32 protein-coding genes and 1 riboswitch are annotated in these 51,729 nt (G+C 69.4%); of the genes, 16 read left to right on the forward strand and 16 right to left on the reverse strand.

Annotation, left to right across the window (positions count from 1 at the left end):
• Positions 1 to 160 precede the first annotated feature (160 nt).
• Genes KEG57_RS22375 through KEG57_RS22390 form a run of 4 tightly spaced genes read left to right on the forward strand, consistent with a single transcriptional unit; the run spans position 161 to position 5,227 of the window.
• Positions 161 to 1,189, forward strand: coding sequence for a trypsin-like serine peptidase (locus KEG57_RS22375; protein ID WP_272421075.1), 1,029 nt, complete (start codon positions 161 to 163; stop codon positions 1,187 to 1,189).
• Positions 1,186 to 2,658, forward strand: coding sequence for an FHA domain-containing protein (locus tag KEG57_RS55675; protein WP_272421076.1), 1,473 nt, complete (start codon positions 1,186 to 1,188; stop codon positions 2,656 to 2,658). Before KEG57_RS22375 ends, KEG57_RS55675 begins: the two co-directional genes overlap by 4 nt.
• A gap of 5 nt (positions 2,659 to 2,663) precedes the next feature.
• Positions 2,664 to 4,187 carry an ABC transporter permease subunit gene (locus KEG57_RS22385; protein WP_272421077.1) on the forward strand — a complete coding sequence of 508 codons (1,524 nt, stop codon included), beginning with the start codon at positions 2,664 to 2,666 and terminating at the stop codon, positions 4,185 to 4,187.
• Complete coding sequence (locus tag KEG57_RS22390; RefSeq protein WP_272421078.1) at positions 4,184 to 5,227, forward strand: ABC transporter permease; 1,044 nt, start codon at positions 4,184 to 4,186, stop codon at positions 5,225 to 5,227. The genes KEG57_RS22385 and KEG57_RS22390 overlap by 4 nt, the downstream gene beginning before the upstream one ends.
• Positions 5,228 to 5,402: 175 nt before the next feature.
• Here KEG57_RS22390 and KEG57_RS22395 read toward each other — a convergent pair whose 3' ends face one another.
• From KEG57_RS22395 to KEG57_RS22420, 6 genes are all read right to left on the reverse strand, one after another.
• Complete coding sequence (locus KEG57_RS22395; protein WP_272421079.1) at positions 5,403 to 5,783, reverse strand: STAS domain-containing protein; 381 nt, start codon at positions 5,781 to 5,783, stop codon at positions 5,403 to 5,405.
• On the reverse strand, positions 5,780 to 6,274 hold the full coding sequence (locus tag KEG57_RS22400; RefSeq protein ID WP_272458787.1) for a hypothetical protein: 495 nt from the start codon (positions 6,272 to 6,274) through the stop codon (positions 5,780 to 5,782). The genes KEG57_RS22395 and KEG57_RS22400 overlap by 4 nt, the downstream gene beginning before the upstream one ends.
• Positions 6,275 to 6,303: 29 nt before the next feature.
• Positions 6,304 to 8,103 (reverse strand): PP2C family protein-serine/threonine phosphatase, encoded by a 1,800-nt coding sequence (locus tag KEG57_RS22405; protein WP_272421081.1) that lies wholly within the window; start codon positions 8,101 to 8,103, stop codon positions 6,304 to 6,306.
• Positions 8,100 to 9,242: a multiheme c-type cytochrome gene (locus KEG57_RS22410; protein ID WP_272421082.1), complete on the reverse strand. Its 1,143-nt coding sequence runs from the start codon at positions 9,240 to 9,242 to the stop codon at positions 8,100 to 8,102. The genes KEG57_RS22405 and KEG57_RS22410 overlap by 4 nt, the downstream gene beginning before the upstream one ends.
• A gap of 71 nt (positions 9,243 to 9,313) precedes the next feature.
• Entirely contained in the window at positions 9,314 to 10,012 is a 699-nt protein-coding gene (locus KEG57_RS22415; protein WP_272421083.1) for a plastocyanin/azurin family copper-binding protein, read from the reverse strand.
• A gap of 21 nt (positions 10,013 to 10,033) precedes the next feature.
• On the reverse strand, positions 10,034 to 11,503 hold the full coding sequence (locus tag KEG57_RS22420; protein WP_272421084.1) for a hypothetical protein: 1,470 nt from the start codon (positions 11,501 to 11,503) through the stop codon (positions 10,034 to 10,036).
• 151 nt (positions 11,504 to 11,654) lie between these two features.
• On the opposite strand from KEG57_RS22420, the gene KEG57_RS22425 reads away from it, so the two are divergent.
• Complete coding sequence (locus KEG57_RS22425; RefSeq protein ID WP_272421085.1) at positions 11,655 to 13,151, forward strand: ATP-binding protein; 1,497 nt, start codon at positions 11,655 to 11,657, stop codon at positions 13,149 to 13,151.
• A 151-nt stretch (positions 13,152 to 13,302) separates the two neighbouring features.
• Positions 13,303 to 13,977, forward strand: a complete 675-nt coding sequence (locus KEG57_RS22430; protein WP_272421086.1) for a response regulator — start codon at positions 13,303 to 13,305, stop codon at positions 13,975 to 13,977.
• 10 nt (positions 13,978 to 13,987) lie between these two features.
• On the opposite strand, the gene KEG57_RS22435 is transcribed toward KEG57_RS22430, so the two are convergent.
• The 4 genes from KEG57_RS22435 to KEG57_RS22450 form a co-directional block, all read right to left on the reverse strand.
• A complete protein-coding gene (locus KEG57_RS22435) occupies positions 13,988 to 14,389 on the reverse strand; it encodes a hypothetical protein (RefSeq protein WP_272421087.1) in 402 nt (133 codons plus the stop codon).
• A gap of 89 nt (positions 14,390 to 14,478) precedes the next feature.
• Complete coding sequence (locus tag KEG57_RS22440) at positions 14,479 to 15,264, reverse strand: glycerophosphodiester phosphodiesterase family protein (RefSeq protein ID WP_272421088.1); 786 nt, start codon at positions 15,262 to 15,264, stop codon at positions 14,479 to 14,481.
• Positions 15,265 to 15,269: 5 nt separating this feature from the next.
• Positions 15,270 to 17,258: a lysyl oxidase family protein gene (locus KEG57_RS22445; RefSeq protein ID WP_272421089.1), complete on the reverse strand. Its 1,989-nt coding sequence runs from the start codon at positions 17,256 to 17,258 to the stop codon at positions 15,270 to 15,272.
• A 137-nt stretch (positions 17,259 to 17,395) separates the two neighbouring features.
• Positions 17,396 to 17,881: a nuclear transport factor 2 family protein gene (locus KEG57_RS22450; protein ID WP_272421090.1), complete on the reverse strand. Its 486-nt coding sequence runs from the start codon at positions 17,879 to 17,881 to the stop codon at positions 17,396 to 17,398.
• A 113-nt stretch (positions 17,882 to 17,994) separates the two neighbouring features.
• Positions 17,995 to 18,108, forward strand: a riboswitch (TPP riboswitch).
• On the opposite strand from KEG57_RS22450, the gene thiC reads away from it, so the two are divergent.
• A complete protein-coding gene (gene thiC / locus KEG57_RS22455) occupies positions 18,097 to 19,977 on the forward strand; it encodes a phosphomethylpyrimidine synthase ThiC (protein WP_272421091.1) in 1,881 nt (626 codons plus the stop codon). Its footprint overlaps the riboswitch before it by 12 nt.
• Positions 19,978 to 19,986: 9 nt before the next feature.
• On the opposite strand, the gene KEG57_RS22460 is transcribed toward thiC, so the two are convergent.
• Positions 19,987 to 20,589: a TetR/AcrR family transcriptional regulator gene (locus KEG57_RS22460; protein ID WP_272421092.1), complete on the reverse strand. Its 603-nt coding sequence runs from the start codon at positions 20,587 to 20,589 to the stop codon at positions 19,987 to 19,989.
• A gap of 122 nt (positions 20,590 to 20,711) precedes the next feature.
• On the opposite strand from KEG57_RS22460, the gene KEG57_RS22465 reads away from it, so the two are divergent.
• The 3 genes from KEG57_RS22465 (at position 20,712) to KEG57_RS22475 (ending at position 25,702) form a co-directional block, all read left to right on the forward strand.
• Positions 20,712 to 21,914 carry a cytochrome P450 gene (locus KEG57_RS22465; RefSeq protein WP_272458788.1) on the forward strand — a complete coding sequence of 401 codons (1,203 nt, stop codon included), beginning with the start codon at positions 20,712 to 20,714 and terminating at the stop codon, positions 21,912 to 21,914.
• Positions 21,915 to 21,995: 81 nt separating this feature from the next.
• The gene (locus KEG57_RS22470; protein ID WP_272458789.1) at positions 21,996 to 23,540 is read left to right on the forward strand and encodes a flavin-containing monooxygenase; all 1,545 of its coding nucleotides are present in this window, start codon (positions 21,996 to 21,998) and stop codon (positions 23,538 to 23,540) included.
• Positions 23,492 to 25,702: a cyclic nucleotide-binding domain-containing protein gene (locus tag KEG57_RS22475; protein WP_272421095.1), complete on the forward strand. Its 2,211-nt coding sequence runs from the start codon at positions 23,492 to 23,494 to the stop codon at positions 25,700 to 25,702. Before KEG57_RS22470 ends, KEG57_RS22475 begins: the two co-directional genes overlap by 49 nt.
• A 130-nt stretch (positions 25,703 to 25,832) precedes the next feature.
• On the opposite strand, the gene KEG57_RS22480 is transcribed toward KEG57_RS22475, so the two are convergent.
• A complete protein-coding gene (locus KEG57_RS22480; protein WP_272421096.1) occupies positions 25,833 to 27,341 on the reverse strand; it encodes a protein kinase domain-containing protein in 1,509 nt (502 codons plus the stop codon).
• 31 nt (positions 27,342 to 27,372) lie between these two features.
• Positions 27,373 to 28,266 (reverse strand): serine/threonine-protein kinase, encoded by an 894-nt coding sequence (locus KEG57_RS22485; RefSeq protein WP_272421097.1) that lies wholly within the window; start codon positions 28,264 to 28,266, stop codon positions 27,373 to 27,375.
• A 299-nt stretch (positions 28,267 to 28,565) separates the two neighbouring features.
• Here KEG57_RS22485 and KEG57_RS22490 point away from each other — a divergent pair, with 299 nt between their 5' ends.
• Positions 28,566 to 30,806, forward strand: coding sequence for a S9 family peptidase (locus tag KEG57_RS22490; protein WP_272458790.1), 2,241 nt, complete (start codon positions 28,566 to 28,568; stop codon positions 30,804 to 30,806).
• Positions 30,803 to 31,333 (forward strand): dihydrofolate reductase, encoded by a 531-nt coding sequence (locus tag KEG57_RS22495; protein ID WP_272421099.1) that lies wholly within the window; start codon positions 30,803 to 30,805, stop codon positions 31,331 to 31,333. The genes KEG57_RS22490 and KEG57_RS22495 overlap by 4 nt, the downstream gene beginning before the upstream one ends.
• A gap of 9 nt (positions 31,334 to 31,342) precedes the next feature.
• On the opposite strand, the gene KEG57_RS22500 is transcribed toward KEG57_RS22495, so the two are convergent.
• The 3 genes from KEG57_RS22500 to KEG57_RS22510 form a co-directional block, all read right to left on the reverse strand.
• Positions 31,343 to 32,254 (reverse strand): PAS domain S-box protein, encoded by a 912-nt coding sequence (locus KEG57_RS22500; protein WP_272421100.1) that lies wholly within the window; start codon positions 32,252 to 32,254, stop codon positions 31,343 to 31,345.
• Positions 32,255 to 32,367: 113 nt separating this feature from the next.
• Positions 32,368 to 35,100 (reverse strand): alanine--tRNA ligase, encoded by a 2,733-nt coding sequence (gene alaS / locus KEG57_RS22505; protein ID WP_272421101.1) that lies wholly within the window; start codon positions 35,098 to 35,100, stop codon positions 32,368 to 32,370.
• 30 nt (positions 35,101 to 35,130) lie between these two features.
• On the reverse strand, positions 35,131 to 37,281 hold the full coding sequence (locus KEG57_RS22510) for a TIGR04551 family protein (RefSeq protein WP_272421102.1): 2,151 nt from the start codon (positions 37,279 to 37,281) through the stop codon (positions 35,131 to 35,133).
• Between the two features lie 457 nt (positions 37,282 to 37,738).
• Between KEG57_RS22510 and KEG57_RS22515 the strand changes: the two genes are divergently transcribed.
• From KEG57_RS22515 to KEG57_RS22530, 4 genes are all read left to right on the forward strand, one after another.
• Positions 37,739 to 39,724 carry an OmpA family protein gene (locus KEG57_RS22515; protein WP_272421103.1) on the forward strand — a complete coding sequence of 662 codons (1,986 nt, stop codon included), beginning with the start codon at positions 37,739 to 37,741 and terminating at the stop codon, positions 39,722 to 39,724.
• Between the two features lie 185 nt (positions 39,725 to 39,909).
• Entirely contained in the window at positions 39,910 to 44,547 is a 4,638-nt protein-coding gene (locus KEG57_RS22520) for a VIT domain-containing protein (RefSeq protein ID WP_272421104.1), read from the forward strand.
• Positions 44,544 to 49,013 (forward strand): VWA domain-containing protein, encoded by a 4,470-nt coding sequence (locus KEG57_RS22525; RefSeq protein WP_272421105.1) that lies wholly within the window; start codon positions 44,544 to 44,546, stop codon positions 49,011 to 49,013. The genes KEG57_RS22520 and KEG57_RS22525 overlap by 4 nt, the downstream gene beginning before the upstream one ends.
• A 238-nt stretch (positions 49,014 to 49,251) precedes the next feature.
• Positions 49,252 to 51,729, forward strand: a 2,478-nt coding sequence (locus KEG57_RS22530; RefSeq protein ID WP_272458791.1) for a beta strand repeat-containing protein, incomplete at its 3' end; no start/stop codon positions are given.

Raw genomic sequence — 51,729 nt, forward strand, 5'->3', positions numbered from 1 at the left:
GGGGGGGGGGGCGCCGGCGCCCCCCCCCCCCCCCCCCCCGCCGCCCCCCCCCCCCCCCCCCCCCCCGGGACAAAAGAGCTAGAACATCGAGCGGTTTACAACCGCTCGATGTTCTAGCGTTCGGCTGGCGAAGCCCGGCCACCAAAAATATACTCGCGGGATGCCGAGCGAGGTGCCGCGCGAGGCGATGGACGCGGACGGTCGTGTGGACGTCGCGACCGCGCAGCGCATCGTCGAGAACGCTGTCGCGCGCGCCACGAGCGGGCCCGACAAGAGCACAAGCATCATCGAGGCGAAGGTCGCCGAGGCGACGCGGCGAGGCGCGCGGCTGAACGCGCTGCTCGCATTCGGCGTGGCCGTGACGCTGGTCGCCCTCGTGGTGGCGGCCTTCGTCGTGTACCGATCGCAGCGCGCGGCGGCGATCCTGACGGCCGAGGCGGGGCTCGACGCGCGTCCAGCGACCGCGCCCGTGGGCACGTTGCCGACGAAGGTGCTCACGGGGCGAGAGATCTACGAGCAGAACAAGGGCGCGCTCTACGTGCTCGCGTACACGCAGAACCGCCGCATCAGCGGGTGCTGCAGCGCGTTCGCGATCAACAAGACCCAGCTCGTGACGAACGCCCACTGCGTCACGTCGTGCGGAGCGCGCGGCGGAAAGCCCGTCGTCGTGCAGAACGAATCGGCCGGGAAGGTCGAGCTCGAGGTCGTCGCGCAGCGCGCGCACCCGACCTACAACGCAAACTCGAAGCGCGCGGACACGCCCGACGTGGCGCTGCTCCGCGTGAAGGGGACGCTGCCCGTGGCCGTCACGCTGGCGAGCGACACGGAGCTCCGCGCGCTCGGGCCCGGCGACGACGTGTACGTGCTCGGATTTCCGGGGCGCGTGATGGATCCGGTGAGCCCGTCGGCGACGTTCCTGAGTGGGCACCTCGGCCGGCTGATGGGCTTCGACGAGCAGGCCACATCGGGTGACAAGGCCACGGTGATCCTGCACGACGCGGTCACGCGCGGCGGCAACAGCGGTAGCCCCATCTTCAACCAGTACGGCCACGTCATCGGCGTTCACGCGGCCCATGTGGACGACGAGGAAAACATCTCCATCGACGGGCAGAAGACGACGATCGTGCAAGCCTCTCCGTACCGCATCGGCATGCGGATCGATCTCGTCCGCGGGGTACCCACGCCGTGAACCTCCGGATCGTGCACACCGCAGGGCAAAGAGCCGGGACGTTCCAGATCTTCGAACGCGACGTCGTGCGGCTCGGTCGCTCGCCGGACAACGACGTCGTCTTCGACGCGAACCACGACCGCGAGGCGAGCGGGCATCACGCGGAGCTGCGTCGCGAGGGCGGCGCCTGGTACGTCGTGGATCTCGGCAGCCGCAACGGAACGTACGCCAACGGGCAGCGGATCCAGCAGCGGTACCCGCTCGCGCCGGGGACGGAGGTGAGCTTCGGCGCGAAGGGGCCGCGGATCCGGATCGAGCTCGTGCCCGCCGCTGCGCCGCCGCCGATGCCGCCGATGCCGGCCATGCCGATGCCGCAGCCGATGCCGCAGCCGATGCCGCAGCCGATGCCGGAGATGGCGCACGTCGCCGCGGCGCCGCGCGTGCAGATCGCGCAGGCCGTGCAGCCGGCGCCGCCCGCGGGCGCGCGCGTCGGGCAACGGACGATCGCGATGATGATCTCGCAGGCCGTCGCCGCGGCGAGCGGGCGCCAGAAGTTCGGGCGGACGGCGGAGCTCAACGCGATCGTCGAGGAGAAGGTCACGGCGGCGACGGCGTCGCAGCGGAGAACGGCGTACGCGCTCGGCGGGCTCCTCGTCGTCGCGCTGCTCGCGCTCGGCGGGCTCATCTTCTGGAGCACGCGCTCGCAGGACGAGATCCAGCGCCTGCGCGAGGAGCTCGCGCAGATGCCGCCCGAGGATCCGCGCCGCAAGGAGATCGAGGGGCGGCTCGGCAACCTGCACCCGTCGAACGCAAGCTTCGGCCGAAACCTCTACGACCGCTCGAAGAAGGGCATCTTCATGCTCGCTTCGAAGGGCGAGGGCTTCTGCACGGCGTTCGCCGTGAGGCCCTCGATGCTTGCGACGAGCGCGCACTGCATCCAGGAGGCGAAGGCGAAGGGCTCGGTGGTCGCGCTGGAGAACGAGGGGCGCGGGCAGGCGCGCTTCGACGTGATCGAGATGCGCACGCATCCCGGCTATCGCCCGACCGATCAGGAGAGCATCACACCCGACGTCGGTGTCGTGACCATCCGCGGCCGCTCGGCCGTCGTGCTGGAGATCGCGACGAAGCAAGAGCTTTCGGCGACGGGCGCGGGCGACGACGTGTACCTCATCGGCTTTCCCGGCCGCTTGATGGACGCGACGAACCCCGCCGCGACCTTCCTCGCCGCGCACATCGGCCGCGTCACGGGCGCATCCGGCCGGCCCGCGGCATACCAGGACGCCTGGCTCGTGCAGCACGACGCCGCGACGACACGCGGCTCGAACGGCAGCCCCATCTGGAGCGGCCAGGGCAAGGTGATCGCGGTGAACTCGGGCGGCTACCTCGAAGAGGGCGAGGAGAAGATCGCAGGTCGGAAGACGGAGGTCGTGAAGGCCTCACCGTACAAGTTCGGCATGCGGATCGATCTCGTCGAGGCGCTCCTCAAGTAGTCACGATGCTCAGGCTGGCGATCCGCAGGCTGCTGTTCATTCTTCCGACGCTGATCGCGGTCTCGGTCGTCACGTTCCTGTTTCTCTCGTACGTCCCCGATCCGACGGACGATCCGGCGCTCGCCGTGTCGCCCTCCGAGCGGGCGCGCCTGCGCCGGGAGCGGTTCCTCGACCTGCCGCGCTTCGTGAACCTCGGAACGCGTGACGTCCGCACGCAGTCCGCCGAGGCGATGCGCGCGATCGTCGACGGCGACGCCGCGAAGAAAGCGCGTGGGCAGGAAGAGCTCGCGCGGCTCGGCGGCGCGGCACTACCGCATGTGCTGCCCGCGCTCGACTCGCTCGCGCCCGGGCCACGCGCCGAGGTCGCGCTCGCGCTCGCGCCCGTGGGCGAGCGGATGGGTTTTTCGGGGGAGCGGCTCGCGGATCCGGCGCGCGCGGTCGCGTTCTGGACGCGGTTCTGGGACGACCGCGGCATCGAGTTCCGCCGCGCCTCCGTGCGCAGCGCGGTCCGCAGGCTCTCGCGTTACGGCAGCACCTCGCGCGCGGCCGAGTTGCGCGAGCTCGACACGTTCGTGCTGGAGGACGTGCTCGGCGCGCTCGAACATCCGACCGACGCGGCCTCGTTCGAGCGGGCCCGGGCCCTCGTCGACATCGCCGCGCACGTCACGGGCCGCGACGATCGCATCTCGCCCGGCGACGACCACGAAACGGCCCGCGCCTGCGTCGAGCGGTGGGGCTCGTTCTGGATGGTCTACAAGAACGACTTCGTCACGCTCGACGGTCCCTCGCGGATCGCGGCCATCGTGCTGGAAACACGCTACGGCAAGTGGGCGCTCGGCGCCATCACGCGGCGGCTCGGCGTGGGCATCGACGGCGTGCCCGTGCTCGACGGCATTTTCCGACGCGCACCCGTCACGCTGACCCTTGTTTTCGGCTCGATCCTGCTCGCATACGCGGCGGCCGTACCGATCGGTCTCGTCGGGGCGGCGTCGCGCGGGCGGCGTCGCGACGGGATCACGGCGGCCATCGTGCTCGTGCTGTACGCGATCCCCACGGCGTTCTTCGCGATCCTCGCGGCGCGCGGTTATGACGGGCACGGGCTCTTGTTGCCCACGGTCGTGCTCGCGCTCGGCCTCGTGGCCGCGCCGGCACGTCAAGCGCGCGCGGGGCTCGCGTCGGCGTTCGCGCAAGATCACGTGCGGGCTTCGCTCGCGCGGGGGGCGAGCCGCGCGCGTGCGCTCATGGTCCACGCGCTCCCGGGCGCGCTGCTCCCGGTCGTCACGCTCGCCACGCTCGAAGCCCCGATGGCCCTCGGCGGCGCGTTCGTCGTCGAGCGTGTCTTCGGCCTCGAAGGCCTCGGCGCTGCCACGATCGTCGCCGTGCAGTCGCGCGACACGAGCTGGCTCATGGCCGTCTCGATCTTCACGGCCGCGACCGCGACGCTCGGGGTCATCATGACGGACCTCGTGTACACCGCGCTCGATCCTCGGCTCGCGCAGAGCATCCTGCGCCAGAGGCCACGCACATGAGCCATCGCGGGATCGTGCTCCGGCGCGTCGCGCACAGCCGCCGCGCGGGCCTCGGCGCTGCGCTGCTTGGCTTGCTCGTGCTCGTCGGCGTCTTCGCCGAGATCCTCGCCGCGCCCGCGCCGCTCCTCGCCGTAGGACCGCGCGGCGTCGAGCTCCTTCCGGCGATCGTGCACGCCGAGCGGTACGAGCACCTCTCCCAGGACGAAATCGCGCGCTCGTACGCGGACAGCTTCGCCGTCTGGCCCCTCGTGCGATCCGGCCCCAAGGCGTCGAGTGCCGCGGGCCCCTTCGCGCCCTCGTCCCGCGTGCACCCGCTCGGCACCGACGAGAAGGGCCGCGACCTCTTCGCGCGCCTCGTCTACGGCGCGCGCACCGCGCTCGGTCTCTCGCTCGTTGCCGTCCTCCTGAGCGCGCTCCTCGGCGTCCTCCTCGGCGGCCTCTCGGGCATCCGCGGCGGCACCTCGCGTGACGCTCTCGTGCGCCTCGTCGAGACCGTCGACACCTTCCCCGCCATCCTCGTCGTCGCGCTCGTGCGTGCCATCGAGCACGAGCCCTCCGCGCTCTCGCTCGTGCTCGCGGTGGCCTTCGTGCGCTGGGCCGAGGTCGCGCGCCTCGTACATGCCGAGACCTTGCGCGGCGCCTCGGAAGATTATGCTCTCGCCGCGCGTGCCCTCGGCGCCTCGCGTGCGCGCATCTTCATGCGCCACGTGCTCCCGAACGCGCTTGGCCCCGTCACTGTGAGCTCGGTGTTCGGTGTCGCGTCCGTCGTGCTCCTCGAAACGGCGATCTCGTTCCTCGAGATGGGCGCGCCGACGTCGGCGGCGTCCTGGGGCGAGACGCTCGCGCAGGGCGCGCGAAACCCCGCGGCGCTGCGCTTGCTCGTCTTGCCGGTCTTCTTGCTCCTCGTGACCGTGGGCGGCTCGTACCTCGTCGCGGATGCGCTGCGCGACGCGATGGATCCGCGAGCCGCGCGAAAGCGACGGGACGAAACGTACGGTTCGTTCGGGCCTTCCACGGACGAGCCGCACGCATCCCGATGACGATACGTCACCACTCGTGATGGGCTTGCAACGCGTCGCGCACCCGACGTACGTTGGAAAAAGCCCGGTCTCCTTGGAAGGCTTGGGCTCGGCCCGGCGTGCTGACCAACCTCGCCGGGCCTCTTTTCATTTGGGGACCAAGGATCTCACCGGGGAGCGAGCGCGCCGGGCGGCGTCATGACTCGACGGTGATCAGATCCACGGCAAAGCACCGGAGCGCGTGCAGGCTGCGGCGCTGCCAGTGCATCTCGGGGTTCGACAGGAGCCGGATCTTGTACTCCTGACTCCTTTCGAGTTCGCCGAGCTCGCTGATCCAGGACACGAAGCTCTTGAAGCAGGACGAGTTCATGAACTCGAGCTGGCGGAAATCCACCTGCACCTCGGTGGCACTCATCCGCAGAGCCTCGGCGTGCACGCGTGGCAGGAGCGAATCCAAGCTGTCCTTCGCCGCCATGTCCGCGTTGCCCGAGAGGCAGACGACGAGCGAGCGACCTTCCGCGCGCACGCTTGCCGAGAAGTCGCGGAGCGAGACCGAGAGATCCGAGGTCGCGCTCACGCGTTCCTCCGCGCGGCAACGGTCGTTTGCGCCAGGATCGTGACCCTGTCGTCCTCGATGGTGTGGCTCATCGTCATCTCTCCTTCGGCCCGCACGCGCACGATGCCGAGCCCAGAACCAACCTTTCGCTTGGCGCTGCGCGCCATCGCGATCTGGTAGTGGTCGAAGGGATCGTCGTGTCGGCTCATCTCCTCGAAGATAGTGGCGAGCGCGGCGATGTGCTCGGCGTTCGCCCGGTTCGCGAGCCGGATGGAGACCGTGCTCGACGTGTCTCCGGGCTCGAACGTGATGGACAGAAACGTCACGCCGTCGCTCCCGTACTTGACGGCGTTCTCCAGAAGCTCGTGGGTCGCGAGCGCGATCCGCGACACGGTGTCGTGGTCCTCGATCATCCGCTCGTAAAAATCGGTCAGGAACCTCCGAACGACGGAGATGAGCTCGACGTTGGGCCGGAACGTCAGCTCGAAAGCGGTCGGGGTCTCGGTCATCATTCCTCTGCGGATCGGAGGTCCAATCTATCTCAGCCTTCGGCGCGCGTCTCGCTCGCGCGGAACCGCACGACGACGAGCGTCACGTCATCCTCTTGCCCCTTGCCGTGGGAGAAGCGGGCCACGTCGTCGAGGATAACATCGCGAATCCGCTCCACGGGCTCGCCCGCGAGCGCCTCGATCTGCGCCGTGAGTCGCGCCATTCCGTACATTTCGCCCGACGCGGTTCGCGCCTCCGTCACCCCGTCCGTGTAGAGCACCATCACGTCGCCGTCTTCGAGGACGAGCTCGTCGTCCTGCACCGTGCGCGCGACGTCGCGCATCGCGCCGACCCACGGGCCGAGCGTGGGGATCGCTTCAATCTTCCCGGTGCTCGCGCGCAGGACGAGGATGTCCTCGTGCGCGCCGGCGAACACCACGCGTCCGCTCCGGTGGTAGCGCATCACTGTGAGCGTCACGTGCTCATCGTTGCGCAGGCGGTTGCGGATGTTGTCGTAGAGCACGAGGTTCAGCACGCGCACGAGGTCCTTCGGTCGCGCTGACGGATCCTCCCGGCCGAGCGCCGCGATCGCGCTCTGCACCATCAGCATCACGAGCCCCGATTGCAGCCCGTGCCCCGCCACGTCGCCGATCGCGAGGATCCCGCCGCCCTCCACGGGGAAGACGTCGTAGTAGTCGCCGCCGACCTCGCTCGCCGGGATCATCCGCGCCGCCACTTCGAGCCCCGGCACGTCGAGGCGCCGCGGCAGGATCGACGTCTGGATCCGCGCGCTGATCTCGAGCTCTTTTTCGAGTCGCTCCTTCGCCGCCATCTGCTCGCGTGATTCCGCGAGCTCGCGCGCCATCCGGTTCATCGCGTCGCCGAGCGCGCGGAGCTCCATCGGGCCTGTCACGGTCGCCTGCGCGTCGAGCTTCCCGCGCGACACGTCACCCACGAACGCCATGAGCCCGTCGAGCGGACGCGAGAGCCTGCGCGAGAGCACGATCGCGAGCGCCGCCGCCGCCGCGAGCGCGACGAGCGCGATGAGCGCCACGCGCGCCTCGAGCTCGCGGGACGGCGCGAGCGCGCGATCGAGCGAGCGCGCGAGGTGAACGGTGCGCGCCCCGCCCGCGGCCGTATCCAGCGTCCGCGACGTCGATAGATACGGCCCACCCTCGGACGCGGACGACGCCGTGACCATCCGGAGCACCTCGCTCGGCGCCTCCGTCCCATCTTCGAGCTTCGAATGCGCCACCACCGTGGCTCCATCCGTCACCACCACGAGGCTCCCCGTCTGGAGACGCACCTCCTCGACGAGCGCATGGTCGAGTTTGAAGCCGAGCACCAGCACGCCGACCGTCTCGGTGCCGAACGCGAGCCGCCGCGCGACCACCTCGTAGAGCTTCCCCTCGTTCGTCCAGAGCCCGGACTTCTCGCCGCCGCGCAGCGCGCCCGCGATGATCGGATCCTTCGACATGTCGAAGCCCGACGCCTTCGGATCGGCCACGTCCGCGAGCAAGAGCCCCGTTCCGTCCGTCATCAGGAACAGCTCGCTCTTCACAGCTTTGTGCAGCTCGTCGGCCACGCCGTGGACCGTCTCCGGCGACACGTCTTCCGTCGCCACCACGGCTTTGACCCGCGGCTCTTCCGCCACCACGTGCGCCTTCGCTGCATGCGCGCGCAGCCGCTCGGTGCGGTGCGCCTCGAAGACCCGCGCGCTCCGTTCGAGCGCCTCGCCGAGCTCCACCCGCGCGCGCCGCTCCAGCACGATCGCCGCGCTTCCCGCCGTGGCCACCGTGATCGCCGCGATGAGCAGCACGATCCAGAGGAGCAACGTGCTGCGAAACTTCATGGCCGCACCACCACCGTCTTCGGCAGGTGCTCGCGCCCCTTGCCGCTTCGCTTTCCGCCGAACGGGATCTCGATCTTCCCCATCGAACGCTCCTCCGCGGGCACGCCGAGCGCCTCCGAAATCGCCGGCGACGCCGAGCGCCAGGCCACCTCGATCACGAGCGATCCCGGTTGCGGCGCGTCGAGCTCGAACGCGAGCGTGCGCGCCTCGCCCGGCGCGATCCGGTTGTCGCTCTTCTCTGCCCGCGCGAGGTAAAACGGCACTTCACGCCCCGCCTCGTCCACGAGCACCCGCCCGAGCATGCGCTCCTCGCGCGCCTGCATTTGCCCCTTCTCGTCGAGCGCCTGCACGCGCACGACGACCTGCCGCCCGGCCACCCCCGACGGCACCGCGTGCCCTGCGCCTTCGTTCTTCAGCACCACGGACAGCGCGATCTTACCTGCGTGGTCGGTCGCCGACGCGACGATCCCGAGCGCCTTGCGCACGAGCTCGCCCTTCTCGCCCATGAACCCGTGATGCGCCACGCGCACCTTTCGCTCCGTGCCCGTCGCCGCGTAGGTCATCTCCGCCGGCATGTGGCACTCCTGGCAGGCCGTGCCCGAGACCGCGAAGCTCGACGCGCGCCACTCGGTGAACTCGGTGATGATCGGCAAGCTCTTGCCGTCCGCGAGCGGCATCGAGAATGCGTGACAGCCTCCGCAGACGCGCGCGTCGCGGAACGCGGGCGCGCAGCCCACCTTGTGGAAGTAGTTGTCCTTCGCGTCGCAGTACGGCCCGAACTTCCGATTTCCTTCGAGATCAAACGTATACCGCGGCTCGGCCGCGTCCTCTCCGACGTCGCGGATCGCGTGGCACGCCTCGCACGTCACGCCCTCGTCGACCGCCCGCTCCGCCGGAGCCGTGAGCCCCGCAAGCGGCGCGTGACACACCTCGCACACGGGATTCTTCGACTGATCCCGCATCGCGACGTAGAGCGGCGCGTGCCGCGCGCGCGCATGCGCCGACGTCTTCCACTCCGCGTGGAGCATGCTGTGGCAGTCGCCGCATCGATCGGCGGGGAACGCGCGGGCGCGCGGCTTTTCGAGCGAGGGTTTGTCCGGGGGCGGGGATGCGGACGGGGACGCGGACGCTTCTTGCATCGCCGCCGCGCGCGGCGATCCTTCCGGCGGCGTTCTGGGATCGCAGCCGAACGTGAACGCGAGGAGCGCCGTTACTTGTAGCGGCCGTATGGCGTCCCGTCCTTTCTCAGGTGCCGCTTCGGCGACGCGCCTTCCGCGAGCGTCGGCTTGAACGACGCCGTCCCGCCCGCGGCCACCGTCACCTCGCCTCGCACCTCGGGCCCGTGCACTTGCCACGCCACGACCGGGTAGGTCCCTGCGGGCACGTTCTTGATCTGGAACGATCCATCCGCGCCCGTCACGGCGTAGAAGCCGTTGTCGAGCACCTTGATCTTCGTGACCATGTGCGGGTGGATGTTGCAGTAGACGTCCACCACGCCGGCCTCGCGGAACGTGACAGACTTGCTCTCGCCGCTCTTGTAGAGCCCGAGATCGAAGCGCGCGGCCTTCGAGACCGAAAACACGTTGTGGAAGACCTTGTCGTCGTTCGGGAACTCCACGGTCGTCCCCTTCACGATGACCATCAGCCCCGGCGTGAACGTGAGGTTCTTCTGTCGAATCTCGCGCTTGCCGGCCGGCGCCGGCGAGCCGGGCGCGTTCTCGAGGTAGACCACGATGCCCGATCGATCGGCCTTCGGCGCGTCGTCCACGAGGACCGTCACCACGCCCGAGACGTTGCCCGCGGCTGGCGCCTCGGCGCGGCTTACGCGCGGGGAGAAGGAGACGGTGAGCGGGATCGTCACCACGCCGAGGGGGATCAGGAGGCCTAGGAGGCGAGACCAGAGACGCATGCGCCATTCTCCTCGGGAGCGTCAGTATTTCAGGAGCATCGAGCTCGTGAACACGTCGTTGGGAAACTGGGGGGCGCGGCCCAGCTCGCGGTTCAGATTGTACTCGGCCTTGAGGATGAGATGGGTCCCGAGCTCCATCCGCACCCCGGCCGTCGCGCGCAGGACCTGGGACTGGTAGACGAAGCTCACGCCGCTCCGATGTACTGCATCACGCGCGTCGACCCGAGCATACGGCGTGAGCCAGTTCAGCACCCGATATCCCACGAGCGCATAACCACCGCGGTACCGGAGGCAGGGGGCGAGGCCACATTTCGTGTCCCCCGCGGCGCTCTTCCCATCGATGACGCCCTGCATGACCTCGGCCGTCACCTCCAGATCGCGCCAATCGAGGTGTAGGTCCACGCCGACGTGCGTGTGCAGCGCGTCCTCGGCGCTTTGCAGGTCCTGCGCGCCGATCGAGCCCGAGAGCCCCACCTCGAGCCCGGCCCCGAGCGGCGCGCGCGAGGCGATCCGGCCCGCCACGGTCTTCCAGTCGTTTCGATCGATCTCGCCGTGAAATGGGAACGACTCGCTCCCGTGGCTGCCGTTCGTCACGGCCACGTTCAAGATCATCGCGCCGTCCCAGAATTTCCCGCGCGCCTTCAGCCCGAGCGGAGATCCGCAGGTGTATCGACAGAGCAAAGACGGCGTCACCGTGAGCCTGTCGGGCGCCTCGCGGCTCCGGTACTCCCAGCCGAGCACCGAATCGAACTTCCCGGCATAGAGGCTGAGCTCGAAGCGCTCGATCGGGACGAGGTACTCGGCGTACGCAAGCTTGACGTCGATGAAATCGCCGAGCGCCCGATCCCCGGGCGCCGAGACGTCCCGCGTCCGCGGCGCGAAGTCGATCGACGCCGTCAGCGTGAGGTCCTCCCGCGGTGCCGCGAAGAGCTGCATGTTGAGCGCGTTCACGGCGAACGACGATTTTCCGCCGCTATCGATCGCGTCGAACGTGAGCGCCCGTGATTCGCCGGTGTCGGCCGGCTCGCCGCGCGCGTTCACCATCGTCGAGAGCGGGTCCCCATAAAAGACCCACGACGCGGGGATGTCGCCCTCGTACTCCGGGAAATACCGGTACCCGCGGTCACTCCGTATCCCCGAACCGTTGCCCGTGGCCCGGAAAAACCCGAAGTCGAGGTAGCCGCCGAGCTTGCTCACGATCGGCAGAAGCCTCGTGATCTGCTGGTCGACGTAGCTCGCGTCGTCCTCGAGCTTCGCGACTTTCTCGCGTACGGCCTCGTTCTGTTTTGCCGCGCGCTCGAGCTCCGCCACGCGCTCGCGCATGCGGCGGTTCTCCTCTTCGAGCGCCCGAAGCCGCGCTTCGACCCGCTCCGAGGCCGAAGGTTCACGCCCGTTCGTCGCGGCGTTCCCATCCCCGTCCGTGGCCCGCGCAACACGAGGCACGATTCCGACGACGGACAGGAAGAGCACGATCGCAAGCCGCTTCCTCATGTCCCGATGCGACCCTACAGGGACCGAACGGCCCCGTCGAGCGTTGATTGCGCTCCCGCTTCTCTCTTTGCTTCGGTATGATGCCTGCCGTCCAGGGGGCGCCATTGTTGTCCGAACCCGTGAGCGATCCTGCCGTGCGGAAAGGGGCGACTTGAGCCCGACCGCGCTTCCCAGCGAGCTCCTCGCGCGTTTCCGCGGCGTGGCGCTCGAACGGCTCGACCGCGTCGAGAGCGATTGGGGCAACTTCATGCACGGCGGGGGCCGGCCCGAGGTCGCCGCCGTGATGCAGCAAGAGCTGCACACGCTGAAGGGCGAAGCCCGGATGATGCACTTCGGCGGGCTCGCCACCCTCTGCCACGCGCTCGAAGGTCTCGTCGCGGCCGTGGCGAGGCGCAGTCGGCGCGTGCCCGAAGAGGTCGATCTCGTCGTGACCATGGCCATCCGGTTCATGGTCGTGATGCTTCGCAAGAAGGACGCAGCCTCGAGCGCGGGGATGGACGTCGACGGGTTCGTGCAGCAGATCGAGGAGATCGTCGCCGAGGTCGCGGCCGACGAGCCCGAAACCCCGGCGCCCGTCCCCGGGTCCCGCAGCGCCCCGGTCGACCTGCGCGATCGCGTGTCGATGGCCACGCAGCAGCGCCTCGCCGCCCTCGCGGTGCGGGTCTTTCTGGAGCATGTCGCGGCCGGGCGCGCGCGCGGGCGGCTCGGCGACGTGGTCCACGCGCTCTCCGAGGAGGTCACCTCGCTCTCGGCCGTCTCCCTCGCGCCGCGGCTCGCGCCCCACGAAGCGGGAGCGCGTGGCCTCGCGGAGAGCCTCGGCAAGGAGGTCCGCGTGGCCTTCGACGTGGGTGACGTGCGCGTCCGCGCCGAGGTCGCCGAGTCCGTCGAGGTCGTCCTGCTCCACGCCCTCCGCAACGCGGTGGATCACGGCATCGAGCGGCCCGAGGCGCGCCGCGCCGCGGGCAAGGCGTCCATGGCCTCGATCCGCGTCTCGGCGCGGCAGAAGGGCGGCGAGATCGAGATCACGGTCGAGGACGACGGCGCGGGCGTGAACCTCGAGGCGGTGCGGAGGCGCGCGATCGACCTCGGCCTCTCCACGCCGGAGCTCGCCCTGCGCGCGCAGGACGACGAGCTCACGGAGCTGCTCTTTCGCCCGGGCCTGTCCACGCGCACCAAGGTCACGGACGTCTCGGGCCGCGGCATCGGCCTCGATGCGGCGCGCGCGGCCATCCAGCGCGTCGGCGGCTGTATCTCCATCACCACGCGCCGCGGCCAGGGCACGCTCCTCGTGCTCCGCGTCCCCCAGGCGAGCCACCTGCTCCCCGTCGTGTGTTTTCCTGCGCGGGGCGCCGATCTCGTCCTCGCCGTGGCGGCCGGCCCCGGCGTCCGCGTCGTGCCCGCCGAAGGGGGCATGCCGGCCCTCGATCCGGTGGAATACTTTGATATGGCGCCACCGGGTGGTGCGCGGAGCGGCGAGGGGGTTCGGATCGAGGTCCGGCGCGGGGAAGCTCGCTTCACGTTGCGGGCCGGCGGAGCGCCTTACGCGGCCGTGGCCACGCGCCTTTGTCCGACGGCCGACGATTGCCCAGCCGAGATCGTGACCGTCGATGGGGCCGAGGTCCTGCTCGTGCGGCCCGAGGTATTCTGACTCCGTCCATACCCGGTTTTTCCGCCACGCGCGTGAATCGTGCCCTACGTTTACGTCCTTCTTGCCGTAGCAACGGCTCCTCGATACCATGCCGTCAATGGCCCCAGCATGACGCTCGGGCAGAACCCCCCTCGTCCGGCGAGAGGCAGCCATGAGCGCGACGAAGCGACGGATTCTCGTGGTCGACGACAGCGAGATTTGCCGTGAGCTGGTCAAGCTGCTCCTGCAATCTCGCGGCTTCGAGGTGATCACGCTCGACTCGCCGTTCGGCTTCGGCGCGGCTGTGGCGCGTGAGCAGCCGGATCTCGTGCTCGTGGACGTCAACATGCCGGCGTTGCACGGGGGCAAGCTGGTCGAGGTGGCGCTCCAGAAGGGCATCCTCTCGTGCCCCATCGTTTTTCACTCCGACCGGCCGGCGCGGGAGCTCCAGAGCCTCGTTTTGAGCACGGGCGCCTCGGGCTTCATCTCGAAGACGAACGACGGTGACGAGCTCGCCTCGCGCATCGAAGAGTATCTGAATGGCACGTGGCAGAAGCGGGACCGCGCCCCGGAGAGCATCCGGCCGAGCACGGCGCCGCCGGGCCCGCGCACCGACGTCCCGCCGCGCATGACGCGCCCCTCGGAGGTCCCGCCCCTCTCCGGCTCCACGTCCCAATCGCTCCCGCCCTTGTCCGCCGCCGCGCTCTCGTCGCGCAACGCGGACGCCGCGCCTTTGTCGCAGCGCAGCTTCGACGCGGCGCCTCTCTCGCAACGCTCGCCCGACGCGGCGCCCCACTCGCAGCGGACGATCACGTCGTCCACGGGCTGGGTGCGCGGGAAATTCTGAAATCGCTACGTTACGGCAGGTTGCAGGTCGTGTTGACGTAGGTCCGCCAGACCTGCTGGGCTGATCCGATGGGCCTGCCGATCGCGCTCGTCAGCCGGACGTTGCGCCGGATGAGCCGGGCGCAGCCTTGGTTGTGGAATCGCCGGAGATACTGGGCCGCCGCGTTTTTGCATTCGACGACGTCCTGCCACGTGCACGTCCGCTCCGGCTCCGGCAGCGGGACGAAGTCCCCGCTCGCGAGCCGCCTGTGGCCCCAGGGCATGGGCGTATACCCTTGCGCGATGTCCTGACACGCCTGATTCGCGGCGTCCCAGCCCATTTGAAAAGGATTCCGGGTGCAAGCCGCATCGGCGGCCGCGCTCGTGAAGAGGCCCGCGATCAGCAATGCGGCGCCGGCCCAGTAGCTCTTCATGGTGACTCCCCCCGAGGGAATGCCGCCCGACCCCCCTGGCCGAGCAGGCAGACCGTCTCATGCGGGACATGGAGCCCGTCCGTCCGGCGTCAATCGCCCGGCTGTCGCCCGAGCACCCGCGCGCCGAGCTCCGGAAAGTCCGTCATGATCCCGTCCACGCCCATCGCGACGAGCGCGCGCATCTCGGCTTCCTCGTTGATCACCCACGCGTGCACCTCGAGCCCACACGCGTGCGCGACCTCCACGAAATACGGCGTCACGATCGGGATCCCCGCGAGGCTCGTCGGCACCTGCAAGGCAAACCCCCGCGCCACGTAGCCCGGGTTTCCCCCATTGCAGAGGAATTCCAGCGACTCGGGCAGGCACATCCCGGTCAAGACCCCCGGGATCCGCCGCCGGATCTTCTCCATCAAGGACCCGGGCTCCGCCGTCAAGAGCACCCGCTCTCGCCCTTCGTGCCGATGGAGCACCCATTGCACCGCGGAGACCAGCGACTCCGCGTCGTCCTTGAGCTCGATGTTGAGCGGCACGCCAGGGAAGGACGTCAGCACCTCGGCGAGCGTCGGGATCCGGATGCCGCGGCCCCGGAATGGGTAGGCGCCGTCCGGATCCTGGAACCCGTATCCCGCGTCGAGCTCACGAGTCTCGGAAAAACGTTTTTTCGAGGCCGGCCCCGCGCCGTCCGTCGTGCGCGCCACGTCCTCGTCGTGCAGCACGATCACTTCCTCGTCGGCCGTGAGGTGCACGTCGAGCTCGAGGCGGTCCGCCCCCGCCGCGAGCGCGGCGGCGAAGGCGGGCAACGTGTTCTCGGGCGCCGTACCGGAGGCGCCGCGGTGCGCGAACAGGCGGGGGCGGGGGCCGTCCTTGTAATGCATGGTGATCAGGGGATCGTCACGGGCACCGTGGCCGTGTTGTTGTCGAGGCTCACCTCCTCGAACTCCCGGCTCGGGTTGAGCTTCACCTGGATGAAGTACTCACCCGCCGGCACGTCCGTGATGTCGAGCCACTGGCAATCGAGCGTGTTGCCGTAAAGATCCGACCAGCCGCGCTGGATGCCCTGATCCTCGCACGTGTAGATCTTGTTGCAGCCCACGTTCGGGCCGAAGGCGATCTGCTGCGTGTCCTCCATGCAATACGCCTGCTTGCGCCCGGTCACGACCTCCTTGCCGTTCTTGTCGAGCAGCGCGTACGTCGCGAACCCGTTGAAGTGGTAATGGCCGTGGCAGGGCGAGAACAGGAACAGGTCCGGCCGCTCCGACGGCGGTGGCACCGTCAGCGTCGCCATGCCCTGGTTCTTCGCCTCCACGCTGAAGCGCAGGAGCTTTCGTTCGCCCGTCCCGCCCACGCACTCCTCGATGAACGCGCACGAGTTCGGGCTCACGTCGAGCTTGTCGAAGAGGATCTCCTCGGCGAGCCGCTTCTCGTCGATTACGAGGTCCGCCATCGGCTCGTTCGCCGCGTGGCAGCCGCAGTCCGTCCCGCAGAACTCGCCCGCGCCGCAGGGCGGATCACACACGGGCGCCTCGTTGTTGCAGTCCGCGAACACCTGGCATTTCGACGTCGCCGGCACGCAGAGCGAGCCCTCGGCGCACGTCCCGCACGTCCCGCCGCAGCCGTCGTCGCCGCATTGTTTGTCCTGGCAATCCGGCGTGCACGGGTCGGGACGGCATTTGCCCTCGGCCGAGCAGGCGAAGCCCGTATCGCACGTCCCGCAGTCGCCGCCGCAGCCGTCGTCCGTGCCGCAATAGAGACCGTCGCAATGCGGCACGCAGCCGTTCGCCGTGAACTTCACCTGCAGGTCGAACGCGCCGTACTGGGACGCGTCGAACCCGTCGACGATGAGGTAATACGTCCCCGGATCGAGCGCCGCATCCACGCGCGAGCCGTAATCGCCGGGCGGCGAGGCGTCGTCGCTGCAGCCCACGGTCGCCGCGGGTTTGTTGTCGAGGCAATTCGTCCGGATGTGAAGCACCGTATCGTAGCCGGAGACGCGCGCCTCGATGCCCATCTTCTCCGTCAGCGTGAACGTGTAGACCGTCTCCACCGCCGTGCTCGTCGAGTTGCACGTCGGCACGACCTCGTGCAGGCCGTTCGTCGTGTCCCCCGTGATCTGGTGGACCCCGAGGAATTCCGTGCCCGCCGGGAGCAGCTCGAGCGGCGCCGCGCAGGAGCCCGGCTGGTTCGCGGGTTTGCACTCGTTCGTCGCGTTCGCGCACGCCTCACCCGCGGGACAGCTCCCGCAGCTCCCGCCGCAGCCGTCGTCGCCGCAGACCTTGCCCGTACAGTCGGGCGTGCAATCCGACGTGCACGACGCACACCCCGGCCCGAGCTCGTGCTTGCAGGTGTCCGTGGCCTCGTCGCAAGAGTCCGCCGTGCATTCGGCGCCGTCGTCACACGGGTCTTTCCCGTTTACACACTGGCCCGCGACGAGCCGCTCCGCGCCGTTGCAGTAGACGCCGTCGCTGCACGTGAGCTCCGTCGCGGGCGAGGTGATCGGCTCGCCGAATCTCGCGCCCTCGTATTGCGCGTTGAAGTTCAGCTTGAAGAGGCCCGTGCGCACGGGCGCCGTCAGCGTGCCCGTAAACGTGCCGCGGCCGTCCGGATCCACCTCGCCGGAGAGCGCGAGCGATGCGCTCGCGAAGCCCTGCCCCTCCGGGAGCGTGAGCGTGACCTCGCCGGGCACCCACGTCGCTTGCCCGCTGTTTCGTGCGTCGACCTTGACGTTGACCGTGCCGCCGGGCTTGGCGCGCGCGTCGATCGTGACGACCGCGTCTGCGATCGCGAACTCGGAGACGTCGTCCGAGCAGCCGGGAACGAGCACGTGGAGGGCCGGGAGGAAGCAGAGCGGGATGAGCCGTCGATATCGCATGCGAAGCCTCGCCTTTGGAGTGCGGAAGGGGCCGGGAGCGCGGCCCTCGGATCTCGCATGATAAGCGGACTCGCGGCGCGATCCACGCGCGAAATGTGGGGGCAGCCGGGCCGTCCCCGGCGACGAGCGCCGCGGCTTCAGGCGCCCGCGCGTTCGGGGTTCTTTGCCATGTACTCGGCGAGCCCCTTCGTCGCCATTGCGCGGACCTTGCCCTGCAAGAAGGGCGTCCATCCGAGCAGGATCCCCGCGGGCCCGAGCGCCATCCGTGTCCAGCGCCAGAGGTCGAATCGGTCCGTGTGGCGGGCGATCTTTCCGTCGCGGAACTCGAACGAGGCGTCGACCACGTTGTGCACGTGTCTCCCTGTGGCCGAAAACGAATAGTGGGCCTCCCAGTGCGCGCTTCCCGTGGAATCATCGGCGCGCACGTCGCTGAATTCGAGCGTGAGGTCTTTCCCTCGCTCGCAGAGCATGCGCCACATCCCGCGCGCTCCGGCCGCGTCGAGGCCCACGAAAACCGAGTCCGAGAACGTGACGTCTCGGTGATAACAGGCGATCATTCCCTCGGCGTCGCGCTTCTGAAACGCCCGATAAAATTGCTCGATCAAGGCTTGATTGGGGTGCATGGCAGGCGAGCGAGCGGACCACGGGCCGGTGAGGACGTCAAGCCGAAGGGCCGCGGAGAACCCATGTGTGTCGTTCGGGCGTTGACGCCGGGCCGAGCTTCGACCAGACCCACGGCTCGACCTAGGGGAGCCTCTGGCTGAGACGGTCTGCCGCTTTTTGTGGCGGGTCGAACCCTTGGAACCTGAACCGGTTCGTACCGGCGGAGGGAAGTGTCATGAGCACCGTGAAACAGCAGCGGGTCGACGAGGCCCGCCTCCAGACCATCACGCGCGGGCCGCTGCCCGGATCGAAGAAGTCGTACCAGACGGGCGTCCTCCACCCGGACCTGCGCGTCCCGCTGCGCGAAATCTCGCAAACACCGACGCGGGAAGGCTACGGCGACGCGGTGCGTCTCGTGCCGAACCCGCCCGTCTGCGTCTACGACACGAGCGGCCCGTACACCGATCCCGAGGCCGAGATCGACGTCAGGAAGGGCCTCGCGCCGCTGCGCGCCGCGTGGATTCGCTCGCGCGAGGACGTCGTCGAACTCCCGCGCGTGAGCTCGGAGTATGGGCAGAAGCGCCTCGACGATCGCTCGCTCGACGCATTGCGGTTTCATGCGCCCCGCCGGCCGCTGCGCGCCGCGGCCGGGAAAAACGTCACGCAGATGCATTATGCGCGGCGCGGGATCATCACGCCCGAGATGGAGTTCGTCGCGATTCGCGAGCAGCAGCGGGCCGCGGAGCGCATCCGCAAGCAGCACCCGGGGCGCTCGTTCGGCGCGGCGATCCCCGAGAAGATCACGCCGGAGTTCGTCCGCGACGAGGTCGCCCGCGGCAGGGCCATCATCCCGGCGAACGTCAATCACCCCGAGCTCGAGCCGATGATCATCGGCCGCAACTTCCTCGTGAAGATCAACGCGAACATCGGCAACAGCGCGGTCACCTCCTCGATCGAGGAGGAGGTCGAGAAGATGGTCTGGTCCATCCGCTGGGGCGCCGATACCGTGATGGATCTTTCCACGGGCCGGAACATCCACGAGACGCGCGAGTGGATTCTCCGCAATGCCCCCGTCCCGATCGGCACGGTGCCGATTTACCAGGCGCTCGAAAAGGTCGGCGGCAAGGCCGAGGACCTCACCTGGGAGATCTATCGCGACACGCTGATCGAGCAGGCCGAGCAGGGCGTCGATTACTTCACGATTCACGCGGGCGTTTTGCTCCGGTACGTCCCGCTCACGGCGAATCGATTGACGGGTATCGTCTCGCGCGGCGGATCCATTCTCGCGAAATGGTGTCTCGCGCACCACGAGGAGAACTTCCTCTACACGCATTTCGAGGAGATCTGCGAGATCATGCGGGCCTACGACGTGAGCTTCTCGCTCGGCGATGGCCTCCGGCCCGGCAGCATCGCGGACGCGAACGACGACGCGCAGATGGGCGAGCTCGCGACGCTCGGCGAGCTCACGCAGATCGCCTGGAAGCACGACGTGCAGGTCATGATCGAAGGCCCCGGCCACGTGCCGATGCACATGATCGAGCACAACATGACCGAGCAGCTCCGCATCTGTCACGAGGCGCCGTTTTATACGCTCGGGCCGCTCACGACCGACATCGCCCCCGGCTACGACCATTTCACGAGCGGCATCGGCGCCGCCATGATCGGCTGGTTCGGCACGGCGATGCTCTGTTACGTCACGCCGAAGGAGCACCTCGGGCTGCCGAATCGCGACGACGTGAAGGAGGGCGTGATCACCTACAAGATCGCGGCGCACGCGGCCGATCTCGCGAAGGGTCACCCGGGCGCGCAGGCGCGCGACGACGCGATGAGCAAGGCGCGCTTCGAGTTCCGCTGGGAGGACCAGTTCAACCTGGGCCTCGATCCCGAGCGGGCCCGCGCGTTCCACGACGAGACGCTCCCGAGCGAGAATGCCAAGGTCGCCCATTTCTGCTCGATGTGCGGCCCCCATTTCTGCTCGATGAAGATCACCGAGGACGTGCGCAAATACGCCGCCGAGAAGGGCGAGGTCCTGCCGGAGAAGGCGCTCGTGCGTGGCATGAAGGAGAAGAGCGCCGAGTTCGTCGAGGGCGGGAGCGAGATCTACCGGAAGGTTTGACGCGGGGCCTCAGCGCCCGGGCAGGTGGTTGTCCGGGCGCTTGCGGCGGGGGCGGCCGAGCAGGCGCCGCCCCGCTTCGAGCAGGTGCTCGCGCAGGGTGTCGTCGTCGATGCCCGCGTATTCGGGTGCGCCGCCGACCATCGCGAGCCCCGTGAACACGACGTGCACCGCGATCGCGTCGGCGAGGCTCGGGTTTTCCCCGGCGAGCACCGCTTTCATTCTGGTTTTGACGTCCTCGCCGCGCGGCGTCCGGAACGCCCGGTTGATGACCCGCTGGATGCCGGGGTCGCTGTTGTACAGGCTGAGCAGCGAGCGCTGGCGGACGATGAGCTCGACGAATCCCGAGAGCGCGTGATCGATCTGCGCGCCCCGGCTCCGTAGCGCGCGCGCTTCTTCGATGATCTGGTCGAGCTCCTGGACCCCGGGCGCGGCGACGGCCTCCGTGATCTCGTCCTTCGTCTTGAAGTGGTAGTAGACGGCGGCCTTCGTGACGCCGAGCTCGTCGGCGATCATCTGCAGGGACGTGCCCTCCACCCCGTGTTCGCTGAACAGCTTCAGCGCGGTGTCGAGCAGTCTGGATCGGGTGTCGGTGGCGGCGGTGCCGGCGGTCATGCGCTCTCCTCGCGGAACGCCAGACAGTACCCCGGCTGCTGGACACAGGTCACGTACTTGCCGCTCGGCTTGAGCTGTGCTTGCCGATCGGCTAGGCTGCTCGCCCGAATCGAGGTGGAACCATGTCAGCCGATGCCGTTCCGACGCTTCATATCAGCCGAACCTGCCCGTATGCGCCGCCCGCGGAGCATCGCAAGCTCCGCGTGGAGACGCCGATCGCCAAGGTAAAACTGCCCAATGGGAGGATCGTGTGGGTCGCCACGAGCCACAAGGACATTCGGGCGATCCTGTCCGATCCGCGGTTCAGCAGCAACCGGCGCGATCCCAATTTCCCCTCGCTGGCGTACGAGCGCCCGGCCTCGAGCAACCTCAAGCCGATGCTGCTCGAGCTCGACCCGCCCGAGCACGGGCCCGCGCGCCGCGCCGTGCTCGGTGAGTTCACGTTGCAGCGGATCAACGCGCTCGGGCCGCGCATCCAGCAGATCGTGGACGAGCACATCGACGCGATGCTCGCCGGGCCGCGCCCGGTCGACCTGGTGCAGGCGCTCTCCCTGCCGGTGCCCTCGCTCGTCATTTGCGAGCTGCTCGGCGTGCCCTACGCCGATCACGAGTTCTTCCAGAAGCACTCTTCGGTCATCGTGAGCCAGAAGCTGCCGGCCGACGTGATCATGGGATCGGTCGTCGAGCTCATGACGTATCTCGGAAAACTCGTGGGCGCGAAGGCGCAGAACCCCACCGAGGATCTGCTGAGCCGCCAGATCCGGAAGCAGCTGGCCGAGACCGGCGCCGTCGATTTCGAGGGCATGGTCAGCATGGCGTTCCTGCTCCTCATCGCCGGGCACGAGACCACCGCGAACATGATCTCGCTGAGCACGCTGGTGCTGCTGCAGCACCCGGAGAAGCTCGCCGCCATCAAGCAGGACCCGTCGAAGACCATCGGGGCCGTCGAGGAGCTTTTGCGGTACTTCACCATTGCGGAGTCCGCGCTCGGTCGGGTCGCCACGGCGGACGTGGAAATCGGCGGCGTGGTCATCAAGGCCGGCGAAGGCGTGTTCGCCCTGGCCAACACGGCGAACCGCGATCCGGAGGTCTTCGAGAACGCCGACGAGCTCGACCTCGAGCGAGGCTCGCGCAACCACCTCGCGTTCGGCTTCGGCCCGCACCAATGCCTCGGGCAGAACCTCGCCCGGCTGGAGCTCCAGATCGTCATCGACACGCTGTTCCGCCGCATCCCCGAGCTCAGGCCGGCCGTGCCTTTCGAGGAGCTCTCGTTCAAGGACAGCTCCACCGTCTACGGCATGAACGAGTTCCCCGTCACCTGGTGAACCGGGCTGCGGGCGGCCTCTCTGGTCCTCGGCCGGCCTTTGCCGTAGCATCCGGGTTCTTTCTTGAACCACGGAGGGCGCATGGCATCGGTGGGCATCATCGGGGGTGGATTGAGTGGGCTCGTGGCCGCGAAGACGTTCCTGCGGGGCGGCTTCGAGGTCACGGTGTTCGAGAAGGAAGACGAGGTCGGCGGCGTCTGGGCACGCTCGCGCCGCTACCCCGGCCTCCAGACGCAAAACGCCCGCGACACCTACGCATTCTCCGATTTCCCCATGCCCAGCCACTACCCCGAGTGGCCCGAGGGCGCCCAGGTCCAGGCCTATCTCGCGAGCTACGCCGACCATTTCGGCGTCACGCCACGCGTCCGTCTCCGCACCCAGGTGGGCGAGATCCGCCGCCGCGACGGAGGCGGGTTTGTCGTGGACACGCGCCCCGTGGGCGCCCCCGCATCCGAGCGGAACACCCACACCTTCGACCAGGTGATCATCTCCAGCGGCCTCTTCAGCCTGCCGCACATCCCCGCGATCCCCGGCCGCGAGGCGTTCGAGGCGAACGGGGGCCGCGTGCTGCACACGACGGCGTTCCACGACACGAGCGTCGTGCGGGGCAAACGCGTGGTCGTCGTGGGCTTCTCGAAGTCGGCGTGCGACGTGGCGTCCGTCGCGGTGGAGCCCGCGCGCGAGGTGACGCTCGTCCACCGGAGCACTGCGTGGAAGGCGCCGCGGTTCCTGTTCGGGGTCGTGCCCACGAAGTACCTGCTCCTGAACCGCTTCTCCGAGATGTTTTTCCTGCACCCGCGCGCGGAGGGCTTCGAGCGCGCGATGCACGAAAAGGCTTTCGGGTTTGTCGCCTGGTACTGGAACCAGGTCATGGGCGCCCTCGACATGGACCTCGGGCTCACCAAGACCGGCCTCCGGCCCGAGGCGCCTCTGAGCGACGTCGGTTGCTCGCTCAACATGGCGCCCGTGGGCTTCTACGAGGCCGCGCAGCGCGGGGCGCTGAAGCTCCACCGGGGCGAGATCGCGCGGTTCCACGAAGGCGCCGTCGAGACCTCGGACGGCAAGCGCATCCCGGCCGACGTTGTGATCTTCGGGACGGGTTTTCGCCAGGAGTTCCCGTTCCTCGAACCCTCGCTCCAGCGCATCGTGCAGGACGAGGAGGGCACATTCCGGCTCTATCGCGGCCTCTACCACCCCGACGTCCCGGGCCTCGGTTTCTGCGGCTTCATCAACAGCCTCTACAGCCAGCTCACCTCGGAGGTCGGCGCGCGGTGGCTCTGCGAGCTCTTCCGGGGCCGGATGAAGCTGCCGCCGCGCGAGGAGGTGATCGCCCGCATCGACGAGCACCTCGCCTTCCGCAAGCGCGAGCGGCCGGACGCGTTCACGGGCGGAGCTTGCATCGTCCCGTGGAACTTCCACTACATCGACGACCTTTGCCGGGACATGGGGGCGCGGGTGCGCAGGCTGCCGCAAAATCCCTTCCGCGAGTTCCTCCTTCCGGTGGATCCTTCGCTCTACGCGGACCTCGAGGAGGAGCTCGATGCGCGCGCCCGCGAGGCGCGTGATCGCGACGAAGCATGCAGAACCCCCGAGACTTCAAGAAGCTCTTCAAACGCCTTCTCCTGAGCCCCGTCGCGGGCATGTCCTGGGAGGACAAGCTCGCGTTCGTGCGCGCGTACATGCGCGAGCTCGAGTCGCGCAAGGACCCGATGGAGGAGTCCGCCGAGCTCGAGCCGGCGATCGAGATCGTCCCGTTCGAGGCCGGCCGAAGGCCCATGGACGAGGCGCTCGGCCCCGGGCTCGGCGCGAGCGAGCACGCGGGCCTCGTGTCGACCGCGGCAAAGGACGCGCACACAGACGACCTCTGCCTGCTCTACCAGGTGAAGGACCTCTACGCGTACGTCGCGCCGTTCCAGCGCTCGTTCGAGGTCCGCATGTCGGTCGAGTTCCTGCCGCACGTCGAGGGCGACGGCGAGCCTTGCCCCGTCCCGGGGCTTTCGGGCATCGTGCTCAAGCCACAGGTCGTCTCGGCCGCCGCGTACCCGTTCCCCGCGATCGAGGAGGCGTCGTGGAACGAGTTCTACAAGACCGTCTACGCGGCGACGTTGAATCCAGAGGGCCTCCTGCCGCGCCGCAAAGGCAGCCCCGAGGGGCGCGGGTACGACTGGTCCGAGGTCGCACCCTCCCTGCGCGCGCGCACGCCCGACGGTGCCGATCCGTTCACGTTCGCGCACCTCTTCCACCAGAAGCTGCGCATCACGCTCGCCCTTCACACGGAGGGCAGCAAGTACATGGCCGAAGACACGATCGAGGCCGAGATCTACGACACGGGCCGCTTCGGATCGCTCTACGCGCGGCTCTGCGAGCGGCTCATCCCGGCCGACACGAAGCTGCAGGCCGACGTGCTGGACATCCCGGATCTGCACGTCGGATACCACCCGTGGTTCCCGGTCCTCACGATTGGCACCGACAAGGCGATGCTCTACCTGCACGCCATCCGGCAGGACCTCGGCGAGCAGCGGCGAAACCTCCCCGATCCCGCGTGGCTCCTGCGCGTCGGCCTCTACCTGGAGCTGCTCACGTGCCTCGGCATCTTCGGGGCCGTGCGGGCCGAGCACCCCGATCTGCTCTCGCCGGCCGAGCGCCAGGTGTTCGAGAAAAGCCCGGTCTTCGCGCGGATCCGCGAGCGGATCGACGTCGCGGCGTGGAGGCGGGTCTGGGCCATGCGCGAGATCGTCCCGCGCTCGTCGGATCTGCTCGCGGCCGGGCCCGTGAGCTTCGCGAACCTCCTGCGCAAGCAGAAGGCGACGCTCGCGTTCCTGCACGCGCATCACGAGGACCTGAAGCACGCCATCGCGCTCGCCGGCCCGAACGTCGAGAACGCGCAGGAGACCTGGCACCGCGTCTTCCGCGACGCCGAGCGCGCGGTCCTCAAGAACGGCCTCGCCGCGTTCCCCGAGCTCGGTTGGCTCGACCAACGCACGCGTGACTTCGCCATGTGGCACCAGCGCGGCGTCTTCGGCAGCTACGCGCTTCCCGAGTCGTTGACCGGGGCCTTCGGCGATCAGGACGGCCTCTTCCCCTCGGCGTGTCGGCAGTACCGCCAGTCGATGAACGAGGTCGCGCGTTTCGCCCGTGAGCGTGGACTCATGGATCACACGGGCGACGAGTGCATCCCGCGCACCGCGAGCCTCTTCGAGGCGTACATGCGCGGCGACAGCTCCCTCGTCGACGCCCTGCAGCGGCGTGACGGCTACGGCGGCGGGCTCGACGCGGCCGAGCCGCTCTCCCTCGGGCCCGAGCCCACGCATGCCGACATCGCGGCGCTCCTTCGCCGCGTGCCGGTCTTCAAGCCGCTCACGGATCGCGAGGTCGAAAGGCTCGCGCAGAAGACACGCCCCGTCGTCTACGGCCCGCACGATCGTGTGGTGCGCGAGGGCGACCGGGGCTCCTCACTCTTCATCCTCGCCGCGGGCACGGTCGAGGTCCTCGTGCGCCAGCAGGGCGGCCAGGACGTCGCCGTGGCCACGCTGGAGCGCGGCGCGGTCTTCGGGGAGGTCGCGTTGCTCACGGGCTGCGAGCGCACTGCTACCGTGCGCACGACCTGCGAGTCGACGCTCTACGAGATCAGCAAGCAGGCGCTCGCGCCGATCATCGAGTCACGCCCGCAGCTCGTGGTCGAGCTCGGCCTGCTGATCGCCGCGCGGCAGCTCGATCGGGAGGGCCGCATGCGGCAAGCGAGCCCGGACGGGCTCGCGGGTCGGATCCGGAAGTTCTTGCTCGGTTGAATCGCGTGCAAAGGCCGCATCGCGGCCTTTGCATCCAACGTCCAGGGCTTGCCCTGGTCCGGGTCGAGGGGTGGACAACCCCTCGTCGGGTCCGGGGTGAAACCCCGGCGCTACGCTGTGAAAACCCCTCTTACGTGCCATCGAGCAGCCAGATCATGGCCTCGGCCTCGTCCTGGAAGAACGCGAACGAGGGCAAGCCTTGCTCGATGGACATGCGCGCGAGCTGCATCTTCGTCAGCGTACTCGACACGATATTTGCGGCTCGCACGCAGCCGTTTTTCTGGGCGACCTCCATCGTCCGCTCCACGAACGCGCTCACGTCGGGCTTCTGGGCTGCGAAGTCCGCGGTGTCCGCGAGGACGCGCCAGCGCTTGCCCCAGAGCGGCTGCGTCACGCGCGCGAACTCCTCGTAGTAGGCCCGCGCCTGATCGACCGTCCAGAAGCCCCATACCGAAAGCCGCACGAGCCTACGCTCCCGCTCCACGCGGATCGTGTATCCGCTCCGGGCCCGCGACACGGACGACTTCACCCGCTCCAGCGAGGACGGCGGCGTCGAGTGCCGGCTCGTCCGTGACGGCGTCGGGTGCTTCGTTTCCTCGCTCGGCGGCGGGATCGAGGGGCGGGAGCCGCGCGCCGGAGGGGGCGGCGTCGATTCGTACGTGACCGAAATGTAGGGCTCCCGCGGCGGAGGCGGCGTCGAGTGGCTCGGGTCCACATGGTCCGCGGGGAAGAGGGCCTCGGAGAGCGCGACGAGTGCGGCGGAGGCGCTCGGGAATCGATCGCCCGGGTTTCGCGCGACACACCGTGAAAACCAGGCGTCGACTGCCGCGGGCAGCTCCACGGCGTGGCGCCGCCGCGCCCGCGTCGCGGGGGGCTCGGGCAGCGGGTTGTCGAGGCAACGCGCGAGCGTGATGATCGAGGGTGCCTTCTCGAACTCCTCGGCCCAGTACGGCGCGCCGACGAGCAGCATGAACGCCGTGTGCCCGAGCGCGTAGACGTCGACGGCGGGGCCGATGGGCTGGTCCATGAAGATCTGCTCGGGCGCCATGAAGTAGGGGCTGCCGAGGATGGTCTTCGTCTGCATCCCGATGCCGAGGTGGCCGTCGGCCTTGGCGATGCCGAAGTCGAGCAGCTTGAGGCACGGCGAGCCGTCGTCGCGGTACGTCAGAAAGAGGTTGTCGGGCTTGATGTCGCGATGCACGACGCCTGCCGCGTGGGTCTTGTCGAGCGCGAACGCGGCCTGCGCGAGGTAGGTGCGCACCTCGCCGGGGGGCAGGGCGCCGCGCTCGGTGACGACCATGCCGAGGTCGCGCCCGCGCAGGAGCTCCATCGCGAGGAAGGGCAAACCCGAGGGCACGTCCACGCCGGCGTCGATCACGCGGACGATGTGATCACTCTCGAGCTCCCCGAGGATCCGCGCCTCGCGTTCGAAGCGCGCCTTGAAGTCTGCGTGCTCGGCGAGCAGGTTCGGGTGGATGATCTTCAGGGCGCGGCGGCCGGCGGTGCGTTCGTCCGTGGCCTCGTAGACGGCGCCCATCCCGCCCGTGCGGATCGTGCGCACGATGCGGTATCGCTCATGAAAGAGCTGCGCGGGGGCGAGCAGAAAGATCGGCACCGTGTCCGCGCCGGGGTCCGACATGTGCCGAGCGTACGGGCAGACAAACGCCGATTCAAGGCAAGCCGAGATCGTCGTCCTCGAGCTCCGTGGTGCGACCGAGCGCCTTGCAGAGCTCGGTCCACGCCTCCTGCATCGACGTGAAGCGGTGCGAAGGCTGGCTCGCGAGCACCCGCGCGACCCACGGATCCACGGCCTCCGGCAGATCGGGCCGGAGCGCGCGCAGGCTCGGGCGCGGGTCGGTCGAGACAGCGCGCAAAAGTTCCACCATCTTGCGTGCGGGGAACGGGAGCCTGCTGCCGATCATGCGGAAGACGACGGCGCCGAACGAGTAGACGTCGGCGCGGTGATCGAGGTCCTTGGGTTTGCCCGCCCAGATCTCGGGCGCCATGTACGTCGGGGATCCGGCGATGGTGCCGTCGCGCGTGACCGTGAAACCTCCGACCTCCTTGGCGAGGCCGAAGTCGAGCAGCCGCACGCGGCCCCGCGCGCGCGTGCGCAGGACGAAGATGTTCGCGGGTTTGACGTCGCGGTGCACGATGCCGCGCGCGTGCGCGGCGGAGAGCGTCTCGGCGACGGGGCGCATGATCTCGAGCGCGCGATCGATGGGCATGGGCCCACCTTTCGCCTCGACGCCGCGCACGTAGGCCTCGAGATCCTTGCCCTCGAGCAGCTCCATCACGATGTAGAGCGTGCCGTTGTCCGAGCGGTTGAAGGCGAGGATCTGCGTCGCCGCCGTGCCGCTGAGCAGGCCCATGGCGCGCGCCTCGCGGGCGATGCGCGTCGTGAACACGGGCTCGCTCGTGATGTTCGGCAGGAGGCACTTCACGGCGACGGGCGCGCTGAGGTCCATGTCCTCGGCGCGGAACACGTAGCCGTGGCCGCCGCTGCCGATGAGATCGAGGAGCTTGTACCGACCGTCGATGACATCACCCGCTCGATACGACATGGCGCTCCTCGTCTGGCCGCGTCTTTCCGCCGCGGCAGGCTCGTACGATACCGAAGGCGCCCCGAGGGCCGCAACGGGCAGCCGGACCTCGTGGCGGAACGCGAGAGAAGCACCCGCGCGCGCCGCACGTTGCAGATTTGAAAAACGTTTCGGGTTGCCTGTCCTCGTCGGCGACGGTAGGGGCGATGCGATGTCCGGGCCAGGGCGCGGCGCGGAACGCGCCGGCTCGGCGGTTCCGCTCCTGGAGGCGCGTTCCGTAGGCCATGCCCGAGGGCGAACCTGGGCTATCCTTCGCCGCGATGATCCGACGCACCCCGTTCGTCCTTCCGCTCCTCCTCGTCCTCGGCTGTTCGGGCGAGGGCCTGCCTCCGGCGCCCGCGCCGACCACGAGCCTGCCGGCCGCGTCGCCGTCCGCCGCGACGAGCGCCGCCGCCGCGGAAAAACCGGCACCGAAGGGCCCGGTCGCGCCGATTGCCAAGAAGGAGCCGCGCGTCACCGAGCTCCACGGCGTGAAGCTCGTCGACGACTATGCGTGGCTGAGCAAGAAGGACGCGCCCGAGGTGCTCGAGCACCTGCGCGCGGAGAACGCGTACAGCGAGGCCATGACCGCCGCGCTCACGCCGGTGAAGGACCGCATCTATGGCGAAATCCTCGGCCGCCTGCAGGAGACCGACGTGGAGGTCCCCTCCCGGGAGGGCGCGTATCTCTATTACACGCGCACCGAAAAAGGGAAACAATACCCCATTTACTGCCGCAAGGCCGTGAAGGGCGGGGACAAGGCGCCCGAGGAGATCGTGATCGATCCGAACGAGATCGCGAAGACCGAGAAATACGTGGGCCTCGGCCCGCTCGCGTTCTCCGAGGACGGCAATCTCCTCGCGTATGGCCTCGACACCACCGGCTTCCGGCAATTCGTGCTTCACGTGCGGGACCTCAAGACGGGCAAGGATCTCGCGGATCGGGCCGAGCGCGTCACGTCGGTCGTGTTCGCCAAGGATGGCAAGACGCTCTTTTATACGGTCGAGGATCCCGTCACGAAGCGCTCGCACAAGTTTTTCCGGCACAACCTCGGCGACGACGCGGCCAAGGATGCGCTGCTCTACGAGGAGAAGGACGAGCGGTTCCGCCTGCATTCGGCTCGTTCGAGCAGCAAGAAGCTCATCTTCGTCCAGTCGAACAGCCACACGACGAGCGAGGTCCGTTTCCTGCCCGCGGACAAACCCAGCGCGTCGCTCACGCTCGTCGAGCCGCGGGAGCAGGACCACGAGTACGACGTGGATCATCGCGGCGACGAACTCGTGATCCGCACGAACAGCCCCGCGAAGCCGGGCGATCCGAAATCGACGAACTACCGGCTCGTCGTGGCCAAGGTCTCATCCCCGGGGCGTGCGTCGTGGAAGGAGACGATTGCGCACCGCAAGAACGTGATGATCGAATTCGTCGAGCTCTTCTCGACGTTTGCCGTGGCCTTCGAGCGCGAGGACGGCCTGCGCCAGATCCGGGTGCTCGACCCGAAAAAGCTCTCCCTCGACGGCTCGCACCGGGTCACGCTGCCCGAGCCGATCTTCACGCTGCGGCAGGGGGACAACCGCGAGTTCGACGCGACGTTCTATCGATTCCGGTTCGAATCACCGACGACGCCTCCCACGGTGTACGATTACGAACCGAAGAAGCGCGCGCTCGTGCAGAAGAAGCGCGTGGAGGTCCCGAACTACGATCCCGGCCGGTACGAGTCGAAGCGGGTGCACGCGACGGCCAAGGACGGCACGAAGATCCCGGTTTCGCTGCTCTACAAAAAAGGGACGAACCCGGACGGGAAGAACCCGCTCTTCCTATATGCATACGGCTCGTACGGCTTCCCCATCTTCCCGATGTTCTCGGCGCAGGCGTTCTCGCTCGTGGATCGCGGCGTGGTCTGCGCGATCGCCCATATTCGCGGCGGCGGCGAGCTCGGCGAGATCTGGCACGACGCCGGGCGCATGAAGACGAAGATGAACACGTTCACCGATTTCGTGGACGCGACCGAGGGCCTCGTGCAAATGGGCTGGGCCGCGAAGGATCGCATCGCGATCCAGGGCGCGAGCGCGGGCGGTCTGCTCATGGGCGCGGTCCTGAACATGCGCCCGGATCTGTATCGCGCGGCGATCGCCGACGTGCCTTTCGTCGACGTGATCAACACGATGCTCGACGAATCCCTCCCGCTCACCGTCGAGGAATTCGAGGAGTGGGGCAATCCCAAGAAGAAGGACGAATTCGAATACATCGCCCGCTACAGCCCCTACGAGAACGTCGGGAAGAAGGCGTATCCGTCGATCCTCGTGAACACGTCGTACAACGACAGCCAGGTGATGTACTGGGAGCCCGCGAAATGGGTGGCGAAGCTCCGTGAAATGAAAACGGACCAGAACCAGCTCCTCCTGCGCATTCACCTCGATCCGGCCGGGCACGGGGGCAAATCAGGGCGTTACGAGCGAATGCAGGAGATGGCGTTCAAGTACGCGTGGCTGCTCGATAGGCTCGAGGTGAAGGACGGGAAATGACGACCGAGCCCCGCCTCGCCCTGATCGCCGCCGTCGCGGAGAATGGCGTCATCGGCGTCGACAACCGCCTGCCCTGGCGGCTTCCGGGCGACCTCGCCCACTTCAAGGCCACGACCATGGGCAAGCCCATTGTCATGGGCCGCAAGACCTGGGAGAGCATCGGGGCAAAACCCCTGCCTGGCCGCAAGAACCTGGTCGTCACGCGGAAGGACGATTATCGCGCGCCGGGAGCGGTGGTCTGCCACTCCTTTGCCGAGGCCATCGGACGGGCGCGCCTCTTTGCGGCGGAGGTCGGCGCCGGCGAGATCGTGGTCATTGGCGGGGAGGCCTTGTTTGCGGAGGCGCTCGCGCAGGCGGATCGGCTGTATCTGACGGAGGTCCACGCCCGGCCCGCGGGCGACGCCTTTTTTCCCGCATTCGACCGGGCAGAATGGCGGGAGATCACGCGCCGCGACGAACCGGAGCAGGGGACCACGTCCCCCGCGTACAGCATCCTGGTGCTGGACCGGAATCGTCCGGCCTCCTGACCTAGCGGTTCAGGCTTGGCGGGGCCGGGGCCGCGCTGCCTTGCGGGCCTTGCCGCGCTCCTGGATCGCCCACGCGATCCCGTCTTTCAGGCTGCGCACCGTGATCACGCCGTGCACCTCGACGCCCATGGTGATCAGCGTCTGCGCCACGTGGGGCTGGATCCCGGTGAAGACGGCCTTGGCGCCGATGAGCTTCACGGCGTGCGCCGTGCGCACGAGCGCCTCGGCGACCTGGGTGTCGATCGTCGTGATGCCCGTCACGTCGAGCAGCACCGTCTCGGCCGCCATGTTCACCACACCTTCGAGCAGCGTCTCCAGCACGACCTGCGCGCGCTTCTCGTCGATACGCCCGACGAGCGGCATTGCGAGCACGTCGTCGGCAATGGGAATGAGCGGCGCCGAGAGCTCCCGGAGCGCCTGCTCCTGCGCGTCGATGAGCTCCGCGCGCAGTTGCTCGTTCCGCGTTGCGTGCTCCTCCGCGCGCCGCCGATCCGTGACGTCGATCCCGACGGCCTGAAACGCCGCGACGTTGCCCGCTTCGTCGAGGATCGCGCGATCGATCCAGTTGAGCCATCGCACCTCGCCCCCAGGCGGCAGCACCCGGTGCTCGAGTTCGATGACTGGCTCGTTCGGCCCGAGTCGGGCGAGCACGTCGGCGATGAGGACCTGATCCTCCTCCGGGACGAGGGGCGCGAAACGGTGGCCGATGAGCTCTTCGCGCGTCTTGCTGAAGTAGCGGCAATACGCGTCGTTCACGAAGGAGAGCGTGCCATCCATGCTGAACCTGCAGATGAGCTCACGCTGGTCCTCCACCAGCGTCGCGTACATCTGCGTCTTCAACCACAGCTCCCGCTGGAGCTCCGCGTTGCGGCGCTGGAGCTCCGCCACCTGCGCTTCGAGCGAATCCGTGTCCTGGCTCATCCCCATCGACCCGTGGAACCGGTCGACGGTAGGGCAATACGCCGCGCCGAGGCAAGCGCGGCGTGAGGAAGATCCTGAAAGAGGTAGGGGAGACGTGTAGGGGGACGCCCGAATTACGCCGTCACGAGACGCTCGACCTCGCCATACGTCGCCGCGATGGCCTCGTCGATCTTGCCGGCCTCGGGGCCGCCGGCCTGCGCCATGTCGGGCCGGCCGCCGCCGCGCCCGCCCACGATCGCGGCCACGTTCTTGATCACGTCGCCGGCCTTCACGCGGCTCGTCGCGGCCTTCGAGACCATCACCGCGAGCTGCGCCTTGCCCGCGTCCACCGCGCCCACGAGCACGAGGCTCGACTCGCCGAGTTTGTCCCGGAGCTTTTCCGCGATCTCGCGCAGCGCCGCCGCCTGCGTGCCATCGGGCATGCGACGCGCGAGGACCTTGATGCCCGAGATATCGCGGGCCTCCGCGAGCATCGCGTCGATCCCGCCGCCCCCGCCGCCGCCGGGACCGCCGCCCTCGATGAGCCTGCGCTCGAGCTCGGCGACCTTCTTCTCGAGCTCGCGCTCGTGCGCCACGATCTTGCCGATCTTGTCCGAGAGATCGCCGCCCTGCGCCTTCGCGACCTGGCGCGCCTTCTGGATGTCGTCTTCGAGGCTCCGCACGTAGCCGAGCGCGTTCTTGCCCGTCGCCGCGAAGACGCGCCGCACGCCGGCCGCGACGCCGCCCTCGCCCGTGATCTTGAACAGGCCGATGTCGCCGAGCGCCCGCGCGTGCGTGCCGCCGCAGAGCTCGATCGAGTCCTGGGTCATCGTCAGCATGCGGACGACGTCGCCGTACTTCTCCTCGAAGATGGCGACGGCGCCGCGCTTGCGGGCCTCGTCGACGGGCAGGACCTCCGTGAGCACCGGCGCGTTCTCCAGGACCTTGCCGTTCACGAGGTCCTCGATGCGCTCGATCTCGTCGCGCGTGAGGGGCTTGTTGTGCGCGAAGTCGAACCGGAGCATGTCCGGCGCGACACGCGAGCCCTTCTGCTGCGCGTGCTCGCCGAGCACCGTGCGCAGGGCCCAGTGGAGCAGGTGCGTCGCGGAGTGGTTGCGCCGCGTGGCCGAGCGCGCCGCGGGATCGACGGTGAGCGTGACCTTCTGGCCCACGCTGACCTCGCCCGTCTCGATCACGCCCTCGTGCACCACGAGCCCCGTGAGCGGGCGCTGCGTGTCCGTGACGCGGATGCGGAGGTCGCCGGCCGTGATCACGCCGATGTCGCCGACCTGGCCGCCGCTCTCGGCGTAGAACGGCGTCTCCTTCACCACGACCTCGACGTGCGCGCCCGCGTTCGCCCGGTCGACGAGCGCGCGGGTGGGTTTGCCTTGGCCGTCTTTCTTTTCGACCGCGAGGATCGCGACGACCTCGCTCTCGCCCGCCTCGCGCTCGTAGCCGGTGAAGGCCACGGGCGAACCGAGTTTTTCCCGCGCCTGCCGGTACGCGGGGTCGAGGGCGGCCGTCGGATCGATCGGTCCGTCGGCCTCGTCCGCGCCCTTGATGATCTTGTTGGCGCCCTCGACATCCACGCCGTAGCCCTGCTCGCCGCAGATGACCTGCGTGAGATCCAGGGGGAAGCCGTACGTGGTGAAAAGATCCGCGGCCGCGGGCGCCGCGAGGGTCTTGTCGCCCTTCTCGCGCATCGTATCGAAGTGCTCGTCGAGGATCTTCATGCCGCGCTTCAACGTGGCGCGGAAGCGGACCTCCTCGTCCTCGGTGACACGCGCGATGAGCTCACGCCGGTCGCGGAGCTCGGGGTAGACGTCGCCCATGCGATCCACGACGAGCAGCGCGACCTCGTGGAGGAACGGCTTTTCGATCCCGAGCCGGTAGCCGTGCCGGATCGCGCGGCGCATGACGCGACGGAGCACGTACTCGCGCCGCTGCTTCTCGGGCATCACGCCCTCGGCCATGAGGAAGGCCGTGGTGCGGGCGTGGTCGGCGATGACGCGCAGCGAGATGTCGTCCGGCGCGAGGCTCGCCCCGTACGTCTTGCCCGCGATCTCGGCCGCGCGCTCGACGAGCGGGCGGAGCAGGTCGGTGTCGTAGTTCGACGTGACCCCTTGGAGCACGAACGAGATGCGCTCGAGGCCCATGCCCGTGTCGATGCTCGGCGCAGGCAGCGGCGTGACCGGCGCGTCCTTCTCCGCGCGGTCGTACTGCATGAAGACGAGGTTCCAGATCTCGGTCCAGCCCGAGCCGTCGAGCCGGGGCTCCTCGCCGAACCGCGAGAGGTCGACCTCGTCGCCCGTGAAGAAGTGGATCTCCGAGCAGGGGCCACACGGGCCGGTGTCGCCCATGGTCCAGAAGTTGTCCGCCATGCCGAGCCGGAGGATGCGATCGTCGCCGAAGCCCGTGACCTTGCGCCAGATCTCGGCCGCCTCCTCGTCCGCGGGGAAGTTGTTTTCGCCCTTGAACACGGTGACGACGAGCCGCTCCTTCGGGACGCCGTAGACCTTCGTGAGCAGCTCCCAGGCGCTCGTGATGGCCTCTTCCTTGAAGTAGTCGCCGAAGCTGAAGTTGCCGAGCATCTCGAAGAACGTGTGGTGGCGCGCGGTGACGCCGACGTTCTCGAGGTCGTTGTGCTTGCCGCTGATGCGGATGCACTTTTGGCTGCTCGCGGCGCGCGTGTACGGGCGGCGATCCTTGCCCGTGAAGACGTCCTTGAACGGCACCATCCCGGCGTTGACGAACATCAACGTGGGATCGTTCTGCGGGACGATCGGCGCGCTCGGGACGACCTCGTGGCCGCGGGAGGCGAAGAAATCGAGGAAGGTGCGGCGAATCTGATGGCTCGAGGCGGACATGGCGCCCGCCCATCTACCATGTTTCGCGCCTCAGAACATGATCCCGAGGTACCAGCGGAGCGTCTGCGCCGTCTCGGTCTCGAGCGTGGGCGCATTGCGGTTCTCCGGCGCGCTCTCGTAGCGGCCGATCTCGCCGGGCAGGTAGTCGAAGCCGCCGAGCGGGAAGAGCACGCCGTACTGGAGCATCGTGTAGAAGCCGCCCATCTGATCGGGCTTGTCGTTCAGCGTGCCGTCCTTCGCCTGGAAATACAGCGAGAAGTCGAGCTCGACGCCGAGGTCGCGCTTGTTGCCCGGCGTCTGAATGAACTCGCTCGCGCGGCTCCAGATGAGCGCCGCGCTGCCGCCGAGGCGCTGTCCGTTCGGGTCGCGCGCGAAGTCGTACTGCACGGAGGGGCGGAAGTAATACGCGCCCTGCACGCGGCTCATGATGTTGCGCCAGAGGATGAGATCGACGCGGTAGTCCGGGTGGAACCGGCCCGTCGAGAACGTCCGATCGGCCGTGAGCTGCCGATCGATCCGGCCCGATGGCGGCGCGAGACCCTCGACGTCGGGATCACCCGAAGCCCAGCCGAAGCCGAGGTCGATGCGGAGCTTGTCGTCGAGGAGGCGGATCTCGCTCTGCGACGCGACGATGAAGCTCCGCACGGTCCAGCCGGTGTCCTCGGCGTCGAGCGGGTTGCGCTCGACGGTGGTGCTGCCCGCGGGCTGGAGGTTGTCGATCGTGCCGTAGGTCATCGAGGCCTCGGCCTCGAAGCGGAACTTCTTGTAGAGGAACTGGAACCAGAGGTCTGGCGTGAAGAACTGCGCGCCGCGGCGTGCATAGCCGGCGCGGATGCCGGTTGCCGACTGGCCGAACGTGGCGCTCGTCGCGGCATCGGTGGTGTCGTTCGCGAGGACCTGGTTGCGGTACGCGAAGTAGATGCCGCCGTTGATGACCGGCAGCCCCTTGGCGAGGTCGAGCCGCGCGAGCTCGGGATCACGCTTGCGCGCGGCCATGAACACGTACTGGCTCACGTCGTCGAGCTGGCCGAGATCGTAGGGCTGGCCCTGCTGCTCGCGGAGCGCCGCGCTTGTCGGCCCCTCGCTGATGAAGTCCCACGCGCCGGCGAAGTAGAGGTCGTACTTCTTGATGCCGGTCACGAACATGATCCGGTCGACCGTGCTCTGGTAGTCCGAGTCGTAGCCGTTGCCCTCGTTGTTGAGGATGCCGAGGCCCCACTGGTTCGGCATGCGGCCGAAGCGGAGGAGGCCGACGGGCGTGACGTACTCGCCCCAGGCGCGCTTGACGATGATGCTGTCGACGGTGCTGGTTTGTCCCGCGACGGGCGCCCACGAGGTGGTCGCGAGCACGCCGAGCGGCGCGTAGCCGCCGCGCTCGCCCACGGTGTAGTTGCCGCCGACCGCGGGCGTGTTCCAGTAGCCCTCGGGGGTGGAGCCGAGGACGAAGTTGTCGAGGATGTCGATCTGCGAGAGGACCCGGAGGTTGTCGCTGATGTGCAGCTCCGGCGTGAGGCGGAAGCGCATGTTCGCGCCGGCCTGCGTGTTGTTCTCGCAAGCCGAGGTCGCCGTGGGATCGTCGCCGCAGAGGGGGACGGTCTGGACCGCGCCCGACGTGGGGTAGTAGGCGTTGTCGGGCGGCTGCGGCCAGAGCGCGCGATCGGGCAGCTCGCGACGGCCGAGCGCGAAGTGATGGAAGAGCTCGGCGCGCACGCGGAAGAGGCCGTGAATCTCCAGGCTTGGTCGCGCCTGTGACCACCAGTCCTCGGCGAAGACGTCGCTCGGTCGCACGCCGACATCGCCCGTCGGCGGAGGACGATCGGCGCCCTGGCGCGTGAGCGCGCGCGCGTCGCGATCCGGATCCGGCGTGGCAGCGACGGGCGCGGCAGGCTTCGGCGCAGGCGGGGTGGAGGTCTGCGACGCGGCTTCCGGCGCGGCTTGCGTCGACGTGCCTGCGCCCGTGCCGTTCGGAGGCACGAGCGGCTCGTCTGCGGGCGCGGGCGCGGGCGCGGGCGCAGGCGCAGGCGCAGGCGTGGTTTCTGCGGGCTTTGGCGGAGGCGGCGCCGCGGGCTGGGCGAGGGCGGACCCTGCCGCCGTGAGGCCGAAGGCGAGCGCCGCGAGGGATGCTGCCGTTCTCGTTCCCGATCCGTACGAGGAGCCTAGGTACCGCGACGAAATTCGCATGGCGCGTTTGCTGCGTGTGTCGCGCCGGACGGGGCCCCGCCTTGGAATCCGCGTGCCGCGCGCTTTGGGTGTCGTAACGAGGTTCGTCTCGCCGTGCCCGCGCACGGCTCGTCCGGGCGCTCGGGCAGGGGCGATGTCTCACGCCGAGCGGGTGTGGTCAACGTGGATCGATGTTGGCCGCGTGGCCAAGGGACAGGTTCCGAGGTCCCTCGGGGAAAACCCGGCCCGGCCCCTCGGGCCGCGGACGGCCCCGCCGCGAACGTGCTTTTCGCGGGGCCGGAGCGGCCGGCCGAGCGTCAGCCGGCCGGCGAATCGCGTCCAGTACGGCCAGAACGGCCCGAAATTTCACCCGAATCCAGGATCCCCGTTGCGGCGCTCGGGACGGTCTTCTATTCCTGCAATTCTCGTGTACCGCCGTTCCCAACGTGCCGGTTTGCCGTCCGCGCCAAGAGGGTTGATGAGAACGCGACTATCGCCAAGGCTGCTGACTCTTCTGGGACTTCTCTCCGTCTCGCTCGTCCCGACTGCTGCGCTGTCCCAGGAGAGCGCCGCGAGCGGCGCGAAGGAGGGAGAGTTCTCCGTCCAGCGGTTCGAACCCGTGCCGGGGTCGAAGAACTACCTCACGGTCGCGGGGGCTCGCATGGACGCCGCGATGGGCTTCACCGCGGGCCTGATGGTGAACTACGCGAACAAGCCGTTCGTGGTGAAGAGCTGTAGGGCGCAGGCCGACTGCAGCGCGCCGAACGCCGCGACGCAGGATGTCGCGGTCATCAGCGACATGTTCACCGCCGATGTGCTCGCGTCGCTGACGCCGGTGCCGGTCGTGCAGATCGGCCTGCGCCTGCCCGTGATGTACGTGAGCGGCTCGGGCATCAACCTCGACACGGGCGGGCCCGATCCGAACGGCCTCAAGGCGTTTGGCGTGGGTGACGCGACGCTCGAAGGCAAGTTCCGCTTCTTCGGTGATCCGAAGACGAGCGCCGTGGTGCTCGGCGGCGCCGTCGACGTGTCGGCGCCACTCGGCACGATCACCGCGAAGGACAAGTACATCGGCAACAGCACGCCGATCACCGCGGGCGGCCGGCTGATCTTCGACGGCTCGTTCGGCGGGGTCTCGTTCGGCCTGAACCTGCGCGGCGTCTACCGCCCCGAGGCGCGCCTCGGCTCGACGACGGTGGGTCCCTTCGAGTTCCGCTACGGCGCCGCGCTCGGCTATCGCGTGAGCCCGACGGTCCGCGTGTTCGCCGAGGGCTTCGGCGGCACGAAGTTCAGCTCGCAGAACGGGACGAACTCGCTCGAGGTCGACGGCGCCCTCCAGATCACGCCGCTCAGCGTCCCGCTCGCCTTCACGCTCGGCGGCGGCGGCGGCGTGCTGCAAGGCGTGGGCGTGCCGCTCTTCCGCGCGCTCGGCGGCATCGCGTTCGTCGCCGAGGTCGGCGACGAGGATGGCGACGGCATCAACGACAAGGACGACAAGTGTCCGTCGATCGCCGAGGACAAGGACGAATTCGAGGACGACGACGGCTGCCTGGAAGACGACAACGACCAGGACAAGGTCATCGACGTCAACGACAAGTGCCCGCTCAAGCCGGAGACGATCAACGGCCTGAAGGACGACGACGGCTGCCCCGACGAGCTGCCCGACAAGGACAAGGACGGCATCGGGGACGCGGACGACAAGTGCCCGGACGACTTCGGCAAGATGCGCGTGAAGGAGTTCTACGGCTGCCCGGACAAGGATCAGGACGGCGTCGCCGACAAGGCCGACGGTTGCCCCGATCAGCCGGAAGACACGGACGGCTTCTCCGACACCGACGGCTGCCCGGATCCGGACAACGACGGCGACAAGATCAACGACGATCTCGACGAGTGCATCGACACGCCCGAGGTCTACAACGGCTTCAAGGACGAGGACGGCTGCCCCGACGAGTCGCCGGACTCGGACAAGGACGGCATCCCGGACGACAAGGACAAGTGCCCGAAGCAGCCCGAGAACCTGAACGGCTTCGAGGACACGGACGGCTGCCCGGACAAGGGCCCGGCGCTCGTCACGATCACGGAGGACGACATCAAGATCCTCCAGCGCGTCGAGTTCGCGACGAACAGCGACAAGATCCAGGGCGCGACGAGCTTCGCCGTGCTCAACGCGGTCTCGAGCGTGCTCGAGATCCACAAGGAGATCTTCCTCGTGGAGGTCGCGGGTCACACGGACAACGTCGGCAAGACGGAGGAGAACCGGGCGCTGTCGCAGAAGCGCGCGGAGGCCGTGGTCAAGTACCTGATCGACAAGGGCGTCGACAAGGCGCGGCTCCAGGCGAAGGGCTACGGCCCGGATAAGCCGATCGCCGACAACAAGCAGGCCGCTGGCCGCCAGAAGAACCGCCGCGTCGAGTTCAACATCCTGAAGTCGGCGAAGAAGGCACAGGCGGCCCCCCCGCCCTGAGCCGGCTCGATGGAGGAGCGGGGCGACGACGTCTTCGCCTCGCTCCTCGCCCCTCCCTCCTCCCTCGCGATCCAATCTCCAAAAGGAACCAAATCCCGGGTCGGGTGTCCTGGTAGAGTCTTCTCGACAGGATCGGGGGCGCGCCTGTGTCTCCGCATTCCTTTTCGATGTGGAGGCACCCCAGGATGTCCTCGAACCGCGTTCGTCCGCGCCTCGCCCTCGTGGTGCTGGCGTTTTTCGCCCTGGTTTGTCCGGGGCTGCTCACCGCATGTCGTGAACCGGAGCGCCCGCTCCTGCCACGATCCCAGACCTGGGCCGAGCTCAGGACGGTCCGTCGCGACGTGCTCGTCGCGCCGCCCGGTGAGCCGGAACGCCCACCGTACCCACGAGAACGGCTCGTGGACGGCGAGGTGGTGCGGGTGCAGCAAAACGGGCTCGCGTGGCTCCGGCGGGACGGAGGCGCGACGCTGCTCGTCCGCGGGCCCGCTGAGCTCGTCGTCCACGCCGATGTGATCGACATCAAGCACGGGCGCGTCTTCGTGGATACGCCTGCGACGATCACGACCGAGCTCAAGACGCCGACCGGGCCGCTGCACCTCGCGCACGTGCGCGCGAGCATCGATGTGGCCCAGAAGGACGGCGCGTCGGACGTGTATGTGCTCGCCGGCGAGGTGCGCACGGACGGTTCGGCGCGCGCGACGGCCGGCGAGCGGCTCACGCTCGAGCCGCACAAGGGTGAGCCCACGGCGAAGACGTCGCCGGTGCTGACGTGGGAGGACTGGACGGGCGGCCTCGCGACAACGGATCGTTCGGCCGAACCTTCGCCGTACGGCGTGGGCACGGTGGGCGCGCGTCGGCCGGGTGAGCAAGGCGCGCCGCGCTTCCCGCTCGCGATCCAGAGGCTCGACGTGCGCGTGTCGATCCAGGACGACTTCGCGATCACCGAGGTCGACGAGCTTTTCTTCAACCCGAGCTCGGCGACGGTCGAAGGTGTGTACCGCTTCCGCACGCCCGCGGGCGCGACGCTGCACAAGTTCGGCGTGGATCGCGACGGCGTGGTGTTCTGGGGGTACGTCAAGGAGAAGCAGGCCGCCGCGGCGCAGTACCAGGCGAACGTCTACGAGGGCAGCAAGGAAGATCCGGCGCTGCTCGAGTGGGAGGCGCCGGGCGTGTACAAGGCGCGGCTCTACCCGATTTTGCCCGGACAATCGCGGCGCGTCGTGGTGCGGTACGCCGAGTGGCTCGGGCGCACGGGGGCGCGCGGAGAGCGACGGCTCTACGTGTACCCGATGGCGGCCGAGGGCGCCGAGGGGTCCTTGCCGCACATCGAGGAGCTGACGGCGACGATCGATCTCGCGCGGGCCGGCGCGCGCGAGGTGCGCACGGGCATGAGCGGCGTGCGCGAGGGCGGGACGATCAGGGTGCGCGCGCAGGACTTCGTGCCGAGGGCCGATCTCGCGATCGAGCTCTTCGACGACGGCCTCGTCGCGCCGCGCGGCTACACGGCGCCGCACACGATGGATCTCGAGACAGTGCAGCCTTCGGAGCGCGCGCACGCGATGGAACGCGCGAAGACGGAGGCCGACTACGTGATCGTGCCGGTGCGATCCGCCGACGTTCCGATCGCGAAGGGCGGGCTCGATCTGGCGATCGTGATCGACACGTCGGCCGCGACGGACGCGCCCTCGCTCGCGATCGCGCGGGCGACGACGGCGGCCTTGCTCGCGCACCTCGGCAAGGACGATCGGGTGGGCGTATTCGGCGGGGATACGTCGCTCGTGCCGGTCGTGCCGGGCAAGGACGGGCTCGCGCCGATCGACGAGGCGGGGCGGCGCGAGGTGCTCGCGCGGATGTCGCGGATCGAGCGAGGCGGCGCGACGGATCTCGGGGCGATGTTGAGCCAGGCCGCGGCGCTGCTCGATCCTTCGCGGCGTGGCGCGGTGGTGTACGTCGGCGACGGCGCGCCCACGGTCGGCGAGCTCCGGCTGCAGGAACTGCGGGATCGGATGGCGAAGCTGCCGCGGCCGGTGCGGATGTTCGGCGTGGGCGTGGGCGACGACGCGGACATGGCGCTTCTCGAAGGTCTCGCGCGGGGCGGTTTCGCCGAGCGCGTGGCCGACGCGAACGCCGCGGCGCGCGTGGCGCTTCGCTTGCTCGAGCATGCCGAGCGGCCGGTTTGGCTGGGCGCGCAGGTGGATCTCGGGCCCACGGTGGAGCGGATTTTCCCGCGAGATCTCGGCGCGCTCGTGGCGGACGAGAGCATCGCGGTGATCGGCCGCGTGACGGCTGCGGGTTTGCCGACGTCGGTGGCGCTGACGGGGCCTGCAGGTACGGTCCGGACAAACCTTCAGGTGACGCGGATCGAGGACGAGGGGGATCTGCGGCGTCGCTGGGCGGAAGGGCGCCTCCTGCAGATGATGGTCGAGGCGACGGGGCGCGCGGCGATGGTCGATCTCGGATCGCGTCACGCGATCATCACGCCGGTCACGTCGCTCTACGTGCCGACGAAGAACGAGATGACGCCGGAGGAGCGCGCCGAGCTCGAGCGCAAGAAGGGCATGGCGCGGAGCCTCGTGGAGACGAAGCGCCGGATGATGTGGACGCCGATCATCAAGGCGGACGTCGACGACGAAGAAGAAGAGGCGAACGGAGTCGCGGCCGCGGAGGTCGCTGCCGCGCCGAACGGCGACAACAAGGAAGGTGGTACGGGCACGCGGGCGAAGGGCGAAGAAGGCTCCATGGGCAGCGGCCCGGTTCGCTCGTCGGGCAACCGCTACGGCGTGCAAGGGCCCGCGGACAACGCCGATCCGCACATCGCGCGGCAACAAGCGCTGCGCGACGCGGCCGAGTTCGGGATGATCGGCATGCTGAATACGGGCGCGGGCGGCGATCCGAACGCGCCCACGGCGCCGTGGGGCCGCGACGATTCGCTCGGGAGTGATGGTCTCGCCGCGAATGGCAACCAGTGGGGCAGCACGATCGGCGACGCGTACGGCGCCGGCGGCCTCGGGCTCTCGGGCCTTGCTGAAGGCGGCGGCGGACGAGGCGAAGGCATCGGGCTCGGTTCCATCGGGACGATCGGGCAAGGCGCGGGCACGGGCACGGGGCAAGGGTTCGGCTCGGGGCACGGGCGGCTCGGCGGCACGCACAAGAGCGCGCCGCCGAAGATCATGGAGGCCCCGATCGCGATGCCGAGCGCCGCGGCGACGGCCTCGCCGGCGGCGCCTCCGCGTCCACCGCAGGCCGCGCCGTCGCTGCCGCAGGGGTTCACGAAGCAGTCGAACGCTCCGGGGGATCCGCTCGCGGGCGGGGACCTGAGTGGCAAGGCGTCCGCAGGCGAGGACAAGCCCGACGAGGCCCAGAAGCCCACGGACAAAGCCAAGCGCGTCGCCGGATCGACGGGCACGACGATCGTGGTGCACGTGGGCGACGTGCCGCATCAGGCGTCGCCGTGCAGCGGCGCCGCGCTCGTGCCGTTCGAGGAGCGCGTGGGCCTGTGGCGCGAGCGGTTCGGTCGCGTCGCGGGGAACGCGCAGGGCGTGCGCTCGGTTTATCGCGCCGCGCTCTCCGCGTGCGAGGCGCCGACGTGGCGCGAGAGGTCGAAGCTCGTGTCGCTCATGCTCGACGCGATGCCGTCGATCGCCGCGAAGGTGACGCTCTGGCGCGTGATGTTCACGGACCTCGGCGTGGCCGACGCGCTCTACCGCGGGATCCTCGCGCGCGTGCGCACCGCGCAGGAGATGCGCGAGCTTCACGCCGCGCTCGGCCTGAAGTCGATGGATCCGGGCCTGCTCGAGAAGCTCATCAAGGACACGAAGTCGCCCGACGAGCGGGTGAAGAAGCTGCGGGAGCTCGTGGCGCAGTGGCCGGACGATTTCGCGCTCGCGCTGCGGCTGCTCGACATGCTGGAGGACGCGTCGGACGACGCGGGCGCGCGTGAGCTCGGCCGGACGCTCAGGTCGAGGCCCGACGCGGACGCGCGGGTGCGGACCGCGGTCGGCGAGCTGTACTTGCGCCGCGCAGCGAAGGAGACCGACGCGGGCAAGAAGGCCGCGTACGAGGCCGAGGCGCGAAGGTCGTTCGGCGAGATCGTGGAGTTTGCCCCCGACGATCCGGTCGCGCGGCGCAGGCTCGGCGATCTTTTGAGGGCCCACGGTTGGTACGCGGACGCGGCGCGGCAGTACGAGACGCTGGCGCGGCTCGCGCCCGACGACACGAGCGTCTCGCTGCTGCTCGCGGCGGCCGCCGAGGGCATGGGCAAGCTCGAAGAGGCCATCAAGTGGACCGAGAAGGGCGGCGCAGCGGGCGCGCCCGACGCGGAGCAGAGCCCGGCCGTGACGGCGCGCGCGTTCGCCGCGACGTACCTCGCGTGGGGCCGTCTCCTCGCGCAGAAGAACGGCAAGAAGGACGAGGAACAGACGCTGCGCGCGCGGCTCCTGCGGGTGATCTCGACCGAACGCGCGGCCGGCAAGGCGCCGCGCGGGGCGCGCGTGTTGCTGACGTGGTCGCACCCCGAGTTCCATCCGTCGCTCTGGACGAACGGGCTCGGCACGCAGATGCCGGCACCCGAGGGCGACGTGACGCTGGGGATCGCGCAGGCGCTCCTCCCGATGCGTCCGGACGCACGCGTGGAGGTGCGGCTCGAAGGCGAGGACGTGGAGCATGCCGCGCGCCTCGGCGCGGAAGCGATCCTGACGATCGTGTTCGACGAGGGGGAGGACGGCGAGACCATCGTGAAGCAAACGATCCGCTTCGCGCGCGGCGGCAAGCCGGTGCGGGCGTTCGCCATCTCGAAGGGTGAGGCCCGGGAGGTCGAGCCGTGAGCGACGAGCGACGAGAAGAGCAAGACGTGAAGGGCACGCCCTCCGAGGAAGCGACCCTGGCGGCCGGAGAGGCATCCGTTCGTCCCGAAGAACCCACGACCAGCGCGGAGGAAAACGCGAGCGCGAGCGAAAGCGGAGACGAAAGCGCGAGCGCAGGCGGCAGCGGAAGCGGAGGCGGTAGCGACAGCGGTGGCGGAGGCGGGAGCGACGGCGGAAGCGACGACGACGATGATGACGACGATGGCGACGACGAGCCGGCGGCCGCCGTGCCCGAGCCTCCGCGCGTGAACGAGCGCCGTATCGTCGTGGTCACGCGTGGCGACAAACTCGACACGGCCGAATGGCTACCCGTGAGTGATCCGCGCGCGCAGGAGCAGATCCGGCGGACGCCATCGACGCCCCTGCCGCCCGAAGGCGGGACCATCCCGCCCGCGCTCTTCGCGATCGTGAGCTCGATCGTGGTCATCCTCGTGACCGTCATGCTCCTGCGCGGGCAAGGCGAACGGAAGCCGAGCCAGCCGCTCGTGCCGACCGTGGCCGATCTGCAGGCGGTGCACGCGTCGGTAACCGCCGCGGGCGTGCCCGTGCACAAGACGCGGCGGCTTTCCGAGGGGGATGTCGTCAAGACCGACGCCGACGGTCGGGCGCGCCTGCGCCTCGACGACGGCACGGGCCTCGTGCTGGATCGATCGACGAGCCTGCGCATCACGCAGAAGGGCGTGGCGCTCGAGCACGGGCGCATCTTCGTGCAGGGTGCGCTCGGCGCGCGGACCGAGATCGAGCTCGGCGAGGCCACGGGCATCGTGAGCGGCGCGAACACCGGCATCGAGCGCTCGCGCGAGCGCCCCTCGAGCGCGAAGCTCTACGCGGCGACCGAGGAGATCACGGTGCGCGCGGGCGGCGCCGAGAAGACGGTGCGCGCGGGCGAGACGGCCACGGTGGACGGCAGCAAGGTCGAGGTCGCGCCCGAGCGCGGCTACGACGACTGGACGGGCGGCATGGCCGCGCCGTGGGGCGCGAAGGGCGCGCCGCGCAGGGCCGTCGGTGAGCTCTGGGGTCGGCCGGAGGGTCGGCAGGACAACCCCGGCGACGCCGGCTCGCCGCTCACGATCCGCGCGCACGACGTCGAGGCGACGGTCGCGCGCGAGCTCGCCGAGACCGAGGTGCGGACGACGTTCTTCAACGCCGGCAGCACGTACGTGACCGGCGACTATCGCCTGGCGATCCCGCCGGGCGCGATCGTGGCGCGGTTCGCCTCGGTCCGCATTGGCAACCCGAACGAGGGACACATCGCGCTCGCCACGCGTGATCTACGCGGCCCCGGGAGCGGAAGCTCGAGCGGCGAGGTGCTCGAGTGGGCCGGCGAAGGCTGGGTCCGCGCGACGATTCCGAGCATCTCGCCCGGCGCGACGGTGCAGGTGATCGTCCGGTACGTCGAGTGGCTCTCGCCGCGGCCGAAGGGCGATGGGACCTGGGTCGTGCAGTACCGCTATCCGATGGTCTCGGATGCCGCGCCCCCGCTCATCGGCGAGTTCTCCGCGAAGATCGACGCGACGCAGTCGAGCCCGAAGTCGATCGGCGCGGGACTCGGCGCGCGCGTGACGGGCAGCACCGTCGAGCTGCGGCGGCCCGATTATCGGCCGACCGCGGACCTCGTGGTGGACGTGGCGATCGAGCCTTCGTCGTCGCCCGCGCGGCTCTTCGTGGCGCCGCCGTTCGAGGGCGACGACGATGATCCGGCTTCGACGATCCTCGTGCGCACCGAGGTGCCCGAGGCGCGCGCCGAGGACGGGGTGACGCTCGCGCTCGTGCTCGACGTCTCGTCGAGCGTGGAGCCGGCGCTGCTCGACGCGGAGCGCGCGCTCGTCGACGCGGTGCTCTCGGGCCTGGGAGCGCGGGACAAGGTGGTCGTGCTGGCCGCCGATCAAACGGTGCGTCCGATCGGACCGCCCACGATCGGGCCGGTGGACGAGGCGCGCCGCAAGGCGATCCGCGAGGCGCTCGGGCAGATCTCGACGGGCGGTGCGACGGATCTCGGCCGTGCCCTCGAAGTCGGCGCGGACGCGCTGCCGGTCGACGCGCCCGCCGGCATGGTGATCTACGTGGGCGACGGCTGGCCGACCGTTGGAGATCCAACGGTCGATCGAATCCAGGCGCGGCTCGCGCGCCGACAGGGTGGGGCGCCGCGCCTCGGCGCTGTGGGCGTCGGGCCGCTCGTGAACCGTTTCGCCCTCGCGAGCCTGGTGCGCGGCTCGGGGCCGCTGCTCGAGATCGCGGACACGACGGACGCCGCGCGTGTCGCGACCGAGCTCATCGCCGAGGCGCTGCAGCCCGCGGTGGCGGGCGTCGAGATCGTGTTCGGGACCGAGGTCGATCGCATCTACCCGCGCTCGGCGCGGGCGATCACGGCCGGCGAGACGGTCTTCGCGGTGGGCCGCGTGCGGGGCGATCCGCCTCGCTCGATCACGCTGCGCTACCGCGACGCGCGCGGCGTGCACGAGGAGAAGCGGCCCGTCGTCGTGGAGCGCGCGTTCCGCGAGCAGGACGTGGCCCGGCGCTGGGCCGCGGCGCGTGTCGAGGAGATCGCGCTGAAGGGCAAGGGGCGGGAGGCCGCGACCGACGTGGCCTTGCGCGCCGGCCTGCTCACGCCGTGGACCGGCTTCGTGATCGGCGGCCCGCGCGTCTACACGCCGACGCTCTTGCAGACGCGCATCCTCGATCTCTCGGCCGGGCCCGAGTCCGGCTTCTCCGCGGCGTTCGCCACGCCGCGCGCGGCGGCCGGGACGCTGATGAACGTCCCGCAGGAGACCGAGTCGGCCGAGGACAAGGACGACGAGGCCGCCTACAAGGCCGCGGTGGCCGAGGCCGCAGCGAGGCTGCTCGACGAGGCCGGCCCCTCGGTGCGGGCGTGCCGCGACTCGCGCGCGGCGCTCCGGCCCGAGCTCTCGGGCAAGCTCGAAGTGAACTTCTCGATCGACGGCGACGGCCGCGCCGAGAAGGTCCGCGTGAAGGGCGTGTCAGGCGCGGACGACGACGCGCTCGACCGCTGCGTCGAGGTCGTGGTGCGTGGGATGATCTTCCCTGCGAGCGGGCTCACCGTGTCGATCGACGTGACGCGCACGCTCGGCTTGCCGCCGCCGCGCGCGACGCTGCGGGGCCGCAAGTGCTCGCCGACCTCGTTCCTGCCGCTGCCGCTCCGCCGCGGCGTGTGGCGCGAGCGGCTCGACCGCGGCCAGGCCGACGTGGTGTACGTCGAAGCGAAGCAGTCGTGCGAGCTGCCCACGTGGACCGATCGTCGTGCGCTGCTCGAGCTCATCCTCGTGAATGAGCCGAACGGCCTTGCGCGCGTGGGCGTCGCCGGGAAGCTCGAGCTGCTCGGCGAGAGTGACGCGGCCGCGCTGCTGCGGCGCGAAGCGATCCGTCGCGCGCAGAGCCCCGAGGAGCTCTTTGCCATCAAGCGCGAGCTCGTGGGCAGTGAGCGCTACCCCGTGGGCACGTTCCGCAAGCAGTACCGCGCGGCGAACGATGACAAGGGGCGGCTCGCGGTCGTGCGCCGTTTCCTCGGGATCGCGCCGCACGATGCGCGGCTTCGGCGCCGGCTCTTCGCGCTGCTCGAAGCGCTCGACATGAAGGCCGAGCTCTCCGAGGAGATCCGCCGCGCCCGCCGCGATCCCTTCGCGGATGCGGGCCTGCTCGCGGACGCGGCGTCCGCGCTCCTGCGCATCGGCGACGAGGCGGAGGCGCGCCGGACGTTCGGCGAGCTCTCCGAGCGCGCCCCGCGGGACCCGTGGGCACGCGCCTTCCTCGGCGATCGCCTGCGCAACGAGGGTTTTTTCGACGACGCGTCGCTCGCCTACGCCGTGCTCGAAGAGCTCGTCCCCGAGGAGCCCGCGGCCGTCATTCGTTTTGCGCTCGCGCATGCGGGCGCGGGCCGGCTCGACATCGCGCACCGCATGCTCGCGCGTGTCACGCAGACGGGCGGTCGCGCGGGTGACGAGACGCTCGGCAGGCTCGCGGGCTACCTCGCGCACGTCCTGCTCGCCGAGGGCCGTGGTCGCCAAGGGCTCGCGGAGTCGGACACGGATCGCCTCGCGCGGGCCTCGCTCGAGCTCCCGTATCCGAACGCGGCCGTGGTCGCGCTCGTCCGCGCGCCTGCGGGCGCCCTCGCCCTCGACGTGAAGCTCCTGCGCGACAAGGCCGCCGACCCCCTCGGCCCCGACGTCGTCGCGGCGGGCGTGGGCCTCTACGCGCTCCGTTTTGGCCTCGCGGAGAAATCGCCGATCTCCTTGCAGCTCGCGCGCCCCGAAGAGCTCGCGCCCGCGCGCGCCACGAAGGTTCGCGTCGATGCGCTCGTGCCCGACGGCGACGGCAAGCCGCCGAAGCTCGTTTCAATCGACGTCGAGCTCCCGCCGACCGGCAAGCCCGTGACACTCCGCTGGACGGGCAGCGCGTTCACGTCTGGCTGATCGATGCGTCGAACGGCGGCGGATCCTGGGGTCCGCCGCTTGACGTCGCTGCCTCGGATCGGTTGTACTTTTCCACCTGGACGTTCCGAAGCGAACGTATCTCCTCAAAAACCCAAATCATTTCGGTGAATTCACCCTGCCCGGCCGGGGCCTCCGTGGCGCCGGGGCGGCGGCGTACGCCGGATGATTTGTGCCCCAACAGTCTCGAAGGCGGGGTTCGTCCCCGGAGGCTTCTCGTATGTCGAATCGATCGATCGCGCGTGCCGCGCACCTCGTGGTGCTCGCGCTCGCGCTCGCCCTCGTGGCCCTCGTGCCACGCGCCGCGCGCGCGGCGACGAATGTCACGGGCGGCAACGTCATCAACCAGACGTGGACCCCTGCAGGCAGCCCGTACATCGTCTCGGGCGACGTCACCGTGCCTGAAGGCGCGTTCTTGACCATCCAGGCCGGCACCGTCGTGCAGTTCGCGAACGGCGACGCCCAGGCCGCGGGCCTCGACTCGGCGCGCACCGAGATCACCGCCAAGGGCCAGCTCAACGTGAACGGCACGGCGGCGAGCCCCGTGACCTTCGCGGCGCAGAGCGGCTCGGGCGCGGGCATCTGGTACGGCATCGTCGTCGAGTCGACGGGCGTCGCGACGATCGCCAACGCGACGATGACGAACGCGAGTTACGCGATTCGATCGAGCGCGACGGCCATGGGCCTCGCGGTCTCGAACACGGTCATCAACAGCTCGACGTACGGCGCCTACCTCGAAGCCGGGACGCCGACGCTCACGAATGTCGAGGCGAACGGCGGCTCGTACGGCTTCTACGTCACGGGCGCGACGTCCGCGACCGTCTCGGGTTGCGCGGCGAAGAACAACTCGAGCGCGGGCATCTACGTGGTGCCGTCGAGCGGGACGACGACGAACAGCTTCGCGGGCTGCCTGGTGCAGGGGAGCGGCACGTACGGTGTGCGCACGGGCGCGAGCTCCGGTGCGACGTCGACGGTGAACGTCACGGACAGCACGCTCCACGGCAACGGCACGTACGGCGTGTACGTGTTCGCGGCGACGGGCGGCTCGACGACGGTGAACGTGAAGAGCTCCAACGTGACGGGCCTGGCGTCGAGCCCGCAGCAGTACGGCATCTACCGTGTGACGGCCAACGGCACGACGGCAGTGACGACGACGTACTCGAACGTGTGGGGCAGCTCGAGCGCCGACTACAGCAGCGCGGCGGCGGGTACGGGGTGTTTTTCGGCAAACCCGCTGTACGTGTCGGTCCCGACGAACATGCGGCTGACGTCGAACTCGCCGTCACGCTTCGCGGGTGACGCGGGCGGTGATCTCGGGCCGCTCGACTACACGAACGACGCGACGCCCGGCTACCACGGGACGTTGTGGGTCAACACGACGCTGACCCTCGCGGGGTCGCCGTACACGCTCGCGGGCGACATGACGGTGGGACCGAGCGCGAAGCTCACGATCGAGCCTGGCGTGGTGGTGAACTTCTCGAACGGCGACCTCATGGGGTCGGGCGACGACACGGCGCGCGGCGAGATCCGGGTGAACGGCACGCTGGACGCGCTCGGCACGAGTGCTTCGCCGATCACGCTGCGCGCGACCACGGTGGGCGCGGGCAACTGGTACGGCGTCGTGGTCCCGTCGACGTCGAAGGGCGCGACGCTGACGAACGTGAACCTGCAGTACGGCTCGTACGCGGTGCGCTCCGCGGCCAACGGCTCGCTTCTTTCGCTCACGAACGTGGCGAGCGACTCGTCGACGTACGGCGTCTACCTCGAAGCCGGCACGCCGACGCTCACCAACGTCACCGCGAACAACGGCTCGTACGGCTTCTACGTCACGGGCGCGACGTCCGCGACCGTCTCGGGTTGCACGTCGAAGAACAACACGAGCGCGGGCATCTACGTGGTGCCGTCGAGCGGGATCACGACGAACAGCTTCACGGGCTGCCTGGTGCAGGGGAGCGGCACGTACGGCGTGCGCACGGGCGCGAGCTCCGGTGCGACGTCGACGGTGAACATCACGGACAGCACGCTCCACGGCAACGGCACGTACGGCGTGTACGTGTTCGCGGCGACGGGCGGCTCGACGACGGTGAACGTGAAGAGTTCCAACGTGACGGGCCTGGCGTCGAGCCCGCAGCAGTACGGCATCTACCGTGTGACGGCCAACGGCACGACGGCGGTGACGACGACGTACTCGAACGTGTGGGGCAGTTCGAGCGCCGACTACAGCAGCGCGGCGGCGGGTACGGGGTGTTTTTCGGCAAACCCGCTGTACGTGTCGGTCCCGACGAACATGCGGCTGACGTCGAACTCGCCGTCGCGCTTCGCGGGTGACGCGGGCGGTGATCTCGGGCCGCTCGACTACACGAACGACGCGACGCCCGGCTACCACGGGACGTTGTGGGTCAACACGACGCTCACGCTGGCGGGTTCGCCCTACACGATCGCGGGCGACATGACGGTGGGACCGAGCGCGAAGCTCACGATCGAGCCTGGCGTGGTGGTGAACTTCTCGAACGGCGACCTCATGGGGTCGGGCGACGACACGGCGCGCGGCGAGATCCGGGTGAACGGCACGCTGGACGCGCTCGGCACGAGTGCTTCGCCGATCACGCTGCGCGCGACGACGGTGGGCACGGGCAACTGGTACGGCGTCGTGGTCCCGTCGACGTCGAAGGGCGCGACGCTGACGAACGTGAACCTG

It is taken from the genome of Polyangium jinanense (assembly GCF_028435365.1).

What these genes read in the sequence shown, in the direction of transcription:
- KEG57_RS22375 (WP_272421075.1), top strand. Translation starts at nt 161, where the DNA reads ATGCCGAGCGAGGTGCCGCGCGAGGCGATGGACGCGGACGGTCGTGTG.
- KEG57_RS22385 (WP_272421077.1), top strand. Translation starts at nt 2,664, where the DNA reads ATGCTCAGGCTGGCGATCCGCAGGCTGCTGTTCATTCTTCCGACGCTG.
- KEG57_RS22390 (WP_272421078.1), top strand. Translation starts at nt 4,184, where the DNA reads ATGAGCCATCGCGGGATCGTGCTCCGGCGCGTCGCGCACAGCCGCCGC.
- KEG57_RS22400 (WP_272458787.1), bottom strand. Translation starts at nt 6,274, where the DNA reads ATGATGACCGAGACCCCGACCGCTTTCGAGCTGACGTTCCGGCCCAAC.
- KEG57_RS22405 (WP_272421081.1), bottom strand. Translation starts at nt 8,103, where the DNA reads ATGAAGTTTCGCAGCACGTTGCTCCTCTGGATCGTGCTGCTCATCGCG.
- KEG57_RS22410 (WP_272421082.1), bottom strand. Translation starts at nt 9,242, where the DNA reads ATGCAAGAAGCGTCCGCGTCCCCGTCCGCATCCCCGCCCCCGGACAAA.
- KEG57_RS22415 (WP_272421083.1), bottom strand. Translation starts at nt 10,012, where the DNA reads ATGCGTCTCTGGTCTCGCCTCCTAGGCCTCCTGATCCCCCTCGGCGTG.
- KEG57_RS22420 (WP_272421084.1), bottom strand. Translation starts at nt 11,503, where the DNA reads ATGAGGAAGCGGCTTGCGATCGTGCTCTTCCTGTCCGTCGTCGGAATC.
- KEG57_RS22430 (WP_272421086.1), top strand. Translation starts at nt 13,303, where the DNA reads ATGAGCGCGACGAAGCGACGGATTCTCGTGGTCGACGACAGCGAGATT.
- KEG57_RS22435 (WP_272421087.1), bottom strand. Translation starts at nt 14,389, where the DNA reads ATGAAGAGCTACTGGGCCGGCGCCGCATTGCTGATCGCGGGCCTCTTC.
- KEG57_RS22440 (WP_272421088.1), bottom strand. Translation starts at nt 15,264, where the DNA reads ATGCATTACAAGGACGGCCCCCGCCCCCGCCTGTTCGCGCACCGCGGC.
- KEG57_RS22445 (WP_272421089.1), bottom strand. Translation starts at nt 17,258, where the DNA reads ATGCGATATCGACGGCTCATCCCGCTCTGCTTCCTCCCGGCCCTCCAC.
- KEG57_RS22450 (WP_272421090.1), bottom strand. Translation starts at nt 17,881, where the DNA reads ATGCACCCCAATCAAGCCTTGATCGAGCAATTTTATCGGGCGTTTCAG.
- thiC (WP_272421091.1), top strand. Translation starts at nt 18,097, where the DNA reads ATGAGCACCGTGAAACAGCAGCGGGTCGACGAGGCCCGCCTCCAGACC.
- KEG57_RS22460 (WP_272421092.1), bottom strand. Translation starts at nt 20,589, where the DNA reads ATGACCGCCGGCACCGCCGCCACCGACACCCGATCCAGACTGCTCGAC.
- KEG57_RS22465 (WP_272458788.1), top strand. Translation starts at nt 20,712, where the DNA reads ATGTCAGCCGATGCCGTTCCGACGCTTCATATCAGCCGAACCTGCCCG.
- KEG57_RS22470 (WP_272458789.1), top strand. Translation starts at nt 21,996, where the DNA reads ATGGCATCGGTGGGCATCATCGGGGGTGGATTGAGTGGGCTCGTGGCC.
- KEG57_RS22475 (WP_272421095.1), top strand. Translation starts at nt 23,492, where the DNA reads ATGCAGAACCCCCGAGACTTCAAGAAGCTCTTCAAACGCCTTCTCCTG.
- KEG57_RS22480 (WP_272421096.1), bottom strand. Translation starts at nt 27,341, where the DNA reads ATGTCGGACCCCGGCGCGGACACGGTGCCGATCTTTCTGCTCGCCCCC.
- KEG57_RS22485 (WP_272421097.1), bottom strand. Translation starts at nt 28,266, where the DNA reads ATGTCGTATCGAGCGGGTGATGTCATCGACGGTCGGTACAAGCTCCTC.
- KEG57_RS22490 (WP_272458790.1), top strand. Translation starts at nt 28,566, where the DNA reads ATGATCCGACGCACCCCGTTCGTCCTTCCGCTCCTCCTCGTCCTCGGC.
- KEG57_RS22495 (WP_272421099.1), top strand. Translation starts at nt 30,803, where the DNA reads ATGACGACCGAGCCCCGCCTCGCCCTGATCGCCGCCGTCGCGGAGAAT.
- KEG57_RS22500 (WP_272421100.1), bottom strand. Translation starts at nt 32,254, where the DNA reads ATGAGCCAGGACACGGATTCGCTCGAAGCGCAGGTGGCGGAGCTCCAG.
- alaS (WP_272421101.1), bottom strand. Translation starts at nt 35,100, where the DNA reads ATGTCCGCCTCGAGCCATCAGATTCGCCGCACCTTCCTCGATTTCTTC.
- KEG57_RS22510 (WP_272421102.1), bottom strand. Translation starts at nt 37,281, where the DNA reads ATGCGAATTTCGTCGCGGTACCTAGGCTCCTCGTACGGATCGGGAACG.
- KEG57_RS22515 (WP_272421103.1), top strand. Translation starts at nt 37,739, where the DNA reads ATGAGAACGCGACTATCGCCAAGGCTGCTGACTCTTCTGGGACTTCTC.
- KEG57_RS22520 (WP_272421104.1), top strand. Translation starts at nt 39,910, where the DNA reads ATGTCCTCGAACCGCGTTCGTCCGCGCCTCGCCCTCGTGGTGCTGGCG.